The sequence below is a fragment of the Demequina zhanjiangensis genome (assembly GCF_030418315.1).
Taxonomy (GTDB): domain Bacteria; phylum Actinomycetota; class Actinomycetes; order Actinomycetales; family Demequinaceae; genus Demequina; species Demequina zhanjiangensis.
In genome coordinates, this window is sequence record NZ_JAUHPV010000001.1 from 454638 (window position 1) to 512308 (window position 57671).

General features: G+C 70.1%; 50 protein-coding genes (1 of these 50 only partly in view). 34 read left to right on the forward strand and 16 right to left on the reverse strand.

What is annotated here, in order from left to right; all coding sequences use genetic code 11:
* Positions 1–327: the beginning of an alpha-1,4-glucan--maltose-1-phosphate maltosyltransferase gene (locus tag QQX04_RS02125; protein WP_301125775.1), read on the reverse strand. It extends 1674 nt beyond the left edge of the window; 327 of the gene's 2001 nt are visible here — the first part of the coding sequence; it begins with the start codon at positions 325–327; its stop codon lies off the left edge, out of view.
* Positions 328–457: 130 nt separating this feature from the next.
* Entirely contained in the window at positions 458–1474 is a 1017-nt protein-coding gene (locus QQX04_RS02130; RefSeq protein ID WP_436968449.1) for a LacI family DNA-binding transcriptional regulator, read from the reverse strand.
* A 199-nt stretch (positions 1475–1673) separates the two neighbouring features.
* Between QQX04_RS02130 and QQX04_RS02135 the strand changes: the two genes are divergently transcribed.
* The 5 genes from QQX04_RS02135 to QQX04_RS02155 all read left to right on the forward strand — a co-directional run bounded on the left by QQX04_RS02135 (position 1674) and on the right by QQX04_RS02155 (position 11276).
* A complete protein-coding gene (locus QQX04_RS02135; RefSeq protein ID WP_301125777.1) occupies positions 1674–3704 on the forward strand; it encodes a beta-galactosidase in 2031 nt (676 codons plus the stop codon).
* 154 nt (positions 3705–3858) lie between these two features.
* Positions 3859–5109, forward strand: a complete 1251-nt coding sequence (locus QQX04_RS02140) for a sugar ABC transporter substrate-binding protein (RefSeq protein ID WP_301125779.1) — start codon at positions 3859–3861, stop codon at positions 5107–5109.
* 94 nt (positions 5110–5203) lie between these two features.
* Positions 5204–6802 (forward strand): ABC transporter permease subunit, encoded by a 1599-nt coding sequence (locus QQX04_RS02145; protein ID WP_301125781.1) that lies wholly within the window; start codon positions 5204–5206, stop codon positions 6800–6802.
* A complete protein-coding gene (locus QQX04_RS02150; RefSeq protein WP_301125783.1) occupies positions 6802–7692 on the forward strand; it encodes a sugar ABC transporter permease in 891 nt (296 codons plus the stop codon). The genes QQX04_RS02145 and QQX04_RS02150 overlap by 1 nt, the downstream gene beginning before the upstream one ends.
* Before the next feature lie 149 nt (positions 7693–7841).
* A complete protein-coding gene (locus QQX04_RS02155; RefSeq protein WP_301125785.1) occupies positions 7842–11276 on the forward strand; it encodes a glycosyl hydrolase 53 family protein in 3435 nt (1144 codons plus the stop codon).
* A 161-nt stretch (positions 11277–11437) separates the two neighbouring features.
* On the opposite strand, the gene glgX is transcribed toward QQX04_RS02155, so the two are convergent.
* Positions 11438–13594, reverse strand: a complete 2157-nt coding sequence (glgX, locus tag QQX04_RS02160; RefSeq protein WP_301125787.1) for a glycogen debranching protein GlgX — start codon at positions 13592–13594, stop codon at positions 11438–11440.
* 143 nt (positions 13595–13737) lie between these two features.
* On the opposite strand from glgX, the gene QQX04_RS02165 reads away from it, so the two are divergent.
* Complete coding sequence (locus QQX04_RS02165) at positions 13738–14526, forward strand: electron transfer flavoprotein subunit beta/FixA family protein (protein ID WP_301125789.1); 789 nt, start codon at positions 13738–13740, stop codon at positions 14524–14526.
* A complete protein-coding gene (locus QQX04_RS02170) occupies positions 14523–15482 on the forward strand; it encodes an electron transfer flavoprotein subunit alpha/FixB family protein (RefSeq protein WP_301125791.1) in 960 nt (319 codons plus the stop codon). The genes QQX04_RS02165 and QQX04_RS02170 overlap by 4 nt, the downstream gene beginning before the upstream one ends.
* Positions 15483–15551: 69 nt before the next feature.
* On the opposite strand, the gene QQX04_RS02175 is transcribed toward QQX04_RS02170, so the two are convergent.
* Positions 15552–16523, reverse strand: coding sequence for a permease (locus QQX04_RS02175; RefSeq protein WP_301125793.1), 972 nt, complete (start codon positions 16521–16523; stop codon positions 15552–15554).
* A 52-nt stretch (positions 16524–16575) separates the two neighbouring features.
* Here QQX04_RS02175 and QQX04_RS02180 point away from each other — a divergent pair, with 52 nt between their 5' ends.
* Positions 16576–16845 carry a hypothetical protein gene (locus tag QQX04_RS02180; protein ID WP_301125794.1) on the forward strand — a complete coding sequence of 90 codons (270 nt, stop codon included), beginning with the start codon at positions 16576–16578 and terminating at the stop codon, positions 16843–16845.
* Here the strand turns inward: QQX04_RS02180 and QQX04_RS02185 are convergent.
* Positions 16823–17152: an ArsR/SmtB family transcription factor gene (locus QQX04_RS02185; protein ID WP_301125796.1), complete on the reverse strand. Its 330-nt coding sequence runs from the start codon at positions 17150–17152 to the stop codon at positions 16823–16825. The genes QQX04_RS02180 and QQX04_RS02185 overlap by 23 nt on opposite strands.
* A 144-nt stretch (positions 17153–17296) precedes the next feature.
* Between QQX04_RS02185 and QQX04_RS02190 the strand changes: the two genes are divergently transcribed.
* The gene (locus QQX04_RS02190; protein ID WP_301125798.1) at positions 17297–18235 is read left to right on the forward strand and encodes a hypothetical protein; all 939 of its coding nucleotides are present in this window, start codon (positions 17297–17299) and stop codon (positions 18233–18235) included.
* Between the two features lie 291 nt (positions 18236–18526).
* Positions 18527–21307 carry an ExeM/NucH family extracellular endonuclease gene (locus tag QQX04_RS02195; protein ID WP_301125800.1) on the forward strand — a complete coding sequence of 927 codons (2781 nt, stop codon included), beginning with the start codon at positions 18527–18529 and terminating at the stop codon, positions 21305–21307.
* A 178-nt stretch (positions 21308–21485) separates the two neighbouring features.
* Here the strand turns inward: QQX04_RS02195 and QQX04_RS02200 are convergent, their stop codons facing one another.
* Positions 21486–22316 carry an oxidoreductase gene (locus tag QQX04_RS02200; protein WP_301125802.1) on the reverse strand — a complete coding sequence of 277 codons (831 nt, stop codon included), beginning with the start codon at positions 22314–22316 and terminating at the stop codon, positions 21486–21488.
* 290 nt (positions 22317–22606) lie between these two features.
* Between QQX04_RS02200 and QQX04_RS02205 the strand changes: the two genes are divergently transcribed.
* Positions 22607–23296 carry a tyrosine-protein phosphatase gene (locus QQX04_RS02205; protein WP_301125804.1) on the forward strand — a complete coding sequence of 230 codons (690 nt, stop codon included), beginning with the start codon at positions 22607–22609 and terminating at the stop codon, positions 23294–23296.
* Between the two features lie 85 nt (positions 23297–23381).
* Here the strand turns inward: QQX04_RS02205 and QQX04_RS02210 are convergent, their stop codons facing one another.
* Entirely contained in the window at positions 23382–24773 is a 1392-nt protein-coding gene (locus tag QQX04_RS02210; protein ID WP_301125806.1) for a DUF222 domain-containing protein, read from the reverse strand.
* Positions 24774–25044: 271 nt separating this feature from the next.
* On the opposite strand from QQX04_RS02210, the gene QQX04_RS02215 reads away from it, so the two are divergent.
* The 3 genes from QQX04_RS02215 (at position 25045) to QQX04_RS02225 (ending at position 30744) form a co-directional block, all read left to right on the forward strand.
* A complete protein-coding gene (locus QQX04_RS02215; protein ID WP_301125808.1) occupies positions 25045–26178 on the forward strand; it encodes a cysteine desulfurase family protein in 1134 nt (377 codons plus the stop codon).
* Positions 26179–26264: 86 nt separating this feature from the next.
* On the forward strand, positions 26265–27341 hold the full coding sequence (gene mnmA / locus QQX04_RS02220; protein ID WP_301125810.1) for a tRNA 2-thiouridine(34) synthase MnmA: 1077 nt from the start codon (positions 26265–26267) through the stop codon (positions 27339–27341).
* 244 nt (positions 27342–27585) lie between these two features.
* Positions 27586–30744 (forward strand): AfsR/SARP family transcriptional regulator, encoded by a 3159-nt coding sequence (locus QQX04_RS02225; protein ID WP_301125812.1) that lies wholly within the window; start codon positions 27586–27588, stop codon positions 30742–30744.
* Here QQX04_RS02225 and QQX04_RS02230 read toward each other — a convergent pair.
* Together QQX04_RS02230 and QQX04_RS02235 are read right to left on the reverse strand one after the other, a co-directional pair.
* Positions 30715–30927, reverse strand: a complete 213-nt coding sequence (locus QQX04_RS02230; protein ID WP_301125814.1) for a hypothetical protein — start codon at positions 30925–30927, stop codon at positions 30715–30717. The genes QQX04_RS02225 and QQX04_RS02230 overlap by 30 nt on opposite strands.
* A gap of 112 nt (positions 30928–31039) precedes the next feature.
* A complete protein-coding gene (locus QQX04_RS02235; protein WP_301125816.1) occupies positions 31040–31489 on the reverse strand; it encodes a hypothetical protein in 450 nt (149 codons plus the stop codon).
* 342 nt (positions 31490–31831) lie between these two features.
* Here QQX04_RS02235 and QQX04_RS02240 point away from each other — a divergent pair, with 342 nt between their 5' ends.
* The 5 genes from QQX04_RS02240 to QQX04_RS02260 all read left to right on the forward strand — a co-directional run bounded on the left by QQX04_RS02240 (position 31832) and on the right by QQX04_RS02260 (position 37959).
* Positions 31832–33163 carry an ABC transporter substrate-binding protein gene (locus tag QQX04_RS02240; RefSeq protein ID WP_301125817.1) on the forward strand — a complete coding sequence of 444 codons (1332 nt, stop codon included), beginning with the start codon at positions 31832–31834 and terminating at the stop codon, positions 33161–33163.
* Positions 33164–33253: 90 nt separating this feature from the next.
* Complete coding sequence (locus tag QQX04_RS02245; RefSeq protein ID WP_301125819.1) at positions 33254–34294, forward strand: carbohydrate ABC transporter permease; 1041 nt, start codon at positions 33254–33256, stop codon at positions 34292–34294.
* Positions 34291–35196 carry a carbohydrate ABC transporter permease gene (locus QQX04_RS02250; protein WP_301125821.1) on the forward strand — a complete coding sequence of 302 codons (906 nt, stop codon included), beginning with the start codon at positions 34291–34293 and terminating at the stop codon, positions 35194–35196. Before QQX04_RS02245 ends, QQX04_RS02250 begins: the two co-directional genes overlap by 4 nt.
* A gap of 64 nt (positions 35197–35260) precedes the next feature.
* On the forward strand, positions 35261–36298 hold the full coding sequence (locus QQX04_RS02255) for a LacI family DNA-binding transcriptional regulator (RefSeq protein ID WP_301125823.1): 1038 nt from the start codon (positions 35261–35263) through the stop codon (positions 36296–36298).
* A 188-nt stretch (positions 36299–36486) separates the two neighbouring features.
* On the forward strand, positions 36487–37959 hold the full coding sequence (locus QQX04_RS02260) for an amidohydrolase (protein WP_301125825.1): 1473 nt from the start codon (positions 36487–36489) through the stop codon (positions 37957–37959).
* On the opposite strand, the gene QQX04_RS02265 is transcribed toward QQX04_RS02260, so the two are convergent.
* On the reverse strand, positions 37960–38514 hold the full coding sequence (locus QQX04_RS02265; protein WP_301125827.1) for a helix-turn-helix domain-containing protein: 555 nt from the start codon (positions 38512–38514) through the stop codon (positions 37960–37962). It lies immediately after the preceding gene.
* Between the two features lie 59 nt (positions 38515–38573).
* Between QQX04_RS02265 and QQX04_RS02270 the strand changes: the two genes are divergently transcribed.
* A complete protein-coding gene (locus tag QQX04_RS02270) occupies positions 38574–39632 on the forward strand; it encodes an SDR family NAD(P)-dependent oxidoreductase (RefSeq protein WP_301125829.1) in 1059 nt (352 codons plus the stop codon).
* A gap of 114 nt (positions 39633–39746) precedes the next feature.
* The gene (locus tag QQX04_RS02275) at positions 39747–40343 is read left to right on the forward strand and encodes a gamma carbonic anhydrase family protein (RefSeq protein WP_301125831.1); all 597 of its coding nucleotides are present in this window, start codon (positions 39747–39749) and stop codon (positions 40341–40343) included.
* A 149-nt stretch (positions 40344–40492) separates the two neighbouring features.
* Here the strand turns inward: QQX04_RS02275 and QQX04_RS02280 are convergent, their stop codons facing one another.
* Positions 40493–40942: an Hsp20/alpha crystallin family protein gene (locus QQX04_RS02280; protein WP_301125833.1), complete on the reverse strand. Its 450-nt coding sequence runs from the start codon at positions 40940–40942 to the stop codon at positions 40493–40495.
* A 565-nt stretch (positions 40943–41507) separates the two neighbouring features.
* Between QQX04_RS02280 and QQX04_RS02285 the strand changes: the two genes are divergently transcribed.
* Entirely contained in the window at positions 41508–41693 is a 186-nt protein-coding gene (locus QQX04_RS02285) for a hypothetical protein (RefSeq protein WP_301125835.1), read from the forward strand.
* A 229-nt stretch (positions 41694–41922) separates the two neighbouring features.
* On the opposite strand, the gene QQX04_RS02290 is transcribed toward QQX04_RS02285, so the two are convergent.
* The gene (locus tag QQX04_RS02290; RefSeq protein WP_301125837.1) at positions 41923–42642 is read right to left on the reverse strand and encodes a YoaK family protein; all 720 of its coding nucleotides are present in this window, start codon (positions 42640–42642) and stop codon (positions 41923–41925) included.
* A gap of 150 nt (positions 42643–42792) precedes the next feature.
* Between QQX04_RS02290 and QQX04_RS02295 the strand changes: the two genes are divergently transcribed.
* The 5 genes from QQX04_RS02295 to QQX04_RS02315 all read left to right on the forward strand — a co-directional run bounded on the left by QQX04_RS02295 (position 42793) and on the right by QQX04_RS02315 (position 49128).
* Positions 42793–43911 carry an acetamidase/formamidase family protein gene (locus tag QQX04_RS02295; RefSeq protein WP_301125839.1) on the forward strand — a complete coding sequence of 373 codons (1119 nt, stop codon included), beginning with the start codon at positions 42793–42795 and terminating at the stop codon, positions 43909–43911.
* The gene (locus QQX04_RS02300; RefSeq protein WP_301125842.1) at positions 43908–45476 is read left to right on the forward strand and encodes an AtzH-like domain-containing protein; all 1569 of its coding nucleotides are present in this window, start codon (positions 43908–43910) and stop codon (positions 45474–45476) included. The genes QQX04_RS02295 and QQX04_RS02300 overlap by 4 nt, the downstream gene beginning before the upstream one ends.
* A 132-nt stretch (positions 45477–45608) precedes the next feature.
* A complete protein-coding gene (locus QQX04_RS02305) occupies positions 45609–46838 on the forward strand; it encodes a pyridoxal-phosphate-dependent aminotransferase family protein (protein ID WP_301125844.1) in 1230 nt (409 codons plus the stop codon).
* Positions 46835–48142 carry an allantoate amidohydrolase gene (locus QQX04_RS02310; protein ID WP_301125846.1) on the forward strand — a complete coding sequence of 436 codons (1308 nt, stop codon included), beginning with the start codon at positions 46835–46837 and terminating at the stop codon, positions 48140–48142. Before QQX04_RS02305 ends, QQX04_RS02310 begins: the two co-directional genes overlap by 4 nt.
* Before the next feature lie 143 nt (positions 48143–48285).
* Complete coding sequence (locus tag QQX04_RS02315) at positions 48286–49128, forward strand: PhzF family phenazine biosynthesis protein (RefSeq protein WP_301125848.1); 843 nt, start codon at positions 48286–48288, stop codon at positions 49126–49128.
* Between the two features lie 13 nt (positions 49129–49141).
* On the opposite strand, the gene QQX04_RS02320 is transcribed toward QQX04_RS02315, so the two are convergent.
* Positions 49142–49411: a hypothetical protein gene (locus QQX04_RS02320; RefSeq protein ID WP_301125850.1), complete on the reverse strand. Its 270-nt coding sequence runs from the start codon at positions 49409–49411 to the stop codon at positions 49142–49144.
* Positions 49412–49562: 151 nt separating this feature from the next.
* Between QQX04_RS02320 and QQX04_RS02325 the strand changes: the two genes are divergently transcribed.
* Positions 49563–50360: an HNH endonuclease family protein gene (locus tag QQX04_RS02325; RefSeq protein WP_301125852.1), complete on the forward strand. Its 798-nt coding sequence runs from the start codon at positions 49563–49565 to the stop codon at positions 50358–50360.
* 6 nt (positions 50361–50366) lie between these two features.
* Here the strand turns inward: QQX04_RS02325 and QQX04_RS02330 are convergent, their stop codons facing one another.
* Complete coding sequence (locus tag QQX04_RS02330) at positions 50367–50924, reverse strand: nucleotidyltransferase family protein (protein WP_301125854.1); 558 nt, start codon at positions 50922–50924, stop codon at positions 50367–50369.
* Between the two features lie 57 nt (positions 50925–50981).
* Between QQX04_RS02330 and QQX04_RS02335 the strand changes: the two genes are divergently transcribed.
* From QQX04_RS02335 to QQX04_RS02355, 5 genes are all read left to right on the forward strand, one after another.
* Complete coding sequence (locus QQX04_RS02335) at positions 50982–51461, forward strand: 2-oxo-4-hydroxy-4-carboxy-5-ureidoimidazoline decarboxylase (RefSeq protein ID WP_301125856.1); 480 nt, start codon at positions 50982–50984, stop codon at positions 51459–51461.
* A complete protein-coding gene (uraH, locus tag QQX04_RS02340; RefSeq protein WP_301125858.1) occupies positions 51458–51790 on the forward strand; it encodes a hydroxyisourate hydrolase in 333 nt (110 codons plus the stop codon). The genes QQX04_RS02335 and uraH overlap by 4 nt, the downstream gene beginning before the upstream one ends.
* Before the next feature lie 170 nt (positions 51791–51960).
* Positions 51961–52614 carry a DsbA family oxidoreductase gene (locus QQX04_RS02345; RefSeq protein ID WP_301125859.1) on the forward strand — a complete coding sequence of 218 codons (654 nt, stop codon included), beginning with the start codon at positions 51961–51963 and terminating at the stop codon, positions 52612–52614.
* A gap of 43 nt (positions 52615–52657) precedes the next feature.
* On the forward strand, positions 52658–53368 hold the full coding sequence (gene deoD, locus QQX04_RS02350) for a purine-nucleoside phosphorylase (protein WP_301125860.1): 711 nt from the start codon (positions 52658–52660) through the stop codon (positions 53366–53368).
* 62 nt (positions 53369–53430) lie between these two features.
* The gene (locus QQX04_RS02355) at positions 53431–53748 is read left to right on the forward strand and encodes a DF family (seleno)protein (RefSeq protein ID WP_301125861.1); all 318 of its coding nucleotides are present in this window, start codon (positions 53431–53433) and stop codon (positions 53746–53748) included.
* Between the two features lie 45 nt (positions 53749–53793).
* Here the strand turns inward: QQX04_RS02355 and QQX04_RS02360 are convergent, their stop codons facing one another.
* Positions 53794–54747 (reverse strand): alpha/beta fold hydrolase, encoded by a 954-nt coding sequence (locus tag QQX04_RS02360; RefSeq protein ID WP_301125863.1) that lies wholly within the window; start codon positions 54745–54747, stop codon positions 53794–53796.
* A 108-nt stretch (positions 54748–54855) separates the two neighbouring features.
* Here QQX04_RS02360 and QQX04_RS02365 point away from each other — a divergent pair, with 108 nt between their 5' ends.
* Positions 54856–55818, forward strand: coding sequence for a helix-turn-helix transcriptional regulator (locus QQX04_RS02365; protein ID WP_301125865.1), 963 nt, complete (start codon positions 54856–54858; stop codon positions 55816–55818).
* A 125-nt stretch (positions 55819–55943) separates the two neighbouring features.
* Here QQX04_RS02365 and pgi read toward each other — a convergent pair whose 3' ends face one another.
* A complete protein-coding gene (gene pgi, locus QQX04_RS02370; protein WP_301125867.1) occupies positions 55944–57623 on the reverse strand; it encodes a glucose-6-phosphate isomerase in 1680 nt (559 codons plus the stop codon).
* Positions 57624–57671: the final 48 nt, after the last annotated feature.

The following is a 57671-nucleotide window of genomic DNA, read 5'->3' on the forward strand; positions in this document are numbered from 1 at the left end:
GGAGGCGGTGTGCATCCAGGTGCCGAAGGGATCCGCCCAGCCTTCGATCCGGAAGCTGTAGCGGCCCTCGGCGCGAGGGACCAGGAGCGCCTCGAAGATGGCGAGACCGTGGTTCACCTCGTCCATGGGGAGCCGCAGCGTGCGCCCGTTCGGCTGGGTGACGACGGCCGTGGCCGCCACAGCGTCGTGTCCTTCGATGAACACGGTGGCGCTGAGAGGCAGCGCCTCGCCGACCACCGCCTTCACGGGCCAGCGGCCCTGCTCCAACGTCGGCTGGACGTCGATCACGGGGATGCGTCCGATGGGCTTCTCACCTGGAAGGGCCATGCTCCGAACCTACCGCGTCACGGCGTCGGAGAGAACCGCTCGGACCAGTCCGAGGGTGTGGGCGCGTGCAGGCGGCAACTGCGTGCACAGGCTTGCACGGCGAGCGAGGGCGCGTGCGCGCCCGGCGCGGTCAGGCGCTTGCGCGCACCACCAGGTCGGCAGGCAGCGTGATGGACTTGCGCAGGCCGCCGCCGACCACCTGCTGGAGCAGGGTGACCATCTCCTCGCTGATCTGATCCCACGGCTGTCGCATGGTCGTGAGCGGAGGATCGAGGCGTTCGGCGAGCCCGGAGTCGTCGAATCCTGCGACCGCCACATCCTGAGGGACGCGCAGCCCTGCGCGGCGGAGCGCGGTGAGGGCGCCGGAGGCCATGAGGTCGGAGGCGGCGAAGACCGCGTCGATGTCGGACGAGCGCGCGAGGATCCGCTCCATCGCGCTCTCGCCGGACTCCTCGGTGTAGTCGCCGTGCTCGACGAGCTCGGGGTCGAAGTCGTCGCCGAGCGCCTCGCGGAAGCCCTCGAGCCTGTAGCGGCCGCCGGGGGTGTCGCGGGGTCCCGCGATCATGGCGATCCTCGAGTGCCCCTTGGTGCGCAGGTAGCGGGCCATGGTGCGGGCGGAGCCCGCCTCGTCGACGGACACGTGGGGGACCTCGCCGCGGTGGCCCAGGGGGATGCCGCAGGCCACGGTGGGGATGCCCGCGCCGATCAGGATCTCGAGCAGGGGATCCGCCTCGTGGGACGAGATGAGCAGGACCCCGTCCACGTGTCCGGCGCGCACGTACTCCGCGACGTTGGCACGCTCGGCCTCGGTGCCGGCGACGAGCAGCACGAGCGTGGCGCCCCGTGCGGCCGCGGCCTCAGCGGCGCCGCGGAGCAGGATCGAGAAGGTCGGATCGGCGAACAGCAGGTGCTGGGGCTCGGTCAGCAGGAACGCGATCGAGTTCGCGCGCCCGGTGGCGAGCGCCTGGGCGTGCCGGTTGACGGTGTAGCCGGTGGTCGCGATCGCGCGTTCGACGGCGTCGCGCGCCTCAGGGGAGACCCACTTCCCGCCGTTGATGACCCGGCTCGCGGTGCCATGCGAGACCCCCGCGACGTTCGCGACGTCGCGGATGGTCGGCTTTCGCCCGGCGCTGGGTGTGGTGGCCACGGCCCACACCCTAGCGGCAGTCACAGGCCTTTGCGAGCCCGCGACCGTTCAGCACCTGAGAACGGTCACAGTTCTGTAACGCGAACGATCTGAAGTTGCGTGAGTCAGTTTCTGCGAGTAACACTGTGACCGGTCACAGTCGTCCCGGCTGTGAGAATGATCGGTGGCGTGGCCACCATAGACGACCCGATGGAGTGTCATGACCGCCCCGAGCAGCTGGCCGCGCGTGGAAGGAATCGCGTACGGCGGCGACTACAACCCCGAGCAGTGGCCCCGTGAGGTCTGGCTCGAGGATGTGCGCCTCATGCGCGAGGCCGGCGTCACCCTCGTGAGCGTCGGGATCTTCTCCTGGGCCATGCTCGAGCCCCGCGAGGGCGAGTACGACTTCTCGTGGCTCGACGACATCATCGGCCTCCTCCACGAGAACGGCATCTCCGTCGACCTCGGCACCCCGAGCGTCTCGCCGCCCGCCTGGTTCTTCCACCAGTACCCCGACGCCCGCGTCACCGACGCACGCGGCACGGTCATGGGCTTCGGCTCGCGAGGCATGGCCTCCCACGCGTCGCCCGAGTACCGCGAGGCGATCGCCCGCATGGCAGGCGTCCTCGCAGAGCGCTACGGCGACCACCCCGCCGTCGTCATGTGGCACATCCACAACGAGTACGGCGTCCCCGTGGGCGAGGACTTCGGGCCGCGCGCCGTCACCGCCTGGCAGCAGTGGCTCAAGGAGCGCTACAGCACCCTCGACGGTCTCAACGCCGCATGGGGCACCGCCTTCTGGGGTCAGCGCTACGGCGAGTGGGAGCACGTCGTCGCCCCCGCCGCCACGCCCACGGTCGCGAACCCCGCGATGAAGCTCGACTGGGCGCGCTTCACCGACGACCAGCTCCGCGCCTGCTTCACGATCGAGCGCGACGCGATCCGTGCCCACGCCGCGCAGCCCATCACCACGAACTTCATGGCGCACCAGTCCTGGAACGTGGACCTGTGGAAGTGGGCCGAGCTCGTCGACGTCGTCTCCGACGACCACTACCTGTGGTCGCCGGACCCCGACGCGCACGTGCTGCTCTCGCTCGCCGCCGACCTCACCCGCTCCGTCGCCGGCGGCAAGCCGTGGATCCTCATGGAGCACTCCACGTCCGCCGTCAACTGGCAGGGCCGCAACATCGCGAAGCGCGCCGGCGAGATGCGCCGCAACTCGCTCACCCACCTGGGACGCGGCGCCGACGCGATCCTCTTCTTCCAGTGGAGGGCCTCCCGCTCGGGGGCCGAGAAGTTCCACTCGGCGATGCTTCCCCACGCAGGCACCGACACGCGCCTGTGGCGCGAGGTCGTCGGTCTCGGCTCCGACCTCGCCCGCCTGGGCGACGTCAAGGGCTCGCAGGTCGAGGCCGAGGTCGCCGTCCTGTACGACTGGGAGTCGCTGTGGGCGCACGAGCTCGAGTGGCGACCCTCCGACGACCTGCAGTTCCGTGAGCGCATGCGCGCCCACTACGAGCGGCTGTGGCGCGACAACGTCACCGTCGACTTCGTCCACCCGTCGCGCCACGACCTGTCGCGCTACAAGCTGGTCGTCGCCCCGTCGTCCTATCTGATGACCGCCGAGTCCGCAGCCGCGCTCACCGAGTACGTCGCCCAGGGCGGCACCCTGCTCGTGGACGCCTTCGCCGCAGCGGTCGACGAGCACGACGCGGTCCACCCGGGCGGCTTCATGGCGCCCCTCAAGGACGCGCTCGGCGTCACCTGCGACGAGTACCTGCCGCTGCGCGAAGGAGACTCCGCGCAGATCGTGATGGACGACGGCACGGCGCTCGACTTCGACGTGTGGGCCGAGGACCTTCACCTCCACGGCGCCGAGGCGATCGCCACCTACCGCGGCGGCCCCGCGGACGGCGCACCCGCCGTCACCCGGCACGCGCACGGGGAGGGCCACGGCTGGTACCTCAGCACCAGGCTGAGCACCGATGCGCTCGCCGACATCTACGCACGCGTCTACGCCGACGCGTGGATCACGCCCGCCGGGTACCCCGAGGGCGTCGAGGTCATCGCCAGGAGCGGTGACGACGAGGACTTCGTGGTGGTGGTCAACCACCTCGACGAGGACGTCCGTCTGCCCCTGCGCGGAACGGACATGCTCACGGATCACGCATCCGCGGGCGACCTGACGGTCACGGCGGGCGGCGCAGCCGTCCTCCGCACCCCCGTCATGGAGCCAGGAGGTGATGCCTGATCGCATCCCGCCTGGGAAGGGGAGAAGGGACGCTCCGGATCCCCTCCGACCCATCGAAGCAGCCGGGCCGCTCGGCCCGGTCAGGAACCGCCCATCGCAACGACGCGATCTCACCAGAGGCGCGCAATGGGGCACCACTCTGGAAGGAAAAGTAATGCGACACAAGATCGGCTTCGGCGCCGCGCTCGCGACGTCAGCGCTGCTGCTCACCGCCTGCAGCGGTGGCACCACCGAGGAGAGCTCCTCGCCCTCGCCCAGCGAGACCGAGACCGCCATCGACGCCAGCGGCGTCGAGCTGACGGTCTGGGTCGACGAGAACCGTGAGCCCGCCGTGGCCGCGGCCGCTGAGACCTTCATGGACGAGACCGGCGCGACCGTCACGCTCGTCCAGAAGAACTTCGAGGACATCCGTGCGGACTTCCTCGCCCAGGTCCCGACCGGAGAGGGCCCTGACATCACCATCGGCGCGCACGACTGGCTGGGCGCCCTCATCGAGGGCGGTGTGGTGAACACCGTGGACCTCGGTGACAACGCGGCGAGCTTCGCCCAGGTCGGCGTGGACGCCATGTCCTACGACGGCCAGCTCTACGGCATGCCGTACGCGCTCGAGGCGATCGCCCTCGTCCAGAACACCGACCTGGTCGGCTCCGACGCTCCCGCCACCTGGGACGACATGATCCAGATGGGCGTCGACGCCGGTGCGGAGCGCCCGTTCTGCATCAACACCAACGGCGAGACCGGTGACGGCTACACCATGTACCCGTTCCAGACCTCGTTCGGTGCCCCGGTCTTCGTCCAGGAGGGTGGCTCGTACACCTCCGAGGTCGGCATGGGCGGCGAGGCCGGCACGGCCTTCGCGCAGTTCCTTGCGGACAACGGTGAGGCCGGCGCAGGCTACCTGTCGACCACCATCGACTACGACACCAACAACCAGCTGTTCAACTCCGGCGAGTGCGCGTTCACGGTCCAGGGCCCCTGGGCTCTCGGCTCGTACACGGACGTGAACTTCACGGTCAACCCCGTGCCGTCCGCCGGTGGCGAGGCAGCCTCCCCGTTCGTGGGCGTCCAGGGCTTCTACGTCTCCTCGCAGAGCGCGAACGCCCTCCTCGCGAACATCTTCCTGACGGACTACATCGCGACCCCCGAGGCCATGCAGGCCCTGTACGACGCCGACCCGCGTCTGCCCGCATTCGAGGGCGTCTCGACCGAGTCCGCCGCCTACCCCGACGCGATCGCCGGCTTCCAGGCCTCTGCCGAGCAGGGCGTCCCGATGCCGTCCATCCCCGAGATGGGCTCCGTGTGGGACTTCTGGAACGCCGCTGAGTCGGCCATCATCAAGGGCGCCGATCCGGCGTCCACCTGGGACAAGATGGTCACCGACCTGACGGCAGCCCTCGCGGGCTGATCCCCTCCACATCGCAGGGCGGGGCGCTCACGCAGCGTCCCGCCCTGCGAAGGCGGTCTCCGCCGCGGATCATGAAGAGATGACGGGAGAGCGAATGTCCACCGAGACATCGACGCAGGTGCAGAAGCCCGAGGCACCGGCGCGGAACTGGCGAGGGCTCGGCTGGGGCTTCCTCGTGAAGCTCCTGCTGATGATGCTCGTCAACGCCCTGGGCGTGGCGGCCATCATGGCGGCCTGGAACGTGGAGCAGTGGACGATCCTCGCGGTCTCCGTCGTCTTCCTCATCGCTGCCGACTGGGTGTACTTCGCGAAGCGCACGCTGCCGCTGAAGTACATCTTCCCGGGACTCGTGTTCCTGCTCATCTTCCAGGTGTTCACGATGGGCTACACGGCCTACGTGGCCACCACGAACTACGGCGCCGGCCACAACGTCAACATGCAGCAGGCCGTGGACGCCGCCCTCATCCAGGATGAGCGCCGGGTCGACGGCTCCCCGTCGTACCCGCTGTCGGTCGTCAAGGACGGCGACACGCTCGGCATGGCCGTCGTCATCGACGACGTCGTCCAGGTCGGTTCCGAGGACCAGCCGCTCGCTCCGGTCGACGGCGGCGTGGCCGACGGGGCCGGTCGCCCCACGGAGGTGCCCGGCTGGGAGGTCGTCACCGTCAACGACCTGCTCTCGGACCCTGAGCTGGCGCAGAGCGTCACCGACCTGCGCGTCCCGGTCTCCGACGAGGCCGACGACGGCTCGCTGCGCACCCGTGACGGCTCGTCCGCCTCGATCTACAGGTCCTCCCTCGTGTGGGACCCCGAGACGACGACCCTCACGAACACCGACACCGGCGTCGTCTACACGCCCGACGAGTACGGCACCTTCGTCGGCACCGACGGCTCGAGCCTGCCCGTCGGCTTCTACGTCAACATCGGCTTCGAGAACTTCGTCAAGGCGGTGACCGACGAGGACTACGCCGGCCCGCTGCTCAAGATCACGGCATGGACCTTCGCCTTCGCGTTCCTGACCGTCGCGACGAGCTTCCTGCTCGGTCTGCTGTTCGCGCTCATCTTCAACGATGATCGCATCAAGGGCAAGAAGGTGCTCCGCACCCTCTTCATCCTTCCGTACGCCTTCCCCGCCTTCATGTCAGCGCTGCTGTGGCGAGGCATGCTCAACCCCGAGTTCGGCATCATCAACGAGTGGTTCTTCTTCGGAGCCAACATCAACTGGCTCGGCGACCCCTGGCTGGCGAAGTTCTCCATCCTGTTCGTGAACCTGTGGCTCAGCTACCCGTACTGGTTCCTGGTCTGCACCGGCGCGCTGCAGTCGCTGCCCGGCGAGACCACGGAGGCCGCGAAGATCGACGGCGCCGGACGGTGGAGGATGTTCCGCTCCATCACGTTCCCCCTGCTGATGGTCTCGACGGCGCCGCTCGCGATCGCGTCGTTCGCGTTCAACTTCAACAACTTCACGATCATCTACATGCTCACCAACGGCGGGCCCAGGTTCGCCGACGCGTCAGTGCCTCTCGGCCACACCGACATCCTCATCTCGGCGATCTACCAGATCTCCGGGATCGCAGGCGGCCGCGCCGACTACGGTCTCGCGTCCGCACTGTCCATCGTCGTCTTCGTCGTGGTCGGCATCGTCTCCGCGATCGCCTTCCGACAGACCCGCAAGCTCGAGGAGATCCAGTGATGTCCACCGCAGCCCCCGTGACGCAGAAGTCCCGCGAAGGCGCCCGTCGTCGACGGTGGTGGGGCGAGGTCGGCTGGAAGTATCCCGTCGCCATCCTCGTCATCCTCTACGCCGCGTTCCCGCTCGTGTTCGTGCTGTCCGCCTCGTTCGACCAGACGGGCAACCTGCGCGGCACCGAACGCCTCTTCAACTCGTTCACGCTCGACAACTACGCAGGGCTGAGCGACACCCTGTTCTGGACGTGGGTGGGCAACACCCTCGTGATCGGCTTCTCCGCCGCGTTCGGCGCAGTGCTCATGGGTGCCGCCGCCGCCTACGCCTTCTCGCGATTCAGGTTCAAGGGCCGACGCGCGTCGCTCACCGGCCTGCTGATCCTGCAGATGTTCCCGCAGACGGTCGCCTTCGTGGCCGTGTTCCTCCTGCTGCTGTCGCTCGGCGAGGTCGTCCCGGCGCTCGGCATCAACTCCAAGCTGGCGCTCATCTGCGTCTACCTGGGCACCGCGCTCGGCGCGAACACCTTCCTCATGTACGGCTTCTTCAACTCCATCCCCACGGAGATGGACGAGGCCGCGAAGATCGACGGCGCCACGCACGCACAGATCTTCTGGAAGCTGATCATGCCGCTGGTCACCCCGATCCTCGCGGTCGTGGGACTGCTCGCCTTCATCTCCGCGTTCGGCGACTTCATCCTCGCCAGGATCGTGCTGGTCTCCTCGGAGAACTGGACGCTCGCCGTCGGCATGTACCAGTGGGTGTCCGACCAGCTGACCGCACGCTGGGGCATCTTCTCCGCGGGCACCGTCATCGCGGCGGTCCCCGTGCTGATCCTGTTCCTCGTGCTCCAGCGCTACATCGTCGGCGGCCTCACCTCGGGATCCGTCAAGGGCTGACCGCCGCCCCCCATCCGGGATCTCGCGCAGGGCGCCCCGCCAGGGGTGCCGGGGGCTTGCTGCGTCTCGTGATCCTTCCGCACCACCCCAGAGCCCCGCGCTGACCTTCAGCGCTCCGCATCAAGGACGATCGGAAGGAAGAGGAGTCGATGACGATCCGCACCAGGTGGAGGTCGCTCGCGGCCGCCGTATCGATGACGGCCATGGTGGCCGCGGGCGGGGCGACGGCGACGGTCGCGTCCGCTGCCGAGGAGGGCCCCGTCGACGCGGGGATCACGGTCCCCCAGGTCGAAGGGATGGGGGAGGACTGGATCAACGGCGTCGACGTCTCGTCGGTCCTGTCCGAGGAGGAGTCGGGCGTCGTCTTCTACGACGAGGACGGCCAGGAGGCCGACCTGTTCCAGATCCTCGCCGACCATGACGTGAACTGGGTGCGCGTGAGGGTCTGGAACGACCCGTACGACGCCGAGGGCAACGGCTACGGCGGCGGCACCGTGGACGCCGCTCGCGCGACGACGATCGCCAAGCGTGCGACCGACGCGGGGCTCCGCGTGCTCGTGAACTTCCACTACTCGGACTTCTGGGCGCACCCGGGTCAGCAGCAGCTGCCGAAGGCGTGGAAGGACCTCGCGACCGTCGAGGAGCGCGCCCAGGCCGTGCACGACTACACGGCGGAGACGCTCGCCGGGATGGTCGCCGCCGGCGTCGACGTGGGCATGGTGCAGATCGGCAACGAGAACACGCCGAACTCGTCCGAGCAGATCGTCGAGGTGGGCGGCTGGGACGACTTCGCGACGATCGTGAGCGCGGGCTCCGCCGCGGTGCGTGAGACGGTGCCCGACGCGCAGGTGGCCGTGCACTTCACCAACCCGGAGCGAGGCACGCAGCCCTCCTTCGCGGCAGCGCTCGACGCGCGTGACGTGGACTACGACGTGTTCCTCACGTCCTACTACCCGTTCTGGCACGGCACGCTCGAGAACCTCACGAGCACGCTGAGCACCATCGCCACCACGTACGACAAGGACGTCGCCGTCGCAGAGGTGTCATGGGCCTACACGCTCGAGGACGGCGACGGGCACGAGAACACCATCCGCTCCACGTACGACCAGTACTCGATCTCCGTCCAGGGTCAGGCGCTCGCGATCCGCGACGTCATGCAGGCCGTGGCCGACGTCGAGGGCGGTCGAGGGCTCGGCACCTTCTACTGGGAGCCCGCATGGATCCCGGTCGGCCCCGCGGACGACGCGGCCGCCAACGCGGTGCTGTGGGAGCAGTACGGCTCCGGCTGGGCCGCGAGCTACGCCGGCTCGTACGACCCCGACGACGCCGGCGTCTACTACGGCGGCTCCTCGTGGGACAACCAGGCGCTGTTCGACTTCACGGGCCATCCGCTCGAGTCGCTGCGCGTCTACCAGTACGCCGTGACCGGCGCCGTCGCGCCTCGCACCGTCGACTCGGTCGAGTCCCCGAGCCTGACCGTGACCGACGGCGACCCGATCGACCTGCCTGCCGAGGTGCTCGTGAGCTTCACCGACGGCACCTCCGAATCGCAGGCCGTCGACTGGACCCTCGAGTCCTCGTGGATCGACGGGCCCGGCCTCTACACGGTGACCGGCGCCACCTCCGGCGGCTACGACGTCTCCGCGACGATCGAGGTGCTCGACCCCGACGCCGTCGGCGAGAACCTGGTGGTCAACCCTGGATTCGAGGACGGCAGCACCGGCTGGACCGGCACCGGCAGCGGATTCACGATCGGTCGCGCCGAGGATCCGCACACGGGCAGCCTCTCCACCCACTGGTACAGCGCGAATGCGAACTCGTTCCAGATCTCGCAGACCCTCACCGGCGTGCCCGCGGGCACGTACCGGCTCGCCGCAGCGCTGCAGGGCGGCGGGGCAGGTCCTGACGACGTCATCACGCTGAGCGCCCAGAGCGGGATCTCGACCGTCACGACGACGGCGACCCTGCAGGGCTACAAGGCGTGGCAGTACCCGACCACCTCGCTCCTGCACGTCTCCGAGGGCGGCACGGTCGACCTGTGGATCGACTGGGACATGAGCGCAGGCGCGTGGGGCACGCTCGACGACGTGACGTTCGCGCTCGGCGCCGACCTGCCCGAGGCCGACCTGTCCGTCCTTGAGGCGCTCGTCGACGAGGCCGGCACGCTCGACCGCGACGCGTACTCGCCGTACACGCTCTTCCTGCTCGACAAGGCGCTCGCCAGGGCCGCGTTCGTCACCGGATCGGAGGCTCCGAGCCAGGAGGCCGTCGACGGTGCCGCCACGCAGCTCGACGCCGCCCTCGAGGGGCTCGAGCCGGACGACGGCACCGTCCCCGACCCGACTGTGGCCCCCGTCTCGGTCACCGTCGTCGAGGGCGATCCGATCGCGCTTCCCGACCAGGTGGCCGTGATCGCCTACGACGAGACCGAGACGCTCGAGGACGTGGTGTGGGACGACGTGCTCGCGCTGATCGAGTCGCCCGGCGTCTACACCGTCGCGGGGGTGACCGAGAACGGCTGGGAGGTCACCGCAGAGATCACCGTGACCGTGCGCAACTGGATCGCCAACGGAGGCTTCGAGAAGGGTGTCTCCGACGTGACCCCGTGGCAGATCACCGCGGGGCTCCAGTCCGACGGCACGTGGCCCGACTCCTCCACCTCAAGCTCGTGGGTGGTCGGCTACTCCGACATCGAGGGCGGGTACGCCCTCAACGGGTGGAGCGATCCATGGAGCGGTCCCGAGTTCTGGCTGTCCGCAGAGCAGACCGTCGAAGCGCTGCCGGCAGGCACCTATGCGCTCACCGCGACGACCGCGGGAGGCAACGATCTCCTCGGCGGTGCAGGGGAGACCACCTACGAGCTCGGCGCGTGGGACGGCACGGCCACGCACAGCGTCGACCTCGCGCTTCCCGGCTGGCCGGACCACGACACCCAGTCGGTCCAGCTCACGCTCGACGCCGCCGCCGACGTCACGGTGTGGCTCTCGGCCGACATCGTGCCGGGCGACTGGTCCTATGCAGACGACGTCTCGCTCGTCCGCGTCCGGGACGCTGCCGACACCGGCGAGCTCGACTCGCTGCTCGCCGAGGCAGCGGCGATCGACACGGCGCTCTACGCCCCGTGGTCGGTGGAGGAGCTCGATGCCGCGCTCGCGGTCGCGCGCATCGCGAGCGGGGCCGACGCGCCGTCGCAGTCGCTCGTCGACTCCGCCGTCGCGGCCATGAGCGCCGCGCTCGACTCGATGGTGCTCGCCCCGAACGGGACCTGCGCCGTGTCCACGAAGGTGCACGGGACGTGGCCCGGCGGGTTCAACGCCCAGGTGTGGCTCGCGAACACGTCCGACGAGGATCTGCGCGGCTGGACCATGCGATGGTCGTTCGACGGCGACGAGGAGGTCGCGCACCTGTGGAGCGGTGACGTCACCCAGGACGGGTCCGACGTCGTCGTCACCTCGAAGCCGTACAACGGGAGCCTGCGTGCCGGCAAGCACCTCACGTTCGGCTTCCTGGGCACCACCACGTCGGACAGCCCGGGGCTGTCGGAGGTGTCGGTGAACGGAGTCGCCTGCGCGATGGGCGACTGACAGAGGGCTCGGCGGCGGGTGCGCGTGGTGCCCTCCGCCGCCGCAAAGGCGATGCCGTCGGATCCGGGTCGGGATCCGACGGCATCGTCGTCCTGTGGGCGCGGCTCGCCGACGGGCAGACCGCTCAGGCGGACGACTCGCGCGCGAGTCGCTTCGCCTTGTCAGTCGATCTGCGACAGGTAGAGCCTCATGGCCATGGGCTCCATCGAGACCGTCTCGCCGGGTTGCACCACGTCCGGCTCGATGTCGTTGATGTCGTCGAGCGCGCTGTCCCATGAGTAGACCCAGGCGGCGCCCTCGTCGGGCGGGAGCGTGATGTCGGCGGGCCCGCGGGAGCCGTTGATCACGACGAGCGCGTCGGGCTCCGACGGGTCCTGCAGCGACCGCATGAACTGGACGGTGCGGGTCCCGGGGTCCTCCCACCAGTCCTCGTTCTCGTGCGTGCCGTCAGCCTGGAACCACGCCGCCTCCGCCCTGAACGAGGTGTCGAGCAGGACCTCCTCGGCGGCCTCGTAGAAGGCGCGGGGTCGGAGCACACGGTGGTGCCGGCGCAGCTGGATCAGGTGGGCGATCGACTCGCGGAGCTGGAGCTGCCAGGGCTCCAGATCCCAGTCGAACCACGAGATCTCGTTGTCCTGGCAGTACGCATTGTTGTTGCCGCGCTGCGTCCGGCCGATCTCGTCCCCGCCCAGCAGCATGGGCGTCCCCGCCGCGAGCAGCGTGGTTCCCAGCAGGTTGCGGATCGAGCGGCGCCGCTCCTGGTTGACCTCGTCGTCCTCGGTCGGGCCCTCGACGCCGTGGTTGTAGGACCGGTTGTTGTCGGTCCCGTCCCTGTTCTCCTCGCCGTTGGCCTCGTTGTGCTTCCTGTTGTACGCCGTCAGGTCGTACGCGGTGAAGCCGTCATGCGCGGTCACGAAGTTCACCGACGCGATGCAGCCACGCATCCCGGGCGGCTCGCTGTGGGAGAACAGGTCTGACGAGCCGGCGAGCCGGGTGGCGAGCTCGGGCGCGGTCGGGTGATGACGGTAGCCGTGCGCGCCTGCGCCCGTGGTGAGCCAGAACGACCTCGTCGAGTCGCGGAAGCGGTCGTTCCACTCGGAGAACGGCTGCGGGAAGTTGCCGACCTGCCAGCCTCCGAGGCCCACGTCCCACGGCTCGGCGATCAGCTTCACACCGCTGAGCACCGGGTCGGTGACGAGGCCCACGAGGAACGGGTGGTCGGCCGAGAAGCCCTGGCCCGTGCGACCGAGCGTGGCGGCCAGGTCGAAGCGGAAGCCGTCCACGCCCATCTCGGTCACCCAGTAGCGCAGCGAGTCGAGCGCCATCTGCGTGACCCTCGGGTGCGCGAAGTCGAGCGTGTTGCCGGTGCCCGTCACGTCGTCGTAGTGCTGCGGCGCGTGGCTCTGAGTCCGGTAGTACGTGAGGTTGTCGAGCCCCCGCCAGGAGACCGTGCGGTCGCCCCAGCCGCCCTCGCACGTGTGGTTGTACACGACGTCGAGGATCACCTCGAGGCCCGCCTGGTGCAGCAGGTCCACCATGCCGCAGAACTCGTCCTGCACCGCCTGGGCGCCCGCCTCCCGTGCCGTCGCGGTCGCGTAGGCGGGATGCGGCGCGAAGAAGGACATCGTGGAGTAGCCCCAGTAGTTGGTGAGGCTGTCACGCTCCAGGTGCGGCTCGTCGGCGAAGGCGTGGACGGGCAGCAGCTCGACGCTCGTGACGCCCAGGTCCTTGAGGTACTTCACGGCGGCTGGGTGCGCGAGGCCCGCATACGTGCCGCGCAGCTCGTCCGGGATGTCCGGCATCGTCTTGGTGAAGCCCTTGACGTGCACCTCGTAGATCACCGAGTCCTCGAACGGCACGTGAGGCAGAGGGGTCTGCCAGTCGCCGGACGGGGGAGCGGTCACGACCGAGCGGGGCACGAACGGTGCAGTGTCGATGTCCGAGCGGTTCGACAGCAGCGCCTTGGCGCCGGGCTCCGGTGACCTCGCGAGCCTGCCCTCGACGCCGCGGCCGTACGGGTCGAGCAGGAGCTTGTGCGGGTTGTAGCGGTGGCCCTTGCGAGGCTGCCACGGTCCGGTCGCCCTGAAGCCGTACTGCGTGCCCTGGTCGATCCCCGGGATGAAGGCGTGCCACAGGCCGTGGTGCGGGCCGTGCAGGGGGTAGCGGGTCTCCGAGCCGTCCTCGTGGAACACGCACAGGTGCATGGCGGTGGCGTGCGCCGCCATGACGCCGACGGTGACGCCGCCGTCCACGAGGTGCACTCCCAGCCGGTGAGGCGTGGGGGACGGCGCGGTCTGCGGAGGAGGGACGATGCTCATGTGCTCATTGTGCCTGCACCCTGTGACGAGGCGCCCATTGCCGCACCGGTGAGACCGAGCCGAGGGGCGGGCGGTCGCGCGCACCGCCCTGAGCCCCCTGGGGCATGCGGCGGGTGTGCCAGCGCGACAGTAGGCTGGAACCCATGCGCATTCTGGTGACGGTCAAGTTCACGCCTGATCTGCAGTCCCACCGCTCCTTCACCGACGGGTCCGTGACCCGCACCGCGGACGACGGCTCGATGAACGAGCTGGACGAGAACGCGGTCGAGGCGGCGCTGCAGCTGGTCGAGGCGGCAGGGGAGGGCGAGGTCTACGCCCTCACGGTCGGCGGGCCCGACGCGGTCGCGGCGGTCCGCAAGGCGCTCCAGCTCGGAGCGAACCACGCGATCCACGTGTCCGACGAGGAGATCGCCGGGGCCGACGTGTTCGGCACCGCCAAGGTCCTCGCGGCCGCGATCCGCAAGGTGCACGAGGAGCAGCCGCTCGACCTGGTCATCACGGGCATGGCGGCGCTCGACGGCCTCACCTCCATGCTCCCCACGGCGCTCGCGGCCGACCTGGGCTGGTCGCAGCTCACGCTCGCGTCCGAGCTGACGGTGGCCGACGGCGAGGCGACGATCGTGCGCCACATGCCCGACGCGCACGAGACCGTCGCGGCGCCCCTGCCGGCCGTCGTGTCCGTCACGGACGAGGCGAACAGCCCGCGCTATCCCAACTTCAAGCTCATCATGGCGGCCCGCAAGGCGCCGGTGACGCAGTGGTCCCTTGCCGACATCGGCGTGGACGGCGTCACCGTCGGTGCGATCGCGGCCCGCACCGAGGTGCGCGACGCCTCGCCCCGCCCGGAGAAGGCGGACAGGCAGGTCGTCACCGACACGGGCGACGGCGGCGTCACCCTCGCGAACTTCCTCATCGAGAAGGGTCTGGCATGAGCGGCAACACGGTGGCGGTGCTCGTGGAGCACCGGGACGGCGTCGTCGCGCAGCCGACGCTTGAGAACCTCACGCTTGCGCGCTCGCTGGGCGAGCCCGTCGCGGTGTGGCTCGGAGAGCCGCCGAGTGACGAGGCGTCCGCGACGCTGGGTGCGTATGGCGCCGGTGCGGTGCGCGTGGTCGAGCTCGGCGCGGCCGGACGCCTCCCGAAGGTGCGCGCCGCGGCCGTGGGCGCGGCGACGCCCGACGCCCCGGTCGTCCTCATGACGTCGACGTTCCTCAACAAGGAGGTCGCGACGCTGCTGGCGCTCGAGACCGGTGCGGGCGTCGTCGTCGACGCGTCCGGAGCCGAGCTGGCCGACGGGCGGGTCGAGACCGAGCAGACGGTCTTCGCCGCCACCTGGAACATCCGCACCCGCGTCGTCTCGGAGCGGGCGATCGTCGCGCTTCGACCCAACACGACCCAGGCCACCGAGGTCGACGGTGCGGGAGCCGCGACCGTCGAGACCGTCGTCTTCGAGGCGCCCGAGGTGCCGGAGCGGCTCGTCGCCGTCTCCGCCGTGGAGCGCGAGGAGGGCGTGCCGCTTGCGGAGGCCCGCGTCGTCGTCTCCGGCGGCCGTGGCACGAACGGCGACTACGCCCTGGTGCGCGACCTCGCCGACGTGCTCGGAGGTGCGGTCGGCGCCACGCGCGACGCGACCGACGAGGGCTGGATCTCGCACGAGCACATGGTCGGCCAGACCGGCACGACGGTGACCCCCGCGCTGTACGTCGCATGCGGCATCTCCGGTGCGGTGCACCACCGCGGCGGCATGCAGGCGTCGGGCACGATCGTGGCCGTCAACATCGACCCGGACGCGCCGATCTTCGAGATCGCGGACCTGGGCATCGTCGGCGATCTGAACGACGTGCTTCCCCAGGCGATCGCGACGCTCCAGGAGCACAAGGGCGCCTGACCGGTTCTGACGTGACACGAGGGGCCCGACCGTCACGGTCGGGCCCCTCGTGCGTCTGCCGCAGGCGCGTCAGGTGAGCGCGTTCAGCAGGTAGCCGGCGCCGATGATGCCCACGGCGACCACGCCCACGAACGTCGCGAGCGTGCGGCGGTCCATCACCTTGCGGAGCATCAGCAGTTCAGGTGCGGAGAGCCCCACCACGGCCATGAGCATCGCGATGAGCGTCCCGATCGGCACGCCTGCGGCGTACAGCGGTGCGAGCAGGGGGACCGCGGTGGCCGTCGCCGAGTACAGAGGGATGCCGATGAGGGCGGCGGCGGGTACACCCCACCACTGCTCGCCGAGCTGCGCGATGAGCTCGGTCGGCACCCAGCCGTGCACCACGGCGCCCAGCGCGATCGCGACGAGCACGAAGTGCCACAGCTTCCTCAGCGTCGTCCGGGCCTCCCGCACACCTGCGCGCAGGCGGTCGTCGAACGTCGGCCGGGGCGCCGCGGTGGCCATCGGCAGCAGCGTCGGCGCGGCGCGCTCCTCGCGGCGTCCGAGAGCGCCCATGAGCGCGCCCGTGCTGACGGCGATGGTCAGCCCGAGCACGAGGTAGGCGGCCGCGATGGCCGGGCCCACCATCGAGGCGAGCATCGCGAGCGCGATCTCGTTGACGAGCGGGCTGGACACGAGGAACGTCATCCCGACGCCGACGGGCACGCCCGCCCGCGTCATGCCCACGTAGAGGGGGACCGAGGAGCAGGAGCAGAACGGGGTGATCGCGCCGAGGCCGGCGGCGAGGGCGTGACCGACTCCGCGTCGTCGACCGCTCAGCAGCCGTTGAACCCGGGAGGGGGTGAGCCAGGTGCCGAGGAAGCCGACGGCGAACACGATCGCGGCGATGAGCGCGAGGATCTTGCCCGACTCGTAGAGCGCGAAGTGGACGGCGCCGCCGGCGGCGGAGTCGAGGTCGAGGCCGAGCGCCGTGAGGAGGCGCGTCCAGGCCGGATCGGCGACCGTGATCAGTGCTGTCGCCCCGAGCGCGGCGGCCGCCACTCCCGCTCGGAGCCTCAGTGGGTCTGAGGGGTCTTCGGGCTCGCCTTCTGGAGTGCAGCAGGACGACGCAGGTGCGGGTGCGCTGTCGCAGCACGAGGCGACCGGTGGCGCGGTGTCGCAGCAGGTGCTCGTGCCTGCCTTCGCGGCGCTGGGCGACGGGCTTGCCGCGTGGGTGCGTGCCGATGAGGCCGACGGCGAGCTGGACGGCGACTGCGCGGCCGCCGTCGGCTGCTGTCGTGTCGAGGTGCCGTTCGGGGGCGGTGGTGTGGGTGCGCAGCAGGTCTGCGCGGAGGGTGAGGTCACGAGGGACTCCCGGTGTTGAAGGGAAGCGCGGCGGAGAGTCGGGCGGCGGCACCGTCGGCGACGCGGTAGTGGACCCACCGCCCGCGCCTCTCGGAGGTGACGAGGCCCGCATCCCGCAGCGTCTTGAGGTGGTAGCTGAGCAGGTTGCCCGCGATGGGGAGGACTGCCTGGATGTCGCAGACGCACTGCTCGCCCTCGCGGTCGAGGAAGCGCAGCACGCTGTACCGCAGCGGGTCGGCGACGGCGGCCAGGAGGGCCGTGTTCTCGACCGCGAGCGGTGCGGCGTCGTCTCGCGACGTCAGTTCAAGAGATGTTGAATCAACCACGATTGAAGTATGCACACGTTTGCCAGGACGCGCAATGGGTCTCGACGTACCCTCGAAGGACAGGGGTCCGCGCGGCCTCGGCACCGACGAGGCCGTACCCGGACGTCGGACGGCGACGATGCCGTCCGGGGAGGTGAGGCAGTCATGGCCACTCAGCAGATGCACACGACCGAATGGAAGCGCTTCGGACCGTGGATCGACCCCGTCACGCGGGCCGAGGACGTGCCGCCGCTCTATCGCGACACCACGCTCGACCTCGACGCGGCCACACTGGTGCTCAAGGTGCCCCGCGACATCGAGCACCGCGACGCGAAGTCGGACATGGACCTCTACGACCACCTCGTCGTCATCGACGAGAAGGAGGTCACGGTCCTCACCAGGCATGGCATCGCAAGGGACGACGACAGGCCCCGAGGCTACGACACCGAGTCCATCGCGTTCGCCGACCTCATGGCGGTCCACGACTCCGTCAACCTCCTCCGTGGCGTCGTCACCCTCCACGGGCGCGACGGTCACGCGATCTCCATGCGGCACTCCGGCTCGCCGCGAGGAGGAGTCGGGAGGCTCACCGACCACCTGCGCGAGCAGCTCTCCTCGCTCACCCCGGGTCCCTGGGGTGACGCGTTCCTGTCGAAGGTCGACGGGATGGAGGCTGACCTCAGCGTGCTCCGCAGGCCCGGCGACGCGGGCGTCGCAGGAGCGCTCCAGGACCTGCGCGCCGACCACCGCGACATCACCGCGTGGGCATGCCACGCCCACCGGCGGGTGTGGCCCGAGAATGCGGGATTCGGCCAGCGCGTCCAGCACGTGCTGTCCGCCGCGCACCTCCAGGGTGGTGTGCTCGCGGGCGACGACACGATGCTCGAGCTGCTGGGCCGCCACGAATGGCTGACCCGCGGCACTGTGCCTGCGCTGTCCTCGTCTCGGCTCACCATCCCGTTCGCGCGGATCGACGGCGTGGATGAGGAACCGCACCCCATCTACGGCGGCGCGGTCGTGCTCACCTTGCGGGCCGGCGGCAGCACCATGACGGCCGTCGTCCCCGAGGACGCGCCGATGCGGAGGTTGCTCACGGCGGTGTGACGCACGCCCTCCGAAGTCGCGCCTTCGCGTGAACGTTCCGCCGAGGACCCGGCGCCCGCGCCCAGCGAAGCCGTGATGCAGTCGCGCGTGCGAGTCCGCTGCGGCCACGGCCTGGGCGCGCTCCCGATCCTGCCGCGACACCCGGTCACAGTTGGTCGATCTGCCAGGAAGAATTCACACGCTGTTTACGTGACTTACATTCCCCTCGCCACCTTCGGCGCATAGGTTGGAAAGGTCCTATTTCACCTGAACCGGACTAATCCCCCAGGGGTGGGGGCGTGGGAGGGAACCATGCGCGTACGCGCTGCAGCGTCCGCGGCTGTCCTGGCGATGGGGGCGGCCACGGCCGTCGCCGTCCCGGCAGCGGCAGATGAGACCACCGAGCTGATCATCTCCGAGTACCTCGAAGGCAGCTCGCTCAACAAGGCGATCGAGATCTACAACGGCACCACGTCGGACGTGGATCTCGCGGCCGAGAGCTATGCGCTCGAGGTCTACTTCAACGGCAACACCGAGGTGGGCGCGAGCATCGCGCTGACCGGCACCGTCGCGTCGGGCGACGTGTACGTCTTCGCTGACGACGGCGCGGGCGCCGAGATCCTCGCCGAGACCGACCAGACCACCACGTCGAGCCTGTTCAACGGCGACGACGCGATCGTCCTCACCCGCGACGGCGTCGTCGTGGACTCGTTCGGGCAGATCGGCGTCGACCCGGGCTCTGAATGGACGGGCGGCGGAGCGAACGACACGCTTGAGCGTCTCCCCTCCGTGTGCGCGGGCGACACCGACCCGAGCGACGCGTTCGACGCGTCGGCCGAGTGGGAGAACTACGGCACCGACGTCTTCAGCCTCCTCGGCTCGCACACCACCGACTGCGAGCTCGGCACCTACGCATCCTCGGGTGACGGCGGTGACGGCGGTGACGGTGGCGATGGCGGCGACGGAGGTGACGGCGGTGACGGCGGTGACGGCGGTGAGACCGAGGAGCCTGTGATCACGCCGATCTCCGAGATCCAGGGCTCCGGCTCCGCGACCTCGTTCGAGGGCACCGCCACGGTGCAGGGCGTCGTCGTCGGCGACTACCAGGGCCAGGGCGGCGACTACGAGCTGTCGGGCTTCTTCCTTCAGTCGCTCCCGGAGGACGCTGACGGCGACCCCGCCACGTCCGAGGGCATCTTCGTCTACAACTACTGGACCGACGTGGAGGTCGGCGACCTCGTCACGGTCACCGGTTCCGTCTCGGAGCGCTTCGACCAGACGCAGATCACCGGAAGCGAGGTCGTCATCGACGGCACCGCGACCGTGGAGCCGACCGTCGTCGAGCTTCCGCAGCCGTCCGAGGACTACTTCGAGCGGTACGAGGGCATGCTCGTCACCTTCGAGCAGACGCTCACCGTCACCGACGTGTACGACCTCCTCAACTACGGCGAGGTCACGCTGTCCGCGGGCGGTCGCCTCATGAACCCGACCTCGGTCGCTGAGCCGGGCGCTGACGCACAGGCCGTCGCCGACGCGAACGCGCTCAACATGCTCGTCATGGACGACGCGACCGCCTTCAGTGGCGACGACATCGTGTCCCTCCCGTACGGCATCGGCGGCGAGCCGACGACGGCCGAGAACCCGCTCCGCGCGGGCGCCACGGTCGGCGACCTCACCGGCGTCATCGGCTACAGCTTCGGCGACTGGCGCATCTACTCGCACCAGTCGCTCGCGGCCGACGGCGGCGACAACACGGCGAACCTCGTCGACTCGAACCCCCGTCCCACGGCGGCCCCCGAGGTCGGCGACGCGGAGATCACGGTCGCGAGCTTCAACATGCTGAACTTCTTCGAGACGCTCGGCTACAACGCACCGCTCTGCGGCCCCACCGGGGACTCCAACTGCCGCGGCGCGTCGGACGAGGCTCAGTACCAGCTGCAGCTCGACAAGCACGTCGAGACGCTGAAGATGCTGGACGCGGACATCGTCGGCCTCATGGAGGTCGAGAACACGGTGGACGTCGAGGCGCTCGACGGACTCGTCGCGGCCCTCAACGCCGACCTCGGCGAGGACCGCTACGCGGTGCTCGACACGGGCCTCCTCGGCACCGATGTCATCAAGGTCGGGCTCGTCTACGACCAGACGACGGTCGCGCCGAGCGGCGACTTCGCCGTCCTCGACTCGAGCGTCGACCCGGCGTTCGATGACTCGCTCAACCGGCCCGCGCTGGCGCAGACCTTCACGGACCTGTCCGACGGCGAGTCCGTCACCGTGATCGTCAACCACCTCAAGTCGAAGAACTGCTACAACGAGGAGACGGGCGGCGACCTCGACACCGGTGACGGCGCGGGCTGCTACAACGAGACCCGCACCATCGCGGCGGAGGCGCTCGTCGACTGGGCGAACGACGACCCGACGGGCACCGGCGAGGAGCGGACCCTCATGATCGGCGACTACAACTCGTACGAGAAGGAGGACCCGATCGACGCGATCCTCGACGGCGGCTACACCAGCCTCGTCGGCGGCGACGACTACTCGTACGTCTACTTCGCCGAGTGGGGCCAGCTCGACTATGCGTTCGCCTCAGAGTCGCTGGCCGACGAGGTCACGGGTGCCGCGCACCTGCACCTCAACGCCGACGAGTCGTCCGACCTGCAGTACTACGGCGACTTCCCGCAGTGGGCGGAGGGCACCGCCTACCGCTCGTCCGACCACGACCCGGTGCTGGTGGGCCTCGCGCTTCAGCCCGAGCCTCCGTACTGCGCGGTCGAGTACATCACGCACTCGGCGTGGTTCACCGGCAAGAAGGGCGGCGGCTTCGTCTCGCAGGTGTGGGTCACCAACATCAGCGACGAGACCATCGATGGTTGGGACCTCTCCTGGTCCTGGGCCGGCGCTGAGCGGGTCACCCATGAGTGGCGCGTCGACATCGAGCAGGACGGCGCGGACGTGACGGCGTCCAGCCTGTTCTACTCCGACAAGATCAAGCCGGGGAAGCGCCAGACCTTCGGGTTCCTCGGCACCCAGGAGGACGGAGTGACGGCTCCGACGGAGTTCACACTCAACGGCCACTCGTGCGAGGTCGTCTCCTAGCAGGGCAACAGGCCCTCGCCAGGCGGGGGAAGCACGGTCAGGGGCTCGAGTCGACGGTCGGCTCGAGCCCCTGACGCGTCCCTCGGGCTGCCTCGTCCGTCGGGCTGCATGGTCCGTCGGACTGTCGACGCTGCCTCGCCAGTCGGGCCCGGCTCCCGAGTCTGGCGCGTCCGACTCGCTAGTCCGCCGGCCTGTCGACCGAGAGCGTCAGCTCCTCCCACTGGTCCACCTCCGCGCGGAAGCGGTCCAGCTTGGCGCGCGTCTGTGTGAGCGCGTGCGCGCCGGCGATGAAGTGCCGGGGCGGCTCGTCGGCGTCGACGAGGGTCAGCATCGCCTGGGCGAGCGCCTCTGGTGATCCGGGCTGGTGGCCGGGCAGGGAGTGGATGCGGTCCCAGAAGGGTTCCATGACGGGCGCGTAGTCCGGCAGGATCTCCTCGTTCTTGGCTCCCGAGGGGATCCACAGCGAGCGCACCGGGCCGGGCTCCACGAGGGTCACCTTGATGCCGAGGTGTTCCACCTCTGCGGCAAGCGCCTCCATGAAGCCGGACACGGCGAACTTGGAGGCGCAGTAGTACCCGAGGCCGGCGGATCCGCGCACGCCCGCGACGGAGGAGATCGTGAGGATGTGCCCGCCGCGGTTCTTGCGGAGATGAGGGAGCAGCGCCGTGGTGACCTTGGCAGCACCCCAAAAGTTGGCGTCCATGACGGCGGCGGCGTCGTCCGGATCTGACTCCTCGATGGTGGAGAAGTAGCCGATGCCGGCGTTGTTGACCAGCACGTCGATCTGGCCTGCGCGGTGGATGGCGGTGGATATCGCGGCGGCGACCGAGGCGTCGTCGGTGACGTCGAGCGCGAGCGGGATGACGGTCTCGGGGTGTGCGCCGACGAGGTCGTCAAGCGTCTCGGGTCGGCGCGCGGTGGCGACGACGGTGTGTCCGGCGGCGGCTGCGGCCTCTGCGGTCGCTCGTCCGATCCCTGTGGAGCAGCCGGTGATGAACCAGGTGGCCATGGGTCTCCCTTCCGCCGAGGGCGGGCCCGGCGCTGCTGGCCACGCTACCCGCGCGGTCGCGCCCGCGACCGGGACGGTAGGCCGACGGGGCGTGACGGGGTGCGACTGGGTGCGACTGGGCGCGACGGGGTAGGACTGGGTGCGACGAGGGGGGACGGGGTGCGGCGGGCTGCAAAGGGCGCGACGAGGCGTGACTGGGCGCGAGGGGCCGCGCCCCAGCTGGCGAGTGCAGAGATGTCGGGACCGTCGGCCGATTGTGCGGCGTGCTCGACACGTGGTGGACTCAGGTCATGAACACCCTTGCCAACCTTCGCGACGTCTCTCATCTGCCAGGGCTGAGGTCGGGGGTGTTGTGGAGGTCGGACGCTCCTCACATGGGTGATGTGGCGCCGGAGGGCCACGAGCCGTGGCCGCCATCGGTGGTGGTGGATCTGCGTGATGACGCCGAGCGGTCCCATGGCCATCCGCTGTCGGAGAGCACCGCGGTGGTGGCGGTGCCGGTGTTCGCGGATGCGTCGGTCCAGGCGCAGGCGGCTGGCGGCACCCTCATCGGCCTGTACTCGCGGATGCTCGAGGGGGAGGCGGCGGCTCGCTTGGTCGAGGCGGTGACGGTCGTCTCGGGTGCGGAGGGGCCGGCGCTGGTGCATTGTTCGGCGGGCAAGGACCGCACGGGTCTCACGGTGGCGCTTGCGCTGGCTCTGATCGGTGTGGAGCGCCGTCACATCGTGGAGGACTACGTGCTGACGACGGAGGCGATGCCGGGGGTGCTTGCGCGGATGGCGCGTCAGTTCGGCGTGGGTGATGGCGCTGCAAATGTCGCGATGATTCCGGACGAGGTGTTGCAGGCGCCCGCATATGCGATCGAGTCGGTGCTTGATGTGTGGGAGGCACACCCGGGCGGTGTGGAGGCGTGGTTCGTCGACGCTGGGGGAGACGCGGCGGTGATCACGCGCCTGAGGGAGCGCCTGCTGGACGACTGACCTGGACTGCGGCGCCCCGACCAGCGTGGCAGACGGGGCCTCGCGCACGCCGGTTCCTGGCGTGCTTCGGCTCGCGCCAACGCCCCTAGGTCGCAACGTCGATGCGTGTGCGTCCTCCGAGGGTGGGTGTGCGGGTGGGGTCGACGTGTGGGGGTGGGGTGATCCAGATCTGTGCGTCTTGTGCGTGGATGTTCCAGCCGTGTTGGTGGATGTCGTGGTGGCATCTGACGCAGAGCATGACTCCGTTGGCGAGGTCGGTGCGTCCGTTGTCTTTGCCCCACCAGGCGATGTGGTGGGCGTCGCACCAGTCGGGTGGGGCGTGGCATTTGGCGCAGCCGGCGTCTCTTTCGATGAGGGCGAGTCGTTGTGCCCGGGTGAAGAGTCTGCGGGTGCGTCCCCAGTCGAGGATCTCGCTGTCTCCTCCCAGGACGGTGGGGATCATTCCGGCGTCGGCTGCGAGCTGTCGGGCTGCCGAGATGGAGATGGGGGTGTGGGTGCCGTCGATCTCGGCGACGCCGTCGCCGGCTTGCAGGTCTTCGAGTGACAGTCGCACGACGACGGTGGTCTTGATGCCTGCGTGCGAGTCTTCGCAGCCGGTGGCGTGGCGGGCGAGCCATGCCAGTGCGTCGGCGCGCAGCTGTGCGGCGGAAGGCGCGGTGTTCTCGGGGGAGGGTGCTGCGTCGCGGCGTGCTTGGAAGGCTTGGCGGACGTAGCCGTCGATCATGGCGCGCACGGGGGCGGCGGAGACGGGGTCGAGTCGTGCGGTCAGCAGCATCGAGCCGTCGGGCTGGGGGCGCATGGTCGCGAAGCGTTCGTGGAAGGCGTGCTCTTCACGCTCCTTGAGCGCTTGGGGTGTGATGCGTGCCTCGGCGAAGGACACCATCCGTCGCACCTGGAGCAGCGGCAGGCCGATCGCCTTGTCCACGACATGGCTCTCCCAGTCGGTCAGAGCGGGAGCGTCGAGCACGTCGGCGACGCGTTCGAGCGCGCCTGCCAGGACTGCGCCTGCCTCGACCGACAGCCTCCCGACCGAAAGGGCCGCGGCAAGCACGGGGAAGACGGGTGCTGGTGTGGGCGTGGCTGGTGCGCCGGGTGAGTGTGGTGCCTGAGGGTCAGCAGTGGGGGAGTCAGTGCCACCGGAACGCCCGTCAGCCTCAGCCCGCGCCGCGTCGGCCATGACCTTGCCCACCCGTGCAAGCCGGCCCGCCTCACCCGTGGTCCCGCCGGACACGGACGCGACCAACGCCTGCGGCGACTGAAACCCCTCCCGACGCGACAGGCCCACCGCGCCCGGCGCCGGCTCCGAACGGCGCGCGATCTCCGCGGCCACCCGCGCCAGCAGCACGTCGGCCTCGCGGCGCACCTCCACGACCGACCGTTGAAGCCCCAGAAGCTCCCCGCGCGGCAACGACTCGACCTGCGCCACAAGCGCACGCAACGCGGCGATTCCCGCAGTTGCCTCACCCGTCGTCGTCATGACACCAGTCAACCAGCAGGGTCTGACAAAACGGACAAAAGGGATTGCGAGTGAGCGGATGGCGTTCGACCTGCACGCGACGGGCATGCCCGTGGCGCAGCCGCTCGGACGTGGCATGACGCGGCCTGACGCCGTTGCGCCACCGCTCGGCGCGAAACGTTCACGGCCCGCGACCCCCAGGGAAAGGCGGGGGACCGCGGGCCGTACATCTGGGGAACGCTCGACGCGTCCGTTCCGCTCCCGTGTCGGCGGCACGACGTAGGGTGCCGGTGTGCACTATCTGGATCACGCGGCCACGTCGCCGTTGCGGCCCGCTGCACGTGCGGCATGGCTTGAGGCGGCCGACGCGGTGGGCAACCCGTCGTCCCTGCATGGCGACGGGCGGCGCCGGCGCGCGATCGTGGAGGAGGCGCGGGAGCGGATCGCGGCTGCACTCGGCGCTGACCCCGCCGAGGTGATCCTGCTGAGCGGCGGCACCGAGGCGGACAATCTAGGCGTCAAGGGACTCTGGTGGGGTCGCGGAGGCGGGCGCATCGTGACGACGGCCGTCGAGCATCACGCGGTCCTGGACCCTGCTCGCTGGCTCGCGCAGACGGCCGACGCGACGGTGCACGAGTCTCCGGTCTCGCCCAACGGCTCGGTTGACGTCGACGCGTTCCGCACAGCGCTCCCAGGTGCGGCCCTCGCGTCGGCGATGTGGGTGAACAACGAGGTGGGTGCGATCCAGCCCATCGCCGAGCTCGCGGCGGCCGCGAAGGAGGCGGGCGTGCCGATGCACTGCGATGCGGTGCAGGCGGTCGGCCACCTGGAGGTCGACTTCCATGAGTCGGGCCTCACGACGATGGCGGTGAGCGCGCACAAGCTTGGCGGCCCGGTCGGCGTGGGCGCGTTGATCGCTCGCCGCGACGCCCCGCTTTCCCCGCTGCTCCACGGCGGCGGTCAGGAGCGCAAGGTGCGCTCGGGCACGGTCGACGCGGCGGGCGCCGCAGCCTTCGCGTCGGCCCTGGAGGAGGCAGTCCGCACCAGGCAGGGGGAGGCCGCACGCATCGCAGCCCTCGCCGCCCGCCTGGCCGACGGGATCCGCGCCGCTATTCCCGATGCCGTCGTGCGTGGTGCCCGGGACGGCTACGCCCCGCACATCGTCCACGCGGTCGTGCCGGGGGCGTCGTCGGAGGCGATGCTGATGCTGATGGACGCGTCGGGCGTCGCGGTCTCCTCGGGCTCTGCCTGCACGGCCGGGGTCGTGGAGCGCAGCCACGTGCTGCAGGCGATGGGGCACTCAGCGGAAGAGTCGCGGTCGGCGGTGAGGTTCAGCCTGGGCTGGTCGAGTACGGACGCCGATGTGGACGCCGCTCTCGCCGCGCTGCCCGACGCCGTCTCGCGGGCGCGCGCCGCCGGCCAGTGACGTGGACCGGCTCGGGGCGTTCGGCTCGGCCCCGCACCGCCTCGCCTACACTTGTGGGGTCCTGTCCCCGGCCCTGAAGGAGGGTCATGCGCGTCCTCGCCGCCCTCTCCGGAGGAGTCGACTCGGCGGTCGCGGCCGCCCGCGCGGTTGACGCCGGGCATGAGGTGACGGGCGTCCACATGGCGCTCAGCCGCAACCGCGACCTCCACCGCAACGGCTCGCGCGGCTGCTGCTCGATCGAGGACGCGAACGATGCACGCCGCGCCGCGGACAAGCTGGGCATCCCGTACTACGTGTGGGACCTGTCCGACGAGTTCCACGACACCGTCGTCGCCGACTTCCTGTCCGAGTACGAGGCGGGACGCACCCCGAATCCGTGTGTGCGCTGCAACGAGCACATCAAGTTCGACACCCTGCTGGAGCGTGCGTCGGCTCTCGGGTTCGATGCTGTGGTCACCGGGCATTACGCCCGGATCGACATCAGGGACGACGGGGTGCGTGAGCTCCACCGTGCGGCCGACGCGGCGAAGGACCAGTCGTATGTCCTCGCCGTGATGGGCCCGGAGAAGCTGGCTCGCGCAATGTTCCCGCTGGGCACCACGACGTCCAAGTCGGAGGTCCGCTCGGAGGCTGCGGCGCGCGGCCTGGGCGTCTCGAACAAGCCCGACAGCTACGACATCTGCTTCGTTGCGGACGGCGACACGAAGGGCTTCCTTGAGCGTGCCCTGGGCGAGCGGCCCGGCGAGATCGTCGACCAGGACGGCGCCGTGGTCGGCGCGCACTCCGGGGCCTATTCGTACACCGTCGGCCAGCGCAAGGGCCTGGGCCTCGGCAACCCTGCGGCCGACGGTCGCCCCAGGTATGTGACAGGCGTGGACACCGCTCGGAACGTCGTCACCGTCGGCCCCGAGACGTTGCTGTCCGTCTCGACGCTCGTGGGCGAGAAGGCGGTCTGGCTTGCCCCGGATGTGACGGCGGACGCACCGGTCGAGTGTCACGCACAGGTCCGCGCGCACGGCGAGCCGGTGCCCGGTCGTGTGACGCGCGAAGGCGACCGCATCGTCGTCGAGCTCGACGCCCCGATCCGCGGCGTGGCAGCCGGGCAGTCGCTTGTCGTCTACTCCGGCTCCCGCGTGCTCGGTCAGGCAACGCTCGTCCGCTGACGCGTTGCTCCGGGCGCGTCCATTGGCGGCCCGCGCCGGGCTCAGCTGGTGTTTGCGGCCGGTCCGCAAGGCCCTCCGGCCGACGCCCGCCCCGCCGGGCACTGAGTGTCACCTGGTATCTCCTACTGCGCGAGAGCGCTCCCGCGCCTACAGTTGACGTGTCAGCAATGCGCATGGGGTGGCGTCGACGGGGGTCGGGCCCAGGGGGCGAAGCCGAACAGCGTGTTGCTGTCGGGGGTCGCCCATGGCCGACGCGCAAGTGGTTCACGTGCCGCGTCCCTCGGCCGCGCCCACGATCCAGCTCTTCGACGACGTCTGCATCCATCGAGACGGCACGTCGATCGAGGTCGCAGGGGAGGGCCGACGCGCACTCCTCGCGCTCCTGGCCTGTCACCCTGGACGCACGGTCCCGTTCGAGCGCATCCTCGATGCGCTCTGGGAGGGGGAACCGCCGATCACCGCGACGAAGGTCGTCCAGACGTACGTCTCTCAGCTGCGCCGACTTCTCGAGCCCGACGCGTCGGGCGAGTGGACGGTGCTCGTCACCAGACCCGCCGGGTACGCCCTCCTCGTGGGCCGTGGGGACACCGACATCGGCGAGTTCGAGGCGGCCGCGGAGGACGCCTGCTCCAAGGCGGATGGCCGAGCCGCTGACCACGCTGTCGGCCTGTGGCGAGGCGAACCGCTCGCCGGCATCTCGCAGGGCTTCGCGCGCGCGGAAGCGGATCGGCTCCACCGGCTCAGGAACGCGTGCCTCCTGCACCGGCTCCGCGAGCTTGTCGCCACCGGCCGTGCCGTCGATGCGCTCCCTGAGCTCGAGGAGCTGCAACGGGCCGACCCCGTCGACGAGGCCGTCGTGGTGCTTCACATGGAAGCGTTGTGGCGCGCGGGTCGCAGGTCTGCGGCGCTCAAGGAGTTCGAGCGGCTGCGCGAGGTGCTTGCGGACGAGCTGGGCATCGACCCGGGTGAGGAGGCATCCGCGCTGCACCTCGCGATGCTCCGCGACGAGGTGCCGACCGGGCGTGCCGGCGCGGCGCGCCCAGAGGGGTCGCGCGCGGATCCGCCCCAGCCCGGCGGGGCCGACGCCGAAAGAGGCGGCTCCGGGCCTGGACAGCGGTCGGCCGAGGCTCCTGTGGCAGCGCCCGCGCCTTCGCCCGGAGGAGCGGAGGGGCACGAGAAGCGGCTGCCCGCCGAGCGCACCCCGCTGATCGGACGAGGCGAGCACGTCGCTGGCCTTGGGATCCTCGTGCGCGACGAGCCCCTCGTCACCGTCGTCGGCCCCGGCGGTGCGGGCAAGACGCGGGTCGCGCTGCGCGTCGCGTACGAGCATGCCGATCCTGGCGAGGTCTGGTGGGTGTCGCTCGGAGGGTTCGCGTCGGCCTCCTCGCTCCCCGGTCACGTGAGTCGTGCAGTGGGCATGCCGCAGCAGTTCGATCACGACGCGGCCGAGGCGCTCGTCGCCTGGCTCACCCACCGAGAGGGTCTGCTGGTGCTCGACAACTGCGAGCACCTCGTGGCGCCCGTGGCGGGCCTCGTCGAGCGCATCCTCGAGCGTGTGCCAGGGCTGCACGTCCTCGCCACGAGCCGGGTCCCTCTTCACGTGCATGGCGAGCGTCGCTGGCACATCCCGGCGCTCGGGCTGCCCGAGGGGGACAGTCTCGGAGAGCTGAGGGCCAGCGCGTCGGGCCGGCTCCTGCTCGAGCGGGCGGGACGGGCAGGGGACTCGTTCGGCGTCGATGCGGGAGATGCTGCCCACCTTGCACGGGTGTGCAGGAGGCTCGACGGGATGCCTCTCGCCCTTGAGCTCGCCGCGGCCCGGCTTGCGGGGATGTCCGCCGCTGACCTCGACAGCGGTTTGAACGAGCGATTCCGGCTCCTCACCTCGGGCGACCGCGCAGGACCGGAGCAGCACCGCACCCTCCGCGCGACGACCGAGTGGAGCTATCAGCTGCTCAACGAGCGCGAGCGCCTGATGCTCGACCGCATGGCCGTCTTCGTCGGGCCTGTGGAGGCGTCGGCGGTCGCCGCGGTGTGCGTCGGCGAAGGGATCGACGCGGCCGACGTCCCCACGCTCCTCGCGGACCTTGTCGAGCAGTGTGTGATCGAGCGCGAAGGCGACCGCTACGCGCTCCTCGAGACCGTGAAGGAGTTCGGGCGCGAGAACCTCGGTGCCTCGGCGGTGGAGTGGGAGCAGCGGCACGGCGAGTGGATGGCGGCGGTGGTCGAGCAGGTCGGCGCCGGTCTCCAGGGCGCGACTGCCACGTGGATACGAGTCCTCGAATCCCACCTGCTCGACGCGAGAGCAGCCTTCGACCGCGCGCTCGCTCGCGGTGACGTCGTCCTCGCGATGAGGCTCGCGGCTCGAGGGAACTGGGCGCTGCTGTCCCTCGGGCGATTCGCGCTCCTCCGCCAATGGATCGCGCGAGCGCTGGAGGCCGCCGAGAGGGTCGACGTACCGACGGAGTTGCGCGCCGAGGCCGAGCTTCTCGCGGGCGCGCTCGCAGGCATCGTGGGGCGACGCGTGGACGCGCACCGCGAGCTCCGCCAGGCTCGCGAGCGGTTCGTGGAGCTGGGTGACGACGAGCATCGGCTCTGGGTCGACTACTGGTCTGCCACGGTGCTGGGGGAGGAGCGGAGGTTCCACGACGCGATCGCACTGGGGCGCCGGGCTGCGGAGGAGGCGCGAATGCTCGGGCTCGTGTCCGTCGAGGCGAACCTTCGCGCAGGCATCGCCGAGGTCGCGCTGGTAGGGGCGCTCGCCGTGCCGGACGACGCCGACGAGCTTCTCGCGGCGGCTCGACAGGAGAACGCGCTGGGGCTCGAGCGCTGCCGAGACGCACGGCTTGAGGAGGTGCAGCTGCGGCTCGAGACGAACCTGGCGCTCGAGAGCGCGCTGGTGGAGGGGCGCGCGTCCGGACTCGACCGCTGCCTCGAACTGCTCGAGGCATGGCGTGCCTACGGGCGCGGTGTCAGGCGCGCGGTCGCCGCGGCGGCGGTCGCCTCGCTCGCCGTCCGCAGGAAGCGAGCCGACGTCGCAGTCCCGCTCGCGCTCGAATCGCTTGAGGTGCTCGACTTCCTCGGCTGGGAGGGCCCTGTGCCGAATGTGCTCGACGTCGTCGTCGCGGTGGCGCACACGGTCGACCCCGAGGAGTGTGCGCGGCTGCTCGGCGCCGTCCGCGCCCGGGTCCCCACGTATCGCTGGCGCGTGCCGTGCGACACGAGCGTCGCGGAGACGGTGATGATGGCGCGTCTCAGCTCGGCGCGGTGGGCGGAGCTGCTCCAGGAGGGAGCGAACCGTCCGCTGGCCCTCACGACCGAGGCCGCCGCTCGTGTGCTGCGTGCGACGGCCTCGGTCGGCGAAGGTCGTACTTCCTCAGCAGAAGGTGACCTCGGCGGTGCGTGACGCGTTGTCGCAGACGGGCGCCACGGGGGAGTCCCCTCCGCTGACGCTGATGATCGCGGCCCCCGCGCCGAGCGCGAGTGCGGCGGCGGCCGCCGAGACGACGACCGACGTGGCGACGGCGCCGATGTCCACGCGGAACGACGGATAGCCGACAGGTCGCTGCTCCAGGTTGATGATCCCCATGATTCCTCCCCTCGTTCACGTGCGGTTGCACGCATGTCGAGGCTCGGGCGCGAGGGTCGAGGATCAGTCGAGGCCTGGTCGACGGGCGGTAAACGGGCGGTGCTGGCGCGGGCTAGAGGCCGCGCGCGTCCATGGGTGCGAGCGTGTCGTCCTGGACGTACATGACCTGGCCCCACTCGTCGGGCTCGCATGCGTCGGGCAGCGTCATCTCGTCGTTCGGTTCGCCCCATCCGCCGCCTGCGGCGACCTCGTCGCCCATGGCGTAGTCCTGCCCGGCGTAGGTGAGGGTATCGGTCTCGGAGTCCCATGAGGCGAGGGCGCGGGTGAGCACGGGGACCACGGTGAGCCCCTCGGTGTCTCCCGAGCCGACGATGTACAGGCAGCCGTCTTGCAGTTCGAGCGTGCCTTCCATCAGCGCCGTCAGTGCGTCCGAGCCGGGCTCCCAGTCGTCGCGCGCCACGGGGCTGTCCGGAGCGTCGAGATCGCCGTTGTCGACTGGCGTCGCACATGCGGCGAGCGCGCTCGCGGCGATGATGGCGACGGTCACGAGCCTTCGGTCCATGCAGCCACCTTGGCAGGCTGCGACCGCGCGCGCTACCGGTTGTCGCGCCAGTCTGGAGAGGGCGGAGCGTCTTGGACGTTCCAAGCGATGAGAAAACTCGGCTCTCAGAGGGTGCGGCATGGAGAGAGCGCTCTCGTGAGCACGAGAACGCGCTCTCACGAAAAAACCGGTTCTGCGGCGTCCGGAGGTAACGATTGTGTTTCGACGGCCGTATGCAAGCGCTTGCAACGTTTGACGCCCCCACCCCCGGGGCGTACGTTCAAGGCGATTCGTGAGAGCGCTTTCACGGCATGGAGGCGCACTGATGAGTCGGCGATGCATCTACTTCACAAGGGAGTGAACGTGAGTTTTTCACGACGCAACAAGACCGCGGGGATCGCTGCAGGCGCAGCCGTCTTCGCACTCACCCTCGCGGCCTGCTCCGGCGGCGGCGACACCGACACGAGCGCTAGCGGCTCGACCGACGGTGGCAGCGGTGACGAGCCCGTCACCCTGACCCTGGCGACGTTCAACCAGTTCGGATACTCCGGCTCGTCCGAGGGCGGCGACTACATGTACGACCTCGTCGCCGAGTACGAGGAGCTCCACCCGAACGTCACGATCACCTACAACGTCGCGGACACCTCCAACACGGCGCGTGAGAACTTCTTCACGAAGCTCGGCCCCGGCGGTCTCGCCGACGTCGAGGCGATCGAGCTCGACTGGCTGCCCGAGGCCATGCAGTACTCGGACCTGCTTGCTGACCTGACCGACCCGGCCACCGACGGCAACTGGCTCGACTGGAAGTCCGCCGCAGCCACCGACGCCGACGGCCGCCTGATCGGCTACGGCACCGACATCGGCCCCGAGGCCATCTGCTACAACGTCGACGCGTTCGAGGCAGCCGGCCTCCCGACCGACCCCGCAGAGGTCGCAGCAGCCCTCGACGGCGGCTGGGACAAGTTCTTCGAGCTCGGCCAGCAGTACACCGACGCCACGGGCAAGGGCTTCTACGAGGAGAACGCCGCGGTGCTGCAGGGCATGATCGGTCAGATCGAGGCCCCCTACGAGGACCCCGAGACCGACGAGATCATCGCGCTCGACAACCCCGAGATCAAGGCGATGTACGACCAGATCACCGCCGCCTCTGAGGCCGGCGTCTCCGCGGGCCTCGGCCAGTGGGGCGACGACTGGGCCGCCGGTATGGCCAACGGCGACTTCGCCGCCGTCCTCTGCCCGGCCTGGTTCCTCGGCGTCATCGAGGGCAACGCCCCCGACGGCAACTGGAACATCGCCAACGCGTTCCCGAACGGTGGCGGCAACTGGGGCGGTTCGTACCTGACCGTTCCCGCCGGTGGCGACAACGTCGAGGCCGCCAAGGAGTTCGCAGCCTGGCTGACCGCTCCCGAGCAGCAGGCCAAGGCGTTCGAGAACGTCGGTGCGTTCCCGAGCTCGCCCGAGGCCGCCGCGTCGGACGCCGTCCAGAGCTACACCCGTGCGTACTTCAACGACGCTCCCGCGGGTGAGATCTACACCGAGCGTGCCGCGGCCGTGTCGGTGACTCCCTACAAGGGCCCGAACTACTTCAACGTCAACGACGCCATGGTGAACGCCCTGCGTCGCGTGGACGAGGGCATCATGAGCCCCGAGGAGTCCTGGGCACAGTTCGAGGCCGACGTTCAGTCGATCGGCTAACGACCACGGATCCGGTGCGGGTCGCCCCTCGCGGGCGGCCCGCACCGCACCCCGCCGTAGTCATCACCGTCGTTCCTAGGGAAACACCACATGACCACCACGCAGCAGAAGCCGAGCGTCGAGCCTCCCCCCGGCAAGAACCGGCCTCACCCCCCGCTCACCTGGCGTCAGCGCCTCGGCCGGCTCGACGTCAAGCTGTCGCCCTACCTCTACATCGCGCCGTTCTGGATCGTGTTCGCCCTCGTGGGCCTGTTCCCGATCATCTACACGGCAGTGATCGCCTTCCAGGACTGGGACCTCGTCCGCAACACGGGTGAGTTCACAGGCTGGGACAACTTCGCCTACGTCGTCCAGGACCGCGAGTTCTGGCTGTCGCTGCGCAACACCTTCTCGATCTTCCTGCTGTCCTCCGTGCCGCAGGTCATCGTCGCCACGATCATCGCGGCGATGCTCGACAAGAACATCCGCGCGAAGACGTTCTGGCGCATGGGCGTGCTCCTGCCCTACGTGGTCGCCCCCGTCGCCGTCGCGCTGATCTTCTCCAACATGTTCGGAGACCGCTACGGCCTCGTGAACTCGGTCCTCAACGACATCGGTCTGAGCTCGATCGCCTGGCATGTGGACGTGATCCCCAGCCACATCGCGATCGCCACCATGGTCAACTTCCGCTGGACCGGCTACAACGCGCTGATCCTCCTCGCCGCCATGCAGGCGATCCCGCGCGACCTCTACGAGGCCGCCGCGATCGACGGCGCAGGCACGTTCCGACGCTTCTTCTCCGTCACCCTCCCGCAGATCCGCCCCACCATGATCTTCGTCATCATCACGTCGACCATCGGTGGCCTCCAGATCTTCGACGAGCCCCGCATGTACGACACGAACGGTCAGGGCGGATCGAACCATCAGTGGGAGACCATCACGCTGTACCTGTATAAGACCGGTTGGGGAGAGTTCAACTTCGGTCGTGCAGCCGCCATCGCGTGGATCCTCTTCCTCATCATCGTCGCGATCGGCATGCTCAACTTCGCCGTCACGCAGCGCCTCATCGCCACCGACTCCGTCGCCAGGAAGACGAAGAAGTCCCGCACGGCGTCCAAGGCGAAGCACATCAAGAAGGAGGTGGGCAAGTGACCACCGTCACCGAACCCCGCAACCCGCGGACGACCGCGCCCAGGCCGAAGCGCCGCAAGCGGGCTGCCGCAGCCGTCGCGACCATGCGTCCGCACTGGACGGTCTACGCGGTCCTCGCCGTCTTCCTCGTCGCGTCCGTGTTCCCGTTCTACTGGTCGTTCCTCATCGCGTCCGGTGACCGCTTCACCATCAACGACCCGAACATGTCGTGGTGGCCGGGCGGCAACTTCCTCGAGAACGCGGCGACCGTCATCGGCAACCCGGCGGTCAACTTCTGGAAGGCACTGTGGAACTCGATCGTGGTCTCCACCACGACCGGCGTCACCACCGTCGTCCTGTCGACCCTCGCCGGCTACGCGTTCGCGAAGCTCCGCTTCAAGGGGTCCAACGCCCTGCTGATCGGCGTCATCGCGACCATGGCCGTGCCGGTCCAGCTCGGCATCGTCCCGCTGTACATCCTCATGCAGGAGTTCGGCTGGACGGGCAGCGTCGGCGCCGTCATCCTGCCCGCGCTGGTCACCGCCTTCGGAGTGTTCTGGATGACCCAGTACATCTCCCAGTCGCTGCCCACTGAGCTGATCGAGGCCGCCCGCGTGGACGGCTGCTCGATGATCCGCACCTTCTGGCACGTGGGTCTTCCCGCGGCCAGACCGGCGGCGGCCATGCTGTTCCTCTTCACCTTCGTGACGCAGTGGAACAACTTCATGTGGCCGTACATCGTGCTCGACCCGCAGAACCCCACCCTGCCGGTGTCGCTCTCGATCCTCCAGGCGAACTACTTCGTCGACTACTCCCTGGTGCTGGCGGGCGTGCTGCTCGCGACGGTGCCCCTGCTCCTGCTCTTCATGTTCGCAGGCAAGCAGCTGGTGTCCGGCATCATGGCGGGCGCGGTCAAGGGCTAGCGGTCGTGGTCTCCGTCCCACCATGCTCGGTGAGCCATGGGAGCGCCTCTGACATGATGGCCCCATGTCGATCCTGGACGGAGACCACGACGTGACCGCCGTACGCCATGCGGCGCCGACTCTCGAGATGGTCGCCGCTCGCGCGGGCGTGTCCCGTGCGACCGTCTCGAGAGTCGTCAACGGCTCCGACAAGGTCAACCCGTCCAGCATCGAGGCCGTGCGGCAGGCGATCGCGGAGCTCGGCTACGTCCCGAACCGCGCGGCGCGCTCGCTCGCCAGCGCGCAGTCGCATGCGATCGCGCTCGTCGTCCCGGAGGACATCACCCGCTTCTTCGGGGACGTCTTCTTCGCGTCGATCGTGGCAGGGCTCAACGACCGCCTCGACCAGTCGGACTACGTGCTCAACCTCATGGTTGCGAGCCAGGACCCTGGCGGCAAGACCGAGCGCTACCTGCTCGGCGGTGCGGTCGACGGCGCGGTCGTCGTCTCGCACCACACCTCCGACCACTTCCTCGAGCGCATCGGCGACGCGATCCCGCTGGTCTTCGGTGGACGCCCCGGGCTTGAGAACATCGACACCTGGGTGGTCGACGTGGACAACGAGGAGGGTGGAGCCGTCGCGGCACGCCGCCTCGTGGAGCGCGGCTGCACGAAGATCGCGACCATCACCGGACCGACGGACATGCAGTCCGCGCTCGAGCGCACCCGCGGGTGGAAGCGCGTCGTGGAGGCTGCCGGGCTCGAGCCCGGACCCCAGGTCGACGGTGACTTCTCGATGGTCGGCGGCGCGCTCGCGATGCGCGAGCTCCTGGATCAGTACCCCGACGTGGACGGCGTGTTCGTCGCGTCGGACCTCATGGCCTCAGGCGCGATGCCCGTGATCCTCGAGTCCGGTCGCCGCATCCCGGAGGATGTGGCAGTCGTCGGCTACGACGACAGCCCCGCCGCGCTCGCATGCCCGGTGCCGCTCACGACCGTGCTTCAGCCCTCGGAGGCGATGGGCCGCGCGATGGCCGACATCCTCCTCGACGTGCTCGCCGGCGGAGAGCGCCAGAGATCCACGATCATGCCGATCGAGCTCGTGGAGCGCGAGTCGGCCTGAGCGCCTCTCGGCTGAGGGTTCCGCGTGGTCGGCGCCAGCAGGGCGGAACGACGTCGCGGTGAGGTCGTGCTCAAGCGGCGGTCTCACCCTTCTTCTGCCGGTTGCCCGCACCGGGGCTGTCGGACACCGCTCATGTGCCGGAGTAGTGTCGCCCTCGTCCCCGCCGCGACCCGATCTGGAGGAATGCTGTGACCCTGGTGCTGCGCTCGGTGAGGCTCCTGGACGGGCCCGACGCCCCCGTCGACGTGGTGGTCGAAGACGACACGATCGCCTCGATCGTGCCCGCAGGCGAGGCGACAGCGACCGTGGAGGACCACGTGTTCGACCTCGAGGGCCGCTGGGTGACGCCCGGCTACGTGGATCACCACACGCACTTCACCATGTGGGCCAAGCATCTGGCGCGGCTGGACGTGTCGGCCGCGCGCGAGCCTGAGGACGCAGCCGAGGCGATCCGCGTGGCGCTCGCGAGCGAGCACGTGGTGGACGATTCCGCGTTCGTCGCGCGCGGATTCCAGGACGCGCTCTGGACCCGCGAGCCGACGGGGGAGATGCTCGACGCCGCCGCCGCTGCCGCGGGCCAGGAAGGGCGCGCGATCGTCGTCGTCTCCCACGATCTCCACACGGTCTGGGTGAACGAGGCGGCCGCGCAGCGGTTCCACGCGCCGCGCACCGGGATCGTGCGCGAGGACGGTGCGTTCGCCGTCGAGCAGGCCGTCGACCGCGAGGCGGCCGAAGGCGAGGACGACCTGATCGCCGCGGCGCTGTCCGCCGCCTCCGCGCGCGGGGTCACCCGCCTCACGGACCTCGAGATGGCCGACAACCCGGGCGTGTGGGCCGGTCGCTTCCGCCGCGGGCTCGACACGATGCGGATCGTCGCGAACATCTACCCCGAGCACTTGCCGCTCTCTGTCGCGCGCGGCGAGCGCACGGGCGCGGTGGTGCCCGACACGGGCGGCATGGTGACCGTCGGCGCGCTCAAGCTCTTCGCCGACGGCGCGTTGAACTCGGGCACGGCGCTGTGCCACGACCCTTACCTCGACGGTGGATTCGGATACGCCGTCTACGGCGAGGGTGAGCTCGAGCAGGTGATGGCCGACGCCCACGCCCAGGGCTTTGCCATCGCGCTCCACGCGATCGGTGATCTCGCCGTGGCTCGTGCACTCGACGCCTTCGAGGCGTCAGGCGCGCGCGGCACCATCGAGCACGCGCAGCTGGTCGCGAATGCGGATCTGGCGCGTTTCGCAGCGCTCGGAGTGGGGGCGTCGGTGCACCCGGAGCACCTTCTCGACGACCGCGACGTCACCGACCGGCTGTGGGCCGGCCGCACGGAGCGGGCCTTCCCCTACCGTGCACTGACCGAGGCGGGCGCCACGCTCACCTTCGGCTCCGACGCGCCCGTCGCGCCCCTCGACCCATGGTTCGCGATCTCTGCGGCGGTGCATCGCACCCGCGACGCGCGTGACGCGTGGGAACCCGGCAACGCCGTCGACCCGATGACCGCGCTTCGCGCCTCCTGGGCGGTGCCCGCGCTGGCCGTCGGCGGCCAGGCGGACCTGGCCGTGCTCGACGCAGACCCACGGACGGCCGACATGCCGACCCTGCGCGGCATGTACGTGTCGCTCACCGTCGCGGCGGGCAAGGTGACCCACCGCGCCTGGTAGTCAGCCGGCGTAGACGCCCTTCTCCAGCAGCGCCCATGCATGCTCCACCCGGGACTGCCGCAGCGCCGGGGGAGTGGAGGCCGTGAGGGCGGCGATCATCGACATCGCGGCGAGCAGGTCCTCGACCGAGAGCTCGGGTCTCAGGTGCCCCGAGGAGAGGTCGCGCCCTCGCGCACCGTCGAGCAGCGCACGCATCCGCTCCTCGAGAGAGATGAGGCGCGGGTCGTCAGTCGCCTGTGTGACCAGGCTCAGCATCGGGGCGATACCGCTCGTGCCGGAGGCCACCTCGAAGGCGAGGTCGCGCACCGTCATGGGTGAGGCCGCGGCGTGCGCCTCCAGCCGCTCCATGTTCTCCTCGAACACCGCGAACACCAGCGCCAGCCTGTCCGGGAAGTGTCGGTAGAGCACTCCCTGGCCGACTCCGGCGGCGCGGGCCACCTCGACGAGCGGCAGGTCGATCCCGCGCTGGTCGAAGAGCTCACGTGCGGCATCGAGCAGCGCGCGCCGGTTGCCTGCGGCGGCGCGCGGCCCCTGATTGGCGCGGGAGACGGTCATCTGCTTACGATAACAACCGGACAACGATGTCCGGATGCTGAGAAAGGAACAGTCCCCCCATGTCCCCCACGCACACCCGTCTTTCTGGCGACTCCAAGGTCACCGAATGGCTCGCCGACCCCTACGGCGGCCCCGTCATCCGCGCCATGCTTGCGGAGAACGGTCACAACGAGAAGGTCTTCGGCCCCGCCAAGCGCTTCTCCTTCAACAAGCTCATCAAGCTCAGCGGTGGTCGCTTCACCCAGGAGATGCTCGACGACCTGATCGCGAAGGTCGACGCCGCCGCCGCGGCGGGAGGTGCGCCTGAGCCCGAGGCCGCCGCCCCTGCGCCCACCACCGCGCCCGTCGAGCAGCCCGAATGGGAGGAGAGGATCACCGACGGCCGGTTCACCGGCAAGACCGTGATCGTCACCGGCGCGGGCTCCGGCATCGGCCGCGCCACGGCCTCGCGCATCGCCCGCGAGGGCGGCCGAGTGATCGCGCTCGACATCTCCGAGGACAGGCTCAAGGAGTTCGCGGCCGAGCACGACGGCCTCGACATCACCGTCGTCCGCGCCGATGTGACGGCGGACGAGGACCTCGCCAAGGTGCTCGACGCTGCCGGCGAGAAGATCGACGCGCTCGCGAACGTCGCCGGGATCATGGACAACATGACCCCGGTGCACGAGGTCACGGACGAGATCTGGAACCGCGTCTTCGCCGTGAACGTGACGGGGCCCATGAAGCTCTCCCGCGCAGTGCTGCCCCGCATGCTCGCCGCTGGCCGTGGCTCGATCGTGAACGTCGCCTCGGAGGCGGGCCTTCGCGGCTCGGCCGCGGGTGCCGCCTACACCTCGAGCAAGCACGCGATCGTCGGCCTCACCAAGAACTCGGCCTTCATGTACGCGGAGACGGGTGTCCGCGTGAACGCGGTAGCCCCGGGTGCGGTGATGACGAACATCGAGGCGCGCTTCGACTCCGAGCTGGGCCAGGACCGCGTGTCCACCGCGATGGCGGTCACTCCGACGCCTGCGTCCGCAGACCAGCTCGCGGCGTCGATCACCTTCCTCCTGTCGGATGACGGTGTGAACCTCAACGGCGTCATCCTGCCGTCCGACGGAGGCTGGTCGGCCGCGTAGCGGTCCGACTCGCGCGAGGGGGTGGCCGCGGGGCCCCGGGGATCGCTCCCCGGGGCCCCGTGCCGTTCCCGGACGTACCCTGGGCTGGAACGCTGCCGTGCGAGGGAGGCTCTGATGATCGTCGACCATGCAGGGGTGAGCCCGCGGATCGATCCGTCCGCCTCGGTCGCCGCATCGGCCGTGGTGAGCGGCGACGTGACGCTCGGCCCCGGCACGCGCATTCTTCACGGCGCGGTCGTATCGGGCGAGCAGGGTCCGGTCACCCTCGGCGCCGACGTGCTCGTGATGGAGAACGCGGTCGTCAAGTCCCGCTCGGGCCACGCATGCACGATCGGCGACGCTGTCATGGTGGGCCCGCACGCGCACATCTCGGGAGCGTCGATCGGCGCCGAATGCTTCATAGCGACCGGCGCGTCGGTGTTCCCCACGGCGCGCCTGGGCGACGGGTGCGAGGTGCGCATCGGCGGCGTCGTCCAGGTGGGATCGCTGCTGGAGGCGGGCACGACGGTGCCGATCGGCTGGGTCGCAGTCGGGCACCCCGCGCGCCTGCTGTCGCCCGACCGGCATGAGGAGATCTGGCGCATCCAGAAGGAGCTGAACTTCCCCGGCGTGCTCTACGGCGTCGAGCGTGCGACCCCCATGCGTCAGATCATGCGCGAGCAGAGCGAGCTGCATGCCCCGCGTCGGGAGTCTGGCGGCGACCAGGGATGAGCCGCACATGCGAAGGGCCCCAGGGATCTCTCCCTGGGGCCCTCGCCGTCTCAGCCTTCTCCGCAAGGGGGGAGCGGAGCGGCGAGCCGGGCGGTGCGGGTCGACGAAGGGGTGTCGCCCGCACGGGTCCGTGCTGGCGTTCTGCCGGGCTATGCGGCCTTGGAGACCGTGATCCTGCGCGGCTTGGCCTCCTCGGCCTTCGGCACCGTGATCGTGAGGATGCCGTCGGCGTAGGTCGCGTCCACCTTGTCCGGGGACACCCGGTCGGGCAGGCGCACCGCGCGGTGGAACTTTCCGAATCGGCGCTCGACCCTGCGGTAGCCGTCGGCGTCGGTCTCGTCGTAGAACCCGCGCTCGCCGGAGACGGTGAGCACGTTGTCCTCAAGCGAGACCTCGACGTCCTCGGCCTTGACGCCGGGCAGCTCCACGTGGAGCGTGAACGCGTCGTCGGTCTCCTTGACGTCCAGAGCGGGGGAGAAGGCCCCCGCGAGCGGGGCGTCGGCGTCGCCGAAGAACTGCCGGAACATGCGGTTCAGGTCGTCCTGCCACAGCGACGTGGCGGTAGCCGGAACCTGCTGGCGCATCACCTCTCGAGCCATGATCGTGAACCTCCTGTGTGTGAGTCTCAAGTGGGGTCGGGGGCTGTCCCCGACGGGCGGCGGACCCGGTCAGCCGGCCCCTGTTGGTGGCCCCTGCGGGCCCGTCGCTCACCCTCACTATAAGACTTGAGCGCATGCGACTCAAGTCAAAGTTGAGTCATGTTCGCTCAAGGCGAGCGAGCGCGCCTGGGATGTGGCGAAGTGCCTGGTAGAGGTGGGTCTGAATGAGCCGCGTGCGGCGCGCCTCGCACCGCACGGCTCGACACTTTGAACCAATCTGAGCGCGACACGCCGCCGGTTGACCGGATCTGAGGGTGGTTCGCGGCGTGTCGGAAGCCGGATTGGTTCAGAGTGTCGGCAGGCGCGGGCCCGTCGCGCCCTTCGGGCGGTTCACCTCGCTCTCACGGGTGCGAGCGGCCGACGCGCCTCTCACCCGGCCGACGCGCCTCTCACCCGGCCGACGTCTCGCTCACCCGGCCGACGTGGCTCTCACCCGGCCAGCCCCGCCGTCGGCTGGTAGACCTGAACTGAGGGCGTGGGGTGCGTCCCAGGCAGGGGATCAGAGATGACAGCGAGCAACTCGGGATCGGCCGCGGGCTGGGGAGGCACGTACTTCCTCGCCATGATCGGCTCGGCCGTCTGGTTCTGGCAGCAAGCGGAAGGCTTCTGGGAGCACGTGGGCGCGCTCCTGCAGGCGCTCGTGTGGCCCGCCTTCCTGATCTACGACGTCTTCGCGGCGCTCAACGGCTAGCCGCGTCGGACTGGCGGTGCGGCTAGGCGTGCCCGCGTAGCGGCGGGCACTTCTTCACGCACCTGTGACGCGTGGTGCGCACGCGACTGAAGGTGCCGCACTGCCGCCCCACGGGCCCCAAGGGTCCCACGTGCGTGAAGAAGCGTGCGCGCGGGAATCGGCCGGGAGGTGAATGAGAGTGCTTCTCGCCGCAGCGCACCGGAACGGCCCCGGAGCGCCGCGACCGGCGTCAGCCCTGGCTGATGACGCCGTCGTACGGCACTCGCGGGCCGCGGCCCGGACGCGTGATGTGACCCAGCGCCAACACGGCGATCGTGATGGCGGCCGAGAGCAGCATGCCTGCCCCCAGGTTGACGTTCAGGAGCAGCGCGCCGGTCGCGGCGCCCGCACCGATCAGGACGACGGCGCCCGCGCGTCGGGCCCACGGCTGGCCGCCGCCCTTGCCCAGCACGGAGTCCGAGGCGAGGCCCGTGATGGTGGAGGTGACGACGACGGTGGTGACGTCCTTGACCGCGATGTGGCGTGCGGTCGCGGCCTGGCAGCCCATCGCGAGGCCGAGCGCAGCAGTCGCAGAGTAGGCGAGGAAGGAGCCCTGCACGATCTCCACCGTGAGCACCGTGATCGCGCCAGCGACCAGGACCGCAGCGACGGCGCCGAAGAGCGCGGTGTGCTTGCCGGTCCAGCCGTCGCGCGAGCCGCGAAGCACACGTCCGCCCGCGGCGGCGCCCGCCATGAATGCGACCAGGGCGACGGCAGGTCCGAGCACCGGCAGCTCGTCAGCGCCTGCGAGACCCATGCCGAGGATGACGACATTTCCCGTCATGTTGCCTGTGAACACACGGTCGAGCCCCAGGTAGCCGACGGCGTCGATGATGCCGGTCGAGAACGTCAGCGCAAGCATCAGTCCGAGGTAGCTGTTGTCGGGGTTGGCGCGCATGCGTTCCAGCACGGTTCCTCCTGGTGGGGATGGGACGCGGGCGGGCCCGCACACAGGGGGCACGGCCGCGCGTCGGCGGTACTCTCGTAGCGCCAGAGTAGGGCACGGCGAGGTGCGGGCACCCCGGCCCGCACTGCGATGCCCGTGGCGGAAGGGCGAGGCGTGAGCGATTTCGACGGGATCCTGAGGTCGGGCGAGAGGCTGCCGGAAGGGCTGCCCTACGTGCCTGCAGACCCGGACCAGGTCTTCTGGGGCAGGCTGCCCGCGCGCGGCGATGCGCCGGTGCTGACGGTCGAGTCGGGGGCCGAGGTCGTCGTCGACACGCTGAGCCACGAGGGGCTGCTGCCTGACCAGGGGTCCGACGCGGTCGCATTCTTCGCGGGGCATGGCGTCGGGGCCGACGAGGTGCTCGCCGAGGCGGTGGCTCTCTCGGGCTCTGACCGTCGCGACCCGGCTTCCGATGGACCGCACGTGGTGACCGGCCCGATCGAGGTCGCGGGGGCGAAGCCGGGGGACGTGGTTGCTGTGACCCTGCTGGACGCGACTCCACGCGTGCCGTACGGCGTGATCTCCAATCGCCACGGACGTGGTGCGCTCCCCGACGAGATGCCTGCGGGCGGCGCCGACGCAGTGTCGGTCTTCGCGCCCATCTCGCCCGACGCGGACGGCACGTGGAAGGGGCGGCTTCCGCGTCGCGACGGCGGCCCGCGCGACGTGTCGTTCCCGCTCGCGCCGTTCCTGGGGATCATGGGCGTCGCGACGGACACTGACGAGCGCGCGCACTCCGTCCCGCCGGGCGCTCACGGCGGCAACATCGACATCAAGGAGCTCGTGGTCGGGTCCACGCTCTACCTGCCGGTGCAGGTGCCGGGTGCGCTCGCATACGTGGGCGACCCGCACTTCGCGCAGGGCGACGGCGAGGTGGCGCTCACCGCGCTCGAGGCGTCGCTGAGGGTGCGGATCCGTCTGGACCTGATCCCGGCGCGTGAGGCGGCTCGCGCGTTCGGCGACCTGGTCGGCCCGCTGGGCGAGACCTCCACTCATCTGATGCCCACGGGTATCGATGCCGACCTCGACGAGGCGGTCCGCAAGGCGACGCGCGCCGCGATCGCGATCCTGTCCGCGCGGTACGGGATGGAGGCGCACCTCGCGTACGCCTACCTGTCGGCCGCGACCGACCTGCGGATCTCGCAGGTTGTGGATCTCGTGTGCGGGGCGCACGCCATGATCCGCAAGGAAGACTTCGAAGCGTCGGACGCTTCGGTGAGGAGCGACGCATGACGCACATCCACGTGGCTGCGGGCGCTGTGGCACCCGACTCGCTGATCGAGGCGGTCTCTGCGTACGAGCGCGCCCTCGGCGCCGACGACCTCGACGCGCTCGCCGCGTTCTTCGCGCCGGGACCCGACTCGATGCGCGGTGACGCGTCGGGCCTGCTGGTGGGCCATGACGCGATCACGAGCTTCCGCGGCGCTCGCGGCGGCGTGGGTCCTCGCAGGGTGGTGGAGCTCCACCTGACCCCGGCGGGCGCGGACTGGCTCGCCGTGTCGGTCAATGCCCCGGCCGCGGGCGGTCGGGGCCTCGTGTCGCAGCTGTGGCGCTTCTCTGAGGACGCGGCCGACGGCCCGGGCGCGGGGTGGCGGATCGTCGCCGCGCACGTGACGGCTCCGGCCAAGGCGATCGACCAGCGTGTGTGGCGCGTGGTCGGCGCCCCGCTCGTGGCAGGTGTGCCCGAAGGCCCGCTCGCGGGTCAGACCGTCGCGGTGAAGGACCTGTACGCGATCGCGGGTCAGCGGATCGGCGTGGGGGTGCGCGCCTACCTGGCGGAGGCTCCGATCGAGGAGGCGAACGCCCCGTCGGTGCAGTCGCTGCTCGATGCGGGCGCGGACATCGTCGGTATCGCGCAGACTGACCAGTTCGCGTACTCGATCGCGGGACTCAACCCGGACTACGGCACGCCACCGAACCCGGCAGCTCCGGGCACCATCCCGGGGGGCTCGTCGTCTGGACCCGCCTCGGCGGTGGCGCTCGGCCAGGCGAGCATCGGTCTGGGATCTGACACGGCGGGATCGATCCGCGTGCCTGCCTCCTACCAGGGCCTGTGGGGGCTGAGGACGACGCACGGGTCGGTGAGCCTTGAAGGCGTCGCTCCGCTCGCGCCGCGTTACGACACCGTCGGCTGGCTCACCCGGGACGGCGCGACCCTGCTTGCGGCGGCCAAGGCGTCGATCTCGGGGGACCCGGGCGTGGAGCTCGGGGATGTGGTGCTCGCCTCGCCCCAGGTGGGTGCCGCCGTGAAGCCCGAGGTCCGCCAGGCCTTCCATGCGCTCCTGCAGCGGCTGGAGGTGCAGGTGGACCTCGAGACCGTGGACCTTCCCGACCTGGGCCGGCTCTACCGAGGATTCCGCGTGACGCAGTCGGCGGAGGCCTGGAGGTCTGACGGCGAGTGGATCACCGCGCATCCTGGCGCGGTCGCCCCCGACGTCGAGGAGCGGTTCGCCTTCGCGGCGTCGGTCACTCCCGAACTGGAGGCTGAGGGGCTGATCGAGGTCTCGGCGCTCGCGCGAGAGATCGACGAGGCGCTCGGCGACACGATCCTGGTCCTGCCGTCGACCGCTTCGCCGGCGCCGCGGTTGGACGCGGATCCTGACTATCTGCAGGAGGTGCGTGAGGCGACGCTGTCCATGACCGCGATCGCCGGGTTCACCGGTCGGCCTGCGCTCTCGGTGCCATGGATGATGACCGACGACGGGCCGGTCGGCCTCTGCCTTGTGGGGCCGCGCGGGTCGGATCTGGTGTTGATCGAGAAGGCGCTCGCGTGGGAGAAGGCGCTCAGGCGGTCCTGAGCGCCGCGCGGGACGCTTCGAGTGGGTCGGAGCAGTACTCAGCGCCCTGCGGGAGCCGAGGCGCCTGCGAAACGATCCTGAAATCTTGATCCGGCACACTATGTAGGTCTCATCAACATTTCTGGAGGAGCGATGACCCTGCCGGGCCCTCTCAACCCGCCCCCGCGGCTTCTCATGGGGCCCGGACCCATCGACGCGGACCCGCGCGTGTTGCGTGCCATGTCCGCTCCGCTCGTCGGGCAGTACGACCCGTTCATGACGCATGCGATGAACGAGGTCCAGGAGCTGTATCGCCGAGTGTTCGTCTCCTCCTACCAGGAGACTCTGCTGGTCGACTCGACCGCGCGAGGCGCCATCGAGGCAGCGCTCGTCTCCGTGCTCGAGCCCGGCGACAGGGTGCTCGTGCCCGTCATGGGTCGCTTCGGCCACCTTCTCGTGGAGATCGCCCAGCGCTGCGGCGCCGAGGTGCACACCGTGCAGATCGAGTGGGGCCAGATCGCGCCCTATGAGCTGATCGCCGACGCGATGGCGAAGGTGCAGCCCAAGCTGCTCGCCGTGGTCCACGGCGACACCTCCACGACGGTGGTCCAGCCCTTCGACGGCCTCGCCGAGCTGTGCGCCCGCTACGGCACGCTCCTCTACGCCGACGTCACCGCCTCGATCGGCGGCAACGAGTTCCTCACCGAGGAGTGGGGTGTGGACATCGCGACCGGTGGCCTGCAGAAGTGCCTCGGCGGGCCGTCCGGCTCCGCGCCTGCGACCTTCTCGCCTCGTGCGGTCGGCATCATCAACTCCCGCAAGAGCATCGAGGCGGGCATCCGTGCGGAGGGCGACGCGGTGGCCGCGCACCCGATCCGCTCCAACTACTTCGACATGTCGATGGTCTTCGACTACTGGTCCGAGCGTCGCCTCAACCACCACACCGAGGCGACGACCATGCTCTACGCCGCACGCGAGGCGGCTCGGATCGTGCTCGAGGAGGGGCTCGAGGCGTTCCAGGCGCGGCACCTGCTGCACGGCCGTGCGATGCTCGCGGGCGTTCAGGGTCTGGGTCTGGAGGTCTTCGGTGACCTGGAGCACAAGATGACCAACATCGTGGGCGTCGTCATCCCCGACGGCGTCGACGGCGAGGCGGTCCGCGGGCGGATGCTCCAGGACTTCGGCATCGAGATCGGCACGTCCTTCGGCCCGCTTCAGGGGAAGGTGTGGCGGATCGGCACGATGGGCTTCAACGCGCGCCAGGACGCCGTGCTCACCACGCTCGCCGCGCTCGAGGCCGTGCTGCGACGCGAGGGCTTCGGCCTTCCCGCCGGCGGCGGCGTCGACGAGGCGTACCGCGTCTACGCGGAGGCGGCCGCGTGAACATCCCGCCCTACGCCTCGCCCGGCATGGCCCCGGTGACCGTCCCGTCGCCCGATGAGACCGATCTCGTGGTCCCGTTCTCTGCCGAGGAGGTGCTGGAGCGCTGCGACATCCTCGCGACGCACAGCTCCCGCATCGGCGCGATCGAGCGTTCGTACCTGACGGTCGAGCACTCTCGCACCAACTGGACCGTGGGCGAGTGGATGGCTCAGGCCGGACTCGAGCCCTGGCAGGACGCCGCTGGCAACCAGCGCGGCTCGCTCGCTGGCCCCACGGACGACGCTCCTGTGCTGCTCCTCGCGTCTCACCTGGACACGGTTCCCGGCGCGGGCCGGTACGACGGCATCCTCGGCACCCTCATGGCCATCGCGGTCGTCGGTCGTCTCGAGGCCAAGGGGATCACTCTTCCGTTCGGTGTCGAGGTGCTCGGCTTCGCGGACGAGGAGGGCACCCGCTTCGGCAGGACCCTGCTCGGCTCGTGCGCTGTCGCCGGCGCCTGGCAGGACTCGTGGTGGGAGCTGCGCGATCCCCAGGGGATCTCTCTGCGGACCGCGTTCGAGGCCTTCGGGCTCGACCCGGAGCGGATCGAGGACGCCGCGCTGCCCCGCGAGAAGGTGATCGGCTACCTTGAGGCGCACATCGAGCAGGGACCGCTTCTCGAGGATGCGGACCGCGCGCTCGGAGTCGTCACCGGCATCATGGGCGCCCGCCGCTTCGACCTCACGATGGTCGGGGAGGCGGGCCACGCGGGCGGCATGCCGTACGGGCGTCGCCGCGATGCCCTGCTCGGTGCCTCCGAGCTGGTCTCCGCGATCGAGGAGCTGTCTCGCGACAACGGTGCGATCGGCACCGTCGGCCGCATGCAGGCCTACCCGGGTGCCGCGAACGTCATCCCCGGCCGCGCCGACTTCTCGCTCGACCTTCGCGCCGAGACGGACGAGCTTCGCGACCGCGTGTGGGACCTGATCCAGGAGCAGGCCGACAAGATCGCCGCCGCGCGCAATCTCAGCTTCGAGGCGATCGAGCGGCACGATGCCGAGGCGACGGTCGTGGGGGACAGGCTCGCGCAGGCGATCCGCACCGGCATCGCCTCCACGGGCGACCACGAGCCGCTCGAGCTGCTGTCCAAGGCGGGGCACGACGCGATGGCGATCGCCTCGCTCACGGACTACGCGATGCTGTTCATCCGCTGCGGCGGGGGGATCTCGCACCACAAGGACGAGTCGGTGATCGTGGAGGACGTGGCGCTCGCGCTCGACGCTTTCGAGGCGGCGGTGCTGGATCTGGCGCGCGACTTCGCCTGACCCCGGACATGAAAAGCGGCGCCGCGAGCCCCATCGCACCCGACGCCTGGTCCCCGACACTACGGTGATGGCCGGGGCAGGTCAAATGACGTGGTGCCACCTGAGGATGACCTGCCCCACAGGCGCTCTCTAGCGTGGACGCCATGACCGAGCTCCCTTTCCGTCAGATCGACGTCTTCGGCTCCGGGCCCTTCTCGGGCAATCCGCTCGCGGTGATCCTGGACGCCGACGACCTCACGACCGAGCAGATGGTGCGCATCTCCGAGTGGACGAACCTCTCGGAGTGCACCTTCGTGCTGAAGCCCACGGACCCGGCGGCCGACTATCGCGTCCGCATCTTCTCGCTCTCGAGCGAGCTTCCGTTCGCAGGGCACCCGACGCTCGGCACCGCTCGTGCGTGGCTCGACGCGGGAGGCGTGCCGCGCACGCCGGGCGCCGTGGTGCAGGAGTGCGGCGTCGGCCTCGTGCCGCTGAGGCATGACGGCGCGTCGCTGGCGTTCGCCGCCCCTCCTCTGCAGCGATCGGGACCCGTTGACGACGCCTTCCTCAAGGAGGTCTGCGGCGTGCTCGGCATCTCGCCCGACGACGTGGTGGACGCCTCCTGGGTGGACAACGGGCCTGGCTGGGTGGGCCTCCTGCTCAAGGACGCCGACGCGGTGCTGGCTGTGGCGCCGACCGCGCCGTCGGGCGGCCGCTGGGACATCGGCATCGCGGGCCTGCACCCGGAGGGATCGGACCTGGCGCTCGAGGTGCGGGCCTTCTTCTGCCACGACGGTGGCGTGCTCCGGGAGGACCCCGTGACGGGAAGCCTCAACGCGTCGCTCGCGCAGTGGCTGACCTCGACGGGCCGGCTGGCCGCACCCTACGCCGCACGTCAAGGCGTGGCGCTGGGCCGTGATGGCCGGATCCTCGTGGAGGAGTCCGACGCGCAGCTGTGGATCGGCGGTGCGACCGAGGTGTCGGTGTCGGGGACGATCGAGGTCTGAGTCCTGGGCCGGCTCAGCTGCGAGGAGCGCCGCCCTCGGCGCTGTCCCCGGGCTGGTCCTTCGGCGGCGCGTCCTGCTGTGCCTCTGGCGCGTGGGTCTCTTCTGTCGGGTCCTTCCGGATCCCGGTCCATGCCAACGAGCCACCGTAGATGAGGGCCACCGCACCGACGACGACAGCGATCGCAGTCCACATGCCGTCGAACGCGATGGGAGCGACGACGATGACGGCGATGCCGACCCCGAGCCACATGACTCCCAGCTCGCCTCTGCTCCACTTCTGCATGCGGGCCTCCTGGATCCGTAGCGTCCTCGTCGACGCCTACGACTGAGCCTAGCCGCGCCGCTGGGGCTCTCGTGCCGGGGTCGACATCTCGCGTGCCCCTGATGTCGGCGCTGTCGACTACATTCGTGCGAGACGTCAGGCGGGAGGGGTGATGGCACAGCACAGCAGCACGCGGGGCGCGGGCCGTCCCGAGCCGATGTTCGCGATCCTGCTGCTCCTTGCGGGCCTTGCGGCGGTGCTCTTCGGCATGGCGCAGCAGGGCGATCCGGAGGGTCCCTCGGCGGCGACGCCACAGGTCTCTCCGACGGTCGCCACCGGTGAGCTCGGCCCCACGGCGTCGTCGCGCGTGGAGGGGACCGCCTACGCGGCGGCGCTCGAACTCACTGTCAAGGGACGCGCGGCGAAGACCGGCTACGAGCGCGATGAGTTCGGGTCCGGCTGGGTGGACGTGGACCGCAACGGGTGCGACACCCGCAACGACCAGCTGCAGTTGCGGCTCACGAACCTGGAGATGGACGGCGACTGCGTGGTCCTCGCCGGAGACCTCGACGATCCGTACACGGCCTCGGCGATCCACTTCGAGCGCGGGGGAGCGAGCGAGGTCGACATCGACCACATCGTGGCGCTCTCGGACGCCTGGCAGAAGGGCGCCGCGCAGTGGGAGTACGCGAAGCGTGTGGCATTCGCCAACGATCCGCTCAACCTGGAGCCCGTCGAGGCGGCCGCGAACCGCCAGAAGGGCGACTCCGACGCGGCCACCTGGCTGCCGGCGAACAAGGGCTATCGCTGCGACTACGTGGCGCGGCAGGTCGCGGTGAAGACGAAGTATGAGGTGTGGGTGACCCAGGCGGAGCTCGATGCCATGCTCGCCGTGCTCGACACGTGCCCCGAGGAGCCGCTGCCTGACTTCGGCGATCAAGCCGTGATCGCGGACAACGTCGGACGGTGACTCGCCTCAGTCGTCTACGTCGGTGCCGCCGGCAAGGTCGGTGCAGTCGACCATGAGCGTCTCGTGCGCTGCCAAATAGTCGCGCGCACCCGAGTCCCCGGTGAGCGACGCCACCATCGGGACCCAGTGCTCCTTCGAGATCAGCACAGGGTGGCCCGGTGCGCCGTCGAACGTGGCCCGTGCCAGCAGCACGTCGTCCTCCGCCGCGTCGATGACGCGACGAGCCGCCTCGACAGTCTGGCCGGGAAGATCCACGAGCGTGACGAGCAGCGCCTCGGCTCCCGACTCGGCGGCTCGCTCCACGACGGTTCGCAGCGATGCGGCCTGCCCGTCTGACCAGTCCCAGGCGACGACCGTGTCCGCCCAGTCGGGAACGAGAAGCTCAGCGTCGAAGGCCTGCGCGCCGAGCACCACGATCACGGGGTCGCAGCCCGCCTCGCGGAGCACCGAGGCCGCATGCTCGACCCACGGGGTGCCGTCCGCCTTGCGTCGCAGCGCCTTGGGTCCGCCTGCCCGTCGGCCCGCGCCCGCGGCGAGGACCGCGCCTGCCACCTGCCTTGCCATACTGGAGACACTACGCGCCACATTGCCCGGGCGCGGCCTGCGACCAGGGGAGATGCTGTGACCGTGAAACCGTCCCGCGAGGACCTGCTGGCCTGCCTGCGCATCGAGCGCTGGGCGGCAGCGATGGCCGAGCTGGAGTTCGACTCCATGCTTGAGATGGAGCGCGCCGCGGTGTCGATCGCCACGCCGCTGACGGAGGCCGAGATCGACGAGGCGCTCGCGGCGCACCCGCGGATCGGCGACCGCGCGAAGGGTGAGGGTGTCGAGGCGCGCTTCTCCGCCGCCGAGCAGAAGGCGTCGCAGTCGCCGGACGAGGCGCTCGCCGCCCGCCTTGCCGATCTCAACGCGCAGTATGAGGAGCGCTTCGGGCGCGTGTTCCTGATCCGTGCCGCGGGACGGTCGCGTGAGGAGGTCGTCGCGGAGCTTGAGCGTCGGCTCGGCAACGACGATCACGCGGAGCTCGCCGAGATCGCAGACCAGCTGCGGGGCATCGCCCTGCTGAGGCTCCGCGCCACCTATGAGGAGGCGCTCGCATGAGTCATGTCACCACTCACGTCCTGGACGCGATGGCGGGGACGCCTGCCTCCGGGATCGCCGTGACGCTCTCACGGCGCGGGGCCGAGGGCTGGGAGCCGGTCGCGCAGGGGCTCACCGACGCCGACGGCCGCGTGCGAGACCTGGGACCCGACGTTCTGGAGCCGGGCGTCTACCAGGTGCGCTTCGAGACCGACGTGTACTTCGCGAAGCGCCAGATCGAGACCTTCTATCCCGAGGTGGAGATCGCGTTCTCCGTCACGGGCGGCGAGCACTATCACGTGCCGCTGCTCCTCAGCCCCTTCGCGTACTCGACGTACCGAGGCAGCTGAGCGCGGTCGCCCCGCCTGCGGGGCGCTCGTGCCGGAGATCTTCCGCCGCGGCGGGAATGCGTCGGCGGGGCGTGCGGTTGAGCGTGACAGAGGGTTCGCCAGTCCCCGGGCGAACCCTCTTGACGTTCCCCCGTGCGGCGCTCATGCCGCCTGTTCCTGGAAGGATCCCCATGGTCGAGGTTGAGGTCTGGTCTGACGTGGCGTGCCCCTGGTGCTACCTGGGCAAGCGCCGTCTCGAGAAGGCGATCGACGCCTTCGACGGCGAGGTCAGCGTGACGTGGAAGTCCTTCCAGCTCGATCCGTCGATCCCGCACGGTGAGCACACGCCTCACCTTGAGGCGCTTGCGAAGAAGTTCAATGCGCCCGAGGACCAGATTCGCCAGATGGATCAGCGTCTCGTCGACCTGGGTGTCGAGGAGGGTCTCGAGTACAACTTCGACGACTACATCCAGGCGAACACCCGTGATGCTCACCGCGTGCTGCACTTCGCACAGGAGCGGGGCCTGGGTGGCCCGATGAAGGACCGCCTGCTCAAGGCGCAGTTCACCGAGGGTGCGATCGTGGACGACGCTGAGGTGCTCGCCGGCCTCGCGGCGGAGGTCGGGCTCGACGCAGACGAGGTCCGCGCGATGCTCGCGACCGATCAGTACGACGACGAGGTGCAGGCGGACATCGACGAGGCCGCCTCGCTCGGAGCCTCGGGAGTCCCGTTCTTCGTGTTCGACCGTGTCTTCGCAGTGTCCGGTGCCCAGCCGCTCGAGGTGTTCTCCACGGCGCTGTCCCGAGCGCAGGAGCGCGCGGCGGCGGCGGTCCTCGAGGCATAGCCCGACATCGGCGCGAAACGCGCGGAGGGATAGGCTCGACACCATGCCTACCCCCCACATCGCAGCGCCCGACGGCGCCTTCGCACCCGACATCCTTCTGCCCGGCGACCCACGCCGCGCCACGCGCATCGCCGAGACGTTCCTCGATGACGCCGAGCTCGTCACCGAGGTGCGCGGCATCCTCGGCTACACGGGTACCTACCAGGGGCGTCCCATGTCGGTCATGGCGACCGGCATGGGCATGCCGTCGGCGACGATCTACACCACCGAGCTGGTGCGCAACTACGGTGTGAAGCGTCTTGTGCGCGTGGGCACCGTCGGTGGCATCCACATGGACCTCCAGCTGGGCGACGTGGTCGCGGCCTCGTCCGCGCACACCGACTCCGAGATGACCGCGAGGCGCCTTCCCGGCGTGCATTACTCGCACGCGCCGTCGTTCTCGCTGCTGCGCGCCGCGGCCGACTACGCCGACGAGGCCGGGGCGCCCCTGCGCGTCGGCCCGGTGCTGACGTCTGACGCGTTCTACCAGCCCGACGAGACGCTCGTGCCGCGCCTTGCCGCGTACGGGACGCTCGCGGTCGAGATGGAGGCCGCGGGCCTCTACGCGGTCGCCGCCGCGGAGGGCGTCGAGGCGCTCATGGTGGGCACCGTGTCCGACCACGTGGTCAAGGGCGAGTTCCTCGAGGCCGACGAGCGCGAGAAGACGTTCGCCGCCATGGTGTCCGTCGCCCTCGGAGCGCTCACCCGCGCGTGAACATCGTGTGAAACCTCAGCCGACGGCCCGCATCTCGCGGGCCGTCGGCGCATCATGGGTCCATGCGGGTGCAACTGCTGTACTTCGACGGATGCCCGAGCTGGCGTGAGGCCGAGGCGCGGCTGATCCGCGCGCTCTCGCGCGTGTGCGCGACGAGCACGGTGGAGCGTGTGCTCGTGACCGACGAGGGCCATGCCGCGGAGCTTGCCTTTCCCGGCTCGCCGACGCTGCGCCTGGATGGCCGCGACCTCTTCCCTGTGGCCGACGCGACCGTCGGCCTGGCTTGCCGTGTGTACGAGACTCCCGACGGCATGCAGGGTGCGCCGACGGTGGAGCAGCTCGTCGAGGCGCTCGCGACCGCGGGCCGGGCCGCCGCCTGACCCGAGCGCTCCTGTGCAGGCGCGGCGGCGTCCCGGATGGCGTGGTCAGCCCGCCACGAAGTCGTCCTGTGCGCGGAGCCACGTGAGCATCGCCGCGGTCGTCTCCTCGGGCATCTCCTCCTGGATCCAGTGCCCGCAGTCGAGCTCGACGACCTCCGCGCGAGGCACGAACGTCGTCAGCGTGGGCGACGGGGGAATCGTGTCCCGCGTGCCGTAGATCATCAGGGTGGGCTGCTGGACGATCGGATCCACCTCACCGAGCACATGCCAGTTCGCGTCGAGGTTGCGGTACCAGTTGATTCCGCCCGTGAAGCCTGACGCGTCGAAGGTCGAGGTGTAGACGGCGAGATCGTCGTCGCTCATGACAGGCTCGCCCAACGGCGCCTCGGCCTCCGCGAGCGAGATCATCACCATGCCCGGCTCGGGCGGCGTCGCCGGGAGGTTCTTCCGGTAGAGGTTGCTCAGGAATCGTCCCGTGTTCGCGTCGAGCACGGCGTCGGCGACGCCCGGCCTCCTGTTGAAGTGGACGAAGTAGTAGTCGGGCCCCAGGAACTGCTCCATCGCGTCGATCCAGGGCATCGCGCCTCGCTCCTGATAGGGCAGGCTCATGTTGATCACCCGGTTGACTCGCCCGGGGTGCAAGAGCGCGAGGCCCCACACGACCATCGCGCCCCAGTCGTGTCCCACGAAGGTGGCGTCGTCGTATCCGTAGTGGTCCAGGAGGGCGACCAGGTCGCCGGTGAGCTGCTCGATCCCGTAGGCCGCCACGTCGTCGGGCCGGGTCGAGCGGCCGTAGCCCCGCTGGTTGGGGACGATCACGTGGTAGCCGGCGGCGACGAGCGCGGGGATCTGGTGGCGCCACGAGTAGGCGAGCTCGGGCCAGCCGTGGCAGAGCACGATCGGATTGCCGCGGTTCTCCGTTCCGGCTTCGAACACCTCGAGCTCGATGCCGTTCACGGGAATCAACGCGGCCTCGGGGAAGGCGGTGGCGGATGTCATGGGTGGTCCTCTCGGTGGGGTCGTGCGCCGACGCGGCTTGGCCGGGTTCCCCGACGGTAAGAACAGATGCGGACAGAATCGGTCCGCAATGCGCGGCAGACTGAGATCATGCCGAACCACCCGACAGGACGCGCGCTGGAACTGCTCTCGCTTCTGCAGACCCATCGCTGGTGGAGCGGGTCTGACCTCGCCGCACGGCTGGCGGTCACGGAGCGCACTCTGCGCCGCGACGTGGACAGGCTGCGCGCGCTCGGCTATCCCGTGGACGCCACGGCTGGCCCGCACGGCGGCTATCGGCTCGCGACGGGAGCGCATCTGCCGCCGCTGCTGCTCAACGACGAGGAGGCGGTCGCCGTGGCCGTGGGGCTGCGCTACACGGCGGGAGGCGCGATCGGCGGGGTCGAGGAGACCTCGCTCCGAGCACTCGCCAAGATCGAGAGCCTCTTGCCGGCCCACCTCCGCAGACGCGTCTCCGCGGTCCACACCCACCTCAGCGTCATGCCTCTCGAGAACGACGGCGTCGTCGACGGCGCGCTGCTCGGCCTCGTCGCCGCCGCCTGCCGCGACACGGAGGCGCTGCGCTTCACGTACCGACGTCACGACGCGACCGAGAGCGCGCGGCATGTGGAGCCCGCCCAGCTCGTCACTGCGGGACGCCGCTGGTACCTGATCGCATGGGACCGCGACCGCGACGACTGGCGCACCTTCCGAGTGGACCGCCTGAGCGACGTCCGCCCGACCGGCCGTCGCTTCGCCGCGCGCAACGTCCCGGGAGACGATGCAGCGACGCACCTTGCCGAGTCGCTCGCGGCGATGCCCCGCCCGCATGTCGCACGGGTGGAGGTGCAGGCGCCGGTCGACCGGCTTGAGGGCTCGTTCCCGTGGGTCGAGCACACCGTCGTCGAGTCCCACGACGCGAGCTGCACGCTCGAGCTCCGCGCAGAGGACCGGGGACGGCTCATGATGACCATCGCCAGACTCGCGCTTCTCGCGCCCGTCACCGTGATCGAGCCCGACGATGTGGCCGACGACGCACGGCAGCTCGCGAGCCGCCTCGGTGGCGGATCTTGACCAGGGCTGGAGGCGCGCGCCGGTGACATGCACGAGGGGCCGGCCACCTTCCGGTGACCGGCCCCTCGTCGCGTCCGCGGTCCAGCCGCTGAGCCACAACCGAGCGCCCTCGGGCGCCCGATCTGCTACTTGCGGTTGGCGCGGTAGTAGGCGATGAGCGCCTGCGTGGAGGCGTCCTGCGCGGACAGCGCCGCGTCATCGCCCTCGATCGCGGGAGCGATCTCGAGCGCCAGCTTCTTGCCGAGCTCGACTCCCCACTGGTCGAAGGAGTTGATGCCCCAGATGACGCCCTGCGTGAACGTGATGTGCTCGTACAGCGCGATCAGCTGGCCCAGCACCTGCGGGGTGAGGGACGGGGCGAAGATCGACGTGGTCGGCCTGTTGCCTGCGAAGGTGCGGGCTGCGACGAGCGCGCCGGTGGTGCCCTCCGCCTCGACCTCCTCGGCGGTCTTGCCGAAGGCCAGCGCCTTGGTCTGCGCCAGGTAGTTCGCGAGGAACAGCGCGTGCACGTCCTGGCCGCCGTCCTCGAGGGGGTAGGCCGGGTTGGCGACAGCGATGAAGTCCGCAGGGATGAGCTTCGTGCCCTGGTGGATCAGCTGGTAGAACGCGTGCTGGCCGTTGGTGCCAGGCTCGCCCCAGAAGATCTCGCCGGTCTCGGTGGTGACGGGGGTGCCGTCCCAGCGCACCGACTTGCCGTTGGACTCCATGGTGAGCTGCTGCAGGTAGGCCGGGAAGCGGTGCAGCTGCTGCGCGTAGGGCAGCACGGCGTGCGACTGCGCGCCCAGGAAGTTGACGTACCAGACGTTGAGCAGGCCCATGAGGACGGGCACGTTCTCCGCGAGCGGCGTCTCCGCGACGTGCTTGTCGACGGCGTGGAACCCCTCGAGCAGGTCGCCGAAGACGTCCGGGCCGAGCGCGATGGACAGCGACAGGCCGATGGCCGAGTCGACCGAGTAGCGGCCTCCCACCCAGTCCCAGAAGCCGAACGCGTTCGCCGGGTCGATGCCGAAGGCCGCGACCTTGTCCAGCGCGGTGGAGACTGCGACGAAGTGGTGGGCGACGGCGTCGGCCTTCTCCTCGTCGGTGCCGACGGCGACGCCGGCCTCCGCGAGTGCGGTCCACAGCCAGTCACGGGCGAGACGCGCGTTGGTGAGCGTCTCGAGCGTCGTGAAGGTCTTGGAGGCGACGATGAACAGCGTCGTCTCGGGGTCAAGGCCCTTCACCTTCTGGCCCATGTCCGTCGGGTCGATGTTGGAGACGAAGCGCGCCTCGATGCCGGCGGTCGCGTACGGCTCGAGGGTCTCGTAGACCATCACGGGGCCCAGGTCGGAGCCGCCGATGCCGATGTTGACGATCGTCTCGACCTTCTTGCCGGTGATGCCGAGCCACTCGCCCGAGCGCACGCGCTCCGCGAAGGCCGACATGGAGGCGAGGACCTCCTGGACGTCCGAGTCGACGTCCTGACCGTCGACCACGAGCGCAGGCTCCATCCCGGCAGGGCGGCGAAGCGCGGTGTGGAGGACGGCACGGTCCTCGGTCGTGTTGATGTGCTCGCCCGCGAGCATCGCGGCGTAGCGGTCCGCGACGCCAGTCTCCTCGGCGAGCTTCACGAGCGAGGCGAGGATCTCGTCGGTCACGAGGTTCTTCGACAGGTCGACGTGAAGGTCGGCGAGCGGCAGGCTCATGCGCTCCACACGACCGGCGTCGGCGGCGAACCAGCCTCGCAGGTCGGGAGTGAAGGCGGACTTGTGGGCCTCGAGCTCGGCCCACGCGGACGTGGAGGTGCAGTCGATGGGTGCGTTCACGCCTTACAGGTTAGTGCCGTCAGAGGGATGCGGCACCGGGACCGAGGG

Coding starts and splice junctions, on each gene's coding strand:
- QQX04_RS02135 (WP_301125777.1), top strand. CDS start 1,674: ATGACCGCCCCGAGCAGCTGGCCGCGCGTGGAAGGAATCGCGTACGGC.
- QQX04_RS02140 (WP_301125779.1), top strand. CDS start 3,859: ATGCGACACAAGATCGGCTTCGGCGCCGCGCTCGCGACGTCAGCGCTG.
- QQX04_RS02145 (WP_301125781.1), top strand. CDS start 5,204: ATGTCCACCGAGACATCGACGCAGGTGCAGAAGCCCGAGGCACCGGCG.
- QQX04_RS02150 (WP_301125783.1), top strand. CDS start 6,802: ATGTCCACCGCAGCCCCCGTGACGCAGAAGTCCCGCGAAGGCGCCCGT.
- QQX04_RS02155 (WP_301125785.1), top strand. CDS start 7,842: ATGACGATCCGCACCAGGTGGAGGTCGCTCGCGGCCGCCGTATCGATG.
- glgX (WP_301125787.1), bottom strand. CDS start 13,594: ATGAGCATCGTCCCTCCTCCGCAGACCGCGCCGTCCCCCACGCCTCAC.
- QQX04_RS02165 (WP_301125789.1), top strand. CDS start 13,738: ATGCGCATTCTGGTGACGGTCAAGTTCACGCCTGATCTGCAGTCCCAC.
- QQX04_RS02170 (WP_301125791.1), top strand. CDS start 14,523: ATGAGCGGCAACACGGTGGCGGTGCTCGTGGAGCACCGGGACGGCGTC.
- QQX04_RS02190 (WP_301125798.1), top strand. CDS start 17,297: ATGGCCACTCAGCAGATGCACACGACCGAATGGAAGCGCTTCGGACCG.
- QQX04_RS02195 (WP_301125800.1), top strand. CDS start 18,527: ATGCGCGTACGCGCTGCAGCGTCCGCGGCTGTCCTGGCGATGGGGGCG.
- QQX04_RS02200 (WP_301125802.1), bottom strand. CDS start 22,316: ATGGCCACCTGGTTCATCACCGGCTGCTCCACAGGGATCGGACGAGCG.
- QQX04_RS02205 (WP_301125804.1), top strand. CDS start 22,607: ATGAACACCCTTGCCAACCTTCGCGACGTCTCTCATCTGCCAGGGCTG.
- QQX04_RS02210 (WP_301125806.1), bottom strand. CDS start 24,773: ATGACGACGACGGGTGAGGCAACTGCGGGAATCGCCGCGTTGCGTGCG.
- mnmA (WP_301125810.1), top strand. CDS start 26,265: ATGCGCGTCCTCGCCGCCCTCTCCGGAGGAGTCGACTCGGCGGTCGCG.
- QQX04_RS02225 (WP_301125812.1), top strand. CDS start 27,586: ATGGCCGACGCGCAAGTGGTTCACGTGCCGCGTCCCTCGGCCGCGCCC.
- QQX04_RS02230 (WP_301125814.1), bottom strand. CDS start 30,927: ATGGGGATCATCAACCTGGAGCAGCGACCTGTCGGCTATCCGTCGTTC.
- QQX04_RS02235 (WP_301125816.1), bottom strand. CDS start 31,489: ATGGACCGAAGGCTCGTGACCGTCGCCATCATCGCCGCGAGCGCGCTC.
- QQX04_RS02245 (WP_301125819.1), top strand. CDS start 33,254: ATGACCACCACGCAGCAGAAGCCGAGCGTCGAGCCTCCCCCCGGCAAG.
- QQX04_RS02255 (WP_301125823.1), top strand. CDS start 35,261: ATGTCGATCCTGGACGGAGACCACGACGTGACCGCCGTACGCCATGCG.
- QQX04_RS02265 (WP_301125827.1), bottom strand. CDS start 38,514: ATGACCGTCTCCCGCGCCAATCAGGGGCCGCGCGCCGCCGCAGGCAAC.
- QQX04_RS02270 (WP_301125829.1), top strand. CDS start 38,574: ATGTCCCCCACGCACACCCGTCTTTCTGGCGACTCCAAGGTCACCGAA.
- QQX04_RS02275 (WP_301125831.1), top strand. CDS start 39,747: ATGATCGTCGACCATGCAGGGGTGAGCCCGCGGATCGATCCGTCCGCC.
- QQX04_RS02280 (WP_301125833.1), bottom strand. CDS start 40,942: ATGGCTCGAGAGGTGATGCGCCAGCAGGTTCCGGCTACCGCCACGTCG.
- QQX04_RS02285 (WP_301125835.1), top strand. CDS start 41,508: ATGACAGCGAGCAACTCGGGATCGGCCGCGGGCTGGGGAGGCACGTAC.
- QQX04_RS02300 (WP_301125842.1), top strand. CDS start 43,908: ATGACGCACATCCACGTGGCTGCGGGCGCTGTGGCACCCGACTCGCTG.
- QQX04_RS02305 (WP_301125844.1), top strand. CDS start 45,609: ATGACCCTGCCGGGCCCTCTCAACCCGCCCCCGCGGCTTCTCATGGGG.
- QQX04_RS02315 (WP_301125848.1), top strand. CDS start 48,286: ATGACCGAGCTCCCTTTCCGTCAGATCGACGTCTTCGGCTCCGGGCCC.
- QQX04_RS02320 (WP_301125850.1), bottom strand. CDS start 49,411: ATGCAGAAGTGGAGCAGAGGCGAGCTGGGAGTCATGTGGCTCGGGGTC.
- QQX04_RS02325 (WP_301125852.1), top strand. CDS start 49,563: ATGGCACAGCACAGCAGCACGCGGGGCGCGGGCCGTCCCGAGCCGATG.
- QQX04_RS02330 (WP_301125854.1), bottom strand. CDS start 50,924: ATGGCAAGGCAGGTGGCAGGCGCGGTCCTCGCCGCGGGCGCGGGCCGA.
- uraH (WP_301125858.1), top strand. CDS start 51,458: ATGAGTCATGTCACCACTCACGTCCTGGACGCGATGGCGGGGACGCCT.
- QQX04_RS02345 (WP_301125859.1), top strand. CDS start 51,961: ATGGTCGAGGTTGAGGTCTGGTCTGACGTGGCGTGCCCCTGGTGCTAC.
- deoD (WP_301125860.1), top strand. CDS start 52,658: ATGCCTACCCCCCACATCGCAGCGCCCGACGGCGCCTTCGCACCCGAC.
- QQX04_RS02355 (WP_301125861.1), top strand. CDS start 53,431: ATGCGGGTGCAACTGCTGTACTTCGACGGATGCCCGAGCTGGCGTGAG.
- QQX04_RS02360 (WP_301125863.1), bottom strand. CDS start 54,747: ATGACATCCGCCACCGCCTTCCCCGAGGCCGCGTTGATTCCCGTGAAC.
- QQX04_RS02365 (WP_301125865.1), top strand. CDS start 54,856: ATGCCGAACCACCCGACAGGACGCGCGCTGGAACTGCTCTCGCTTCTG.